Raw genomic sequence first — 57,671 nt, 5'->3', positions numbered from 1 at the left:
GAGCAGCGCCGGCGAGAAGATGGCCCACGCCGACGTGCGCCGGGCCGCCGATGCCTCCTGCTTGCGCGTGCGCTCGAAGAGTTCCGGCTCAGGCACGTGCTTGCGAATGAAGAGCACGAACAGCGCCGGGATCACGCCGATCCAGAACAGCGCGCGCCACGCATATTCTTCCGGCAGATACGAGAACGACGCCGTATAGCACAGCGCCGCGACCGCCCAGCCGATGGCCCAGCCGCTTTGCACCGTCCCCACGGCGCGGCCGCGATACTCCGTGCGCACGATCTCGCCCATGAGCACCGAACCCACGGCCCACTCGCCGCCGAAGCCCAGGCCTTGCAACGCGCGCAGCACGAAGATCTGCTCGAAGTTCTGCGCGAAGCCGATCAGAATCGTGCACACGGAGAACCACAGGATTGTCGCCTGCAGAATTTTCACGCGGCCGAAGCGGTCGGCAAGTACGCCTGCCAGCCAGCCGCCGATGGCCGAGAACAGCAGCGTCACCGTCGCCAGCATGCCGGCTTGCGCCTTGTCGATGCTGAAAATGGTGATGAGCGTGCTGATCACGAAAGTGAACACCATGAAGTCGAGCGCGTCGAGCGCCCACCCGCCGAAGGCGGCGATGAAAGTCCGCCGTTCGGTCTTGTTCATCTGGCGATACCAGTTCATCTTGTCTCCTCTTGAAATCTTGAGTGATGCGCGGGCACAGCGGGCGCGCGATGTCATGCGATCAGGCCGTTGCCGGGAATCCGTACAAACGCGCCGGGTTGTCGACCAGGATGCGGCGGCGCACGTCGGCGTCCGGCGCCCAGAGCGGCAGCAGATTGCGCAGCGCGCCCGTATTCGGCATGCGCGTGAGCGAAACGTGAGGCCAGTCGCTGCCCCAGACCATGCGATCGGGGGCGTCGTCGATGAGGGCCTGCGCGAACGGCGTCACGTCGTCGAACGTGGGGAATCGCTCGCTGATGCGATATGCGCCCGAGAGCTTGACCCAATAGCCGTGATCGCGCACGAGCGAGCGCAGCGCCGTGAAACCGGGCGCGTCGAGCCCTTGCGCCACCGGCGTGTGTCCCATGTGATCGACGATGCCGGTGACCGGTAGCTTCGTCATGCGGGGCATGAGCTCGGGCAACGTCTTCACGTCCATCAGGAACTGCATGTGCCAGCCGAGATCCTTGATGCGATGCGCGAGCGTCTCCATCGCCGTGAAGCCGATGCCGCCGCCAAACAGCACGTTGATGCGCAGGCCGCGAACGCCGGCCGCATGCATCGCCTCGAGTTGCGCGTCGGTCACCTCGGGCGAGACGACGGCGATACCGCGCAGCCGGTCCGGATGGCGGCGCAGCGTCTCGAGCATGTAGCGATTGTCCGTGCCGTAGACGCTGATCTGCACGAGCACGCCGTAAGTCATGCCGGTCGCGTCGAGCATGGCGAGGTACTTCTCCTGCGGCGCGGGCGGCGGCGTGTAGCTACGCTCGGGCACCATCGGGTAATCGCCGCTCGCCGCCACGACGTGCGCGTGCGTGTCGACCGCGCCGGCGGGCACGTCGAACGTGGGTGGATCGATCTGCGGCAGCGGGCCAAGGCACAGCGGCGCTCCGGCGGCGGGGTTTGCGGTCATGTCGACTCCTCAGAAGGCGCGAGGGCGACAGTGACAACGTCGGGCTCACGCCAGGGGCTAAAACGGGTCGGGCAACGACGCCCTTGAAAGTACGCGCGAAACAAGTGGCGCCGGCGAAAAAGCGACGCCAAGCGGAGGCAAGCCGCCGATGCGCTTACAGCAACTTGCCCGGATTCATGATGCCGGCCGGATCGAATACGGCCTTGATCTCGCGCATGAGACGCAGTTCCAGCGGCGACTTGTACTTGACGAAGTACGAACGCTTGAGCTGTCCGATGCCGTGCTCGGCGCTGATGCTGCCGCCGTGGCGCGCGACTTCGTCGAGCACTTCGGCCGTGATCGCCTCGCCGTGCTTGGCCATGAACTCCGGCGCCTCGCCGGCCGGGCGCGACAGGTTGTAGTGGAGGTTGCCGTCGCCGAAATGGCCGAAGACGAACGGCCGCACCTGCGGGCACACGCGGCGCACGCGCGCCTCGGCGCTCGTCATGAAGTCGGGGATGGCCTCGATCGGCAACGAGACGTCATGCTTCAGATGCGGCCCGTCCGCGCGTTGCGCTTCGGAAATCTCTTCGCGCAACTTCCACATCTGCTCGAGCTGGCCGAGCGTCGACGACACCACCGCGTCCGCACAAAGATCGCGCTCGAGCGCCGCTTCGATCACGCGTTCGAGCAAAGCGGCCAGCGCCTGTTCGTCGGCCGTGTCGGCGAGCTCGATCAGGACATAGCCCGGATGCCGCTCGGCGAACGGCGCGCGCACGCCGGGCACGTTGGCCGTCACCAGATCGACACACTCGCCGGTGAAGAACTCGAACGCCTGCATGCGCGCACCGCATTCGGCAAACAGCAGTTCGTAGAGTTCGAGCGCCTGGCGCGGCGACGCCACGGCCGCGATCACGACCTGACGCACGGGCGTCGGTGCGTAGAGCCGCAGCGCGGCCGCGGTGATCACCCCCAGCGTGCCCTCCGAGCCGATGAGCAGTTGCTTGAGGTCGTAGCCGGTGTTGTCCTTGCGCAGCGTGCGCAGACCATGCAGGATCTCCCCGTTCGGCAGCACGGCTTCCACGCCGAGCACGAGCTCGCGCGTCATGCCGTAGCGCACGACGTTCACGCCGCCGGCGTTGGTCGCGAGGTTGCCGCCGAGCTGACACGAGCCCTCGGCCGCGAGGCTCAGTGGCAGCAGACGATTTGCGTCGCGCGCGGCGCGCTGCAGGTCTTCGAGAATGCACCCGGCCTCGGCGACCATCGTGTTGGCGATGGTATCGAGGCTGCGCACGGCGTTCATGCGGTCGAGGCTCAGCACCACGTTCTGCGCCGACGCGTCGGGCGTCGCGCCGCCGCACAGGCCGGTATTGCCGCCGCGCGGCACCACGGGCGTGCCCGTACCCTGGCACAGCGCGAGGATCTTCGCGACGTCCTGCGTCGTGCGCGGCCGCACGACGGCCTGCGCGTGGCCACGGTACATGCCGCGCCAGTCGGACAGCCAGGGCGCCACGTCGTCGGCCGACGTGAGGACGCTGTCGGCGCCGACGGCATCGACGAGGCGTTGAGCAAAAGCGGTGAGGGTCATGGTGTCACGCGTCGGAGGTTACGGTGCGGGGATGGCATCTGACGAGGTCAAGCGCGGGTCGGCGCAATGGCGCCGGTGATGATGTCTCGTCCGGGCAGCGTCAGCCCGAGACGGGCCGATGCGCGCAGCAGGTGCGAGAGCGAGGCGGCGCGCGCGAGCAGCGGGTCGCGCGCCTTGATCGCGTTGAATACGGCGACGTGCTCCTGATGCACCTGCGCGGCAAGCCCGTCGTGAAGCAGCGTGTTCGTGCGCGCGGTGTGGACGACCTGGCGGATCTGCAGGTTCAGATACTGCAGCAGATCGGCGTAATAGCGGTTGTGCGTGGCGCGGGCGATCGCGGCATGGAACGCCGTATCGTATTCCGCACCGTTTTCCACGTGATACAGGTTCGTTTCGAGCTTCTCGAGAATCTCGCCGAGCCGGCGGATGTCCTCTTCCGTATGGCGCACGGCAGCCAGCGCTGCGGCCGTGCTCTCCAGATCGAGACGCAACTCATAGACGCTGGCGAGATCCGCGGCGTCTTTGCCCACCGGCACCTGAAAACCGCTCGACGGAGTGCGCGCCTTGACGGTCACGCCGGCGCCTTGCCGGCTGTCGATCAGCCCTTGCGCGCGCAGGCGCTCGGTCACCTCTCGGATCACGGCCGGGCTCACGCCATAAGTCTCGGCAAGCTGCTTGCCGGTCGGCAGCTTGGCGCCCACGGGATAGACGCCCTGCCGGATCGCATCCTGCAACTGCTGCGCGACCTGCTCGGTCAGGGTTCTGGGCTTGGTCGTCATCCTCTCACGTCCGTCTCATGCTTTTCTGGTTTGCATGTTATCTGAAAACTTTACGCGGATAGCACCGAGTTAACCCTTAGTGTCCCGTCACGTGAAAGACGGCCGGCAGAAACACGCCGGGCGGCGACGGGACTGCCCGTGTGGCCGCCCGGCGCTCGCGTCACGAGGTGGCGCGGAAGGGGACGCCGGTTGGACGTCCGCTCAGAAGCCGATCAGCGCTTCCGTGACGTGGCCTACGTTGGGCGGCGCGGCAAAGCAGTCGCTCACCAACGCACGCCATTGCTGGAACGCCTCGGAGTTACGGAAGTGGACGGTGTGGTCTTCGAGCGTTTCCCAGGTGACCACGAGGCTGTAATGGGTCGGCTGCTCGATGGACTTGAGCAGACGCATGCCGTGGCAGCCTTTCGAGCCTTTGAAGAGCGGCGCGGCCTTTGCCACGCCTTGCTCGAAGGCGGCTTCCGTGCCGGGCTTCACTTCGATCTGGGCAATTTCAAAGATCATGGATTTCCTCAGTGGTTGTGCGTGTGCCAATCGTTGGTGTTGTCGTCGCACGGTGGCGCCGAGCGGCCCCGGTGCGAAGCCGCCGGGCGTGGCGCGCGGCGCCGCGAGAACGCCCGATTCTATACCGCACGCGAGCGTGCCGCACTGTGCGCGGCGGCAGCGGGCCTTTCATCGCCCTTCCAAGCCGGCGCCAGTCCCGACCGCCTCACCCACGCACGCCTCCTCACGCCAGTCCCGTGTGCGGGCTTGCACTGACTTCGCTCACGAGCGCGGCGTGCAGCACCATGACCGTGCCGCGCGCGGCGGCGAGTGTCGCCTCGCCAAATAAAACATCCTGATAAATCAATGCGAACCAGGGCGCTGGCATTGCTTTTGCATATCTTCGTTCTTCCTTCTTTTTGCACCAAAAGAGCACATTCATGCCCAATTCCAATACACCCGGCGACGTGCTGTTTCTTTTGCTCGGCGCGATTCTGGTGCTTGCCATGCACGCCGGCTTCGCGTTTCTCGAACTCGGCACCGTTCGCAAGAAGAACCAGGTGAACGCGCTGGTCAAGATCCTGACCGACTTCGCGGTCTCCGGACTCGCGTACTTCTTCATCGGCTATCCGCTCGCATATGGCGTCGACTTCTGGTCGAGCGCGACCGTCCTCTCGGCGCACAACGGTTATGCGCTGATCCGGTTCTTCTTCCTGCTGACGTTTGCCGCGGCGATTCCGGCCATCGTGTCGGGCGGCATTGCCGAGCGTGCGAAGTTCCATCCGCAGTCGGTGGCGACCTTCTTCCTCGTGGGCGTGGTCTACCCGTTCTTCGAGGGAATTGCGTGGAACAACCATCTCGGCATTCAGGACGGGTTCACACGTGCGCTGGGCGCGCCGTTCCACGACTTCGCGGGCTCGGTCGTGGTGCACGCGGTCGGCGGCTGGATCGGACTGGCGGCGGTGCTGCATCTCGGCGCGCGTCGCGGGCGCTATAACGGCCAGGGTCAGGTCTCGGCGCACCCGCCGTCATCGATTCCGTTCCTCGCCCTCGGTGCGTGGATTCTGATCGTAGGCTGGTTCGGCTTCAATGTGATGAGCGCACAGCGCGTGGGCGGCATCTCGGGACTGGTCGCGGTGAACTCGCTCATGGCGATGGTCGGCGGCACGCTGGTCGCGATGTGGATCGGCAAGGACGATCCTGGCTTCATCCACAACGGTCCACTCGCCGGCCTCGTGGCGGTATGCGCAGGCTCGGATGTGATGCATCCGCTGGGCGCGCTCGTCGTGGGCGCGGTGGCGGGCGGGTTGTTCGTGTGGCTGTTTACGGTGACGCAGAATCGTCTTCGCATCGACGACGTGCTTGGCGTGTGGCCGCTGCACGGCGTGTGCGGCATCTGGGGCGGGCTCGCGGCAGGCATTTTCGGTCAGACGGCGCTCGGCGGGCTCGGCGGCGTGAGCTTCCTCGCGCAAGTCGCCGGCACCGTGATGGGCATTGCCATCGCCTTTGCGGGCGGCTATCTCGTCTACGGCGCGATCAAGCGCCTCATGGGTCTGCGCCTCGACGACGAGCAGGAGTACTACGGCGCCGACCTTTCCATTCACAAGATCACGGCGACGCCCGAGCGCGAGACGAACTGGTAAGTGGCGAGCGCGTTGCCGCCTACGGCGGCCCACGCCGTCCGGATCGGCGGGGCTCCTTCTGACGAACGCGGTCAACGGATCTTCATGCGGCGTCCATACGATATGGACGTCTCGTGTCGCGGACAGCCCGACTCAAACCCGTGTCGAATCGATGTCGACGTACACGACGCCGCCTGGTGCGCGTGCAATGCCGGGGGGATCGCCCGCTCGGGGCGCGCCGCCGGGCACCGCCCGCCCCTCGGCACGCCCGGCCGCCTCGGTGCATTGCGACGGCGTCAGCAGCCGCTCCAGCAACGCCGAACTCCAATGCTGGTACGACAGCAGCAACCGATACGTGGCGCGAACAGGCGTGGCGGGCCGGTTGCGCCAACCATCTTCCGTCCAACGTCTGCCCCACGGACTCTCGGCGGGCGACAAACTCAAACGCGTGCGCGCATCGACGCACACGGGGTAGGCCGTGACATCGAACGACTCGCACACACGCGCAATCTCGCCGGCCTGCAGCGGTTCGCGTGACGTGAGCAAGCGCTCGCACAGCGCCGCGCGCGATGCGATCTCGGCGAGCAGCGCCGTGTCGCAATGCGCGGCGAGATCCTTCACGCGTGTCACGCGCGCCAGCACTCGCGCCTCGTCGCCGCAGGGGACGAGGGCAAGCCGCTCGTTCAGCGCCTGCAAGCGTTGCGCGAGACCGTGGGCGTCGTCGGCAAACGCTGCGTTGCGCGCCCACGTGCCCACCAGACTCGTCATCGCGCGGAAGGAATCGAGCATCAGCCCGGCCACGCGCAAATAGCCTCGATAGCCGTCCATGGCGGCCGAAGGCCCCCGGAACCAGGACGGCAACCAGAGCGCCAGTCGCGCGGGCGGCACTGCCGTATTCGAGAGCGTAAAGAGCGTGGCCACATCGCGGGATCGGGCAAGCGCCCCCAACCGGTTGCGCCACGACGAAGGCGTCGTCTGCGGTATCGCGACGCAGGCTTCGAGCAGACGGCAGGCCGCTTCCATGCGCTTGAGAATTTCGTCGGCCGCGTGATGGCGAATCAGCGTCGGCGAGCCGAGCGACTGCGTGACCACGCCCTTCAGGCCCTCGAGTCCGAGCAGCAGCCAGTCGGCCCACGGCACGTCGAATGGCGTGTTCACGCTGGCCGCGCCCCGCGTGCGCGATGCGGCGTCGTGGCCCGCACCGCCGGCGCACGCCGCGGACTCTCGATACAGCGAGGCCGCGATGATCACCAACAGCGAAAGATTGCCGACCAGCGAGATCGTGTCGCGGGCCGCTCGAAAGCGCCAGCCGCGCTCGCCCGTGGCCGTCACGGTCTCCAGCCAACGCGAGATGTCGCGGCACGCATTCTCGACCGAGACGTCGGAAACGCGAGTGGGCACCAACATCGCCTCGGCGTGGCTGCGTGTCTGGGCGAGCTTCGGGTCGCGCACGTGCGCAAGATCGAACTCGTTGCGATAGAAATGCTGAGCCGCCGCCGTCGAAACCCACATTCCCGCCCAAGCCTGCGCGAAGGCGTGCCGAAGTTCGGAAGATGACCGGGGACCGGCGCGGCCGCCGCCGGCGGCGCGGAGATTCGGTCCACCTGATCCCCTTGATTCTCTTGATCCACTCGGTTCTCCCCGGCCATTCCGTTCGCTTCGTTCGCTTCGTTCACTTCGTTCGCTTCGTTCGCTCCGTTCGCTTCGTTCGCCCCATGCGGCGCCTCTTCCGGCCGTGGCGGCGTACCGTTCGACGTCCCGCGTCGTTGGCCGCGCGTGGGCGCCCGCGGTGAGCCGTGCGTCGTTATGCAAGGCGTTGAAGGTACGCTCGAGACGGGCCGGAAGATCCGTGCTCGCGACACGGCGCCACGCCGACGCCTCGCGCGTGCCCGCCGCTTCGGCGCCCGGGCTTCGGGCCTGCCCTGCATGCGCGCCCCACCCCGACACACCTGCCCCATGCGGATACCACATCCCATCCTCCTTCCGAACGGCGCCGGCGCGCCGGCAAACCGTCGACTATAGAAGGATCGTCCCTCGGGCGCGGCGCCTCGTCGAGCGGACACGCGCGCGAGGGCCGGCGCATCGGCCTGCACGAGCGTCGACGCGCGTCCGGACAGCGCCCCAGCGAGGGCCCACTTACGCGAATTGCGCGAATTGCGCGAATTGCGCGAATTGCGCGAATTGCGCGAATTGCGCGAATTGCGCGAATTGCGCGAATTGCGCGAGTTGAGCGGGTTGGGCGAGTTGAGCGAGTTGAGCGAGTTGAGCGAGTTGAGCGGGTTGGGCGAGTTGCGCGCGTTGAGCGAGTTGAGCGAGTTGCGCGACGCTCGGGGCGATACGTCGCTCGCCAAGTGCCGACGCGTCGCGGTAGACTTCGGACACCCGACGTCTGTCGTCGTGGTGCTCACGCCACCGGCCCGGGCGTCTCCGGGACGCCCGAACGCATGGCGCGAGCACTACGCGCATCACGCCCGACTCCCGAATACATGTCCGCACACGTGTCCACACCGTCTCCCGGCCAGGCGGCCACGCCCCTGCCCCTGCCCCTGCCCCTGCCCCTCACAGCGCTCCGGCCCGAATGGGCGTTGCTCGAACCCGCGCGCCACACCGCGCTCAAGTGCGACGTTCCCGAACGCTTGCCGGCACTCGGGGAAGCGTGATGGCAAAAGCGAAAGCCACTGAAGCCGAACGTCCGCGCACGCTCGCGAGCCAGACGCTTTTTCGCGGGCTCGACATCGTGGAGGCCGTGGCCGCCGGCATCGACACCGTGCCCGCGCTCTCGGCACATACGGGCATCACACCCTCGACCACCCACCGGATCGCCTCGGCGCTCGTTCACGCCGGCTACCTGCGCTTCGAGCCGCGGCGCGGCTATCGGCTGGGCAACAAGCTCATCGAACTCGGCTTTCTGGCGTACCGGCAGATCGACCTGCCGCGCGTGGCGCGCCCCGCTCTCGAGACGCTCGCGAGCGAGACGCGGGACACCGTGCATCTGGCCGTTGCCGATGGCTGGGAAGTGATGTATCTCGATAAACTGCCCGGACAGCGCGCCGTGGAAATCAGCTCGCGCATCGGCGGGCGCAAACCGATTTGCGTGACGGGCGTGGGCAAAGCGCTGCTGCTCGATCAGGATGAGAACGCGTGGCGCGCACAGCTCGAACACTTCCAGGCGTCAGTGCCCGCGCACCCCATCGACGCCACCGCTTGGCTCGCGCGCATGCACGACTACGCGCGCCTGGGCTACGCCTTCGACCTGGAAGACGACACGCCGCAAATCCGCTGCGTGGCCGCGCCCGTGTATGACGCGAGCCAGCGCATCGTGGCCGCCATCAGCGTGTCGAGCACGACCAAGTACATGAGCCGCGAGCGCATGCAGGAACTCGTGCCGCGCGTAAAGGACGCCGCGGCGCAGATCAGCCGCCAGCTCGGCTGGTCCGGCCACGCTCGCTGAAACTGCGCACACGGGCGCAAAAAAGCCGGCGCCGCGCGAAGCGGGCCGGCACCGGTACTGCCTGGATGATGACCGGCTGACCTCAGAGCGACGCCCCGGGTCCGGTATGGATGCGGTATAGACGCGGTATTGAACCGGTATGGGTTCGTATGGGCCCGTATCGGATCGATGTGCGAGCTCTCGCGCGGCGCCGGGCGGCGACGCTTGCAGGCGGCCTATGCGGCGCGGCGCTTGAGCAGGTCGAGCGCGACGTCGACGATCATGTCTTCCTGGCCGCCCACCATGCGGCGCTGACCAAGCTCGACGAGAATGTCGACGGTCTTCAGGTCGTAACGCGCCGCGGCCGCCTCGGCGTGACGCAGGAAGCTCGAATAGACGCCTGCATAACCGAGCGCCAGCGTCTCGCGGTCCACGCGCACGGCGCGGTCCTGCAGCGGACGCACGATGTCGTCGGCCGCGTCCATCAGCGTGTACAGGTCGCAGCCATGGTTCCACCCCAGACGCGACGCGGCCGCGATGAACACTTCCAGCGGCGCATTGCCCGCGCCGGCGCCCATGCCGGCCAGACTTGCGTCGATGCGATCGCAGCCTTCCTCCACCGCGACGATCGAATTCGCCACGCCGAGGCTCAGATTGTGGTGCGCGTGCATGCCGGTGAGCGTCTCGGGCTTGAGCACGTCCTTGAACGCGCGGAAACGATCGCGCACGTCGTTCATGCCCAGCGCGCCGCCCGAATCCACCACGTAGATGCACGTCGCGCCATACGACTCCATCAGCTTGGCCTGCTCGGCCAGATGCTGCGGCGTGGTCATGTGGCTCATCATCAGGAAGCCGACGGTGTCCATGCCCAGCTCGCGTGCATAGGCGATGTGCTGGCGCGAGACGTCGGCTTCAGTGCAGTGTGTGGCGATGCGCACCACGCGTGCGCCCGCGTCGTAGGCCGCGCGCAGATCGTGGACGGTGCCCACGCCCGGCAGCAGCAGCGTGGCCACCTTGGCGTGCGTGACCGTCTCGGCCACCGCCGCGATCCACTCGAGATCGGTGTGAGCGCCGAAGCCGTAGTTGAAGCTCGAGCCGGACAGGCCGTCGCCGTGCGCGACCTCGATCGAATCGACGCGCGCCGCATCGAGCGCCGCGGCAATCGCCTTCACGTTGGCAATGCTGTATTGGTGACGAATCGCGTGGCTGCCGTCGCGCAGCGTCACGTCGGAAATGTAGAGTTTTTTCTGCGTCATGGTGATGTGTCTCCGGGGAGCGCGCGCGGCGCTCAGGCGGCAAGCGCCAGGCGGGTGGCGGCGATGCGATCGGCACAGGCCAGCGCGGCGCTGGTCATGATGTCGAGGTTGCCCGCATAGGCCGGCAGATAGTGCGCGGCGCCTTCCACTTCGAGGAACACCGAGGTCTTCAGACCGGTGAGCTTGCCCAGTCCCGGCACGTTGAGCGCATGCGAGGCGTCGAACAGCTCGAACTGCACCCTCTGCTTCAGACGATAACCCGGCACGTAGGCATGCACCTTGTCGACCATGGCCTGAATGCTCGCCTCGATGGCGGCCTGGTCGCCGGGCTCGGACAGCGCGAATACCGTGTCGCGCATGATGAGCGGCGGCTCGGCCGGGTTGAGCACGATGATGGCCTTGCCGCGCGACGCGCCGCCGAGCACCTCGATGGCCTTGGACGTCGTTTCGGTGAATTCGTCGATGTTCGCGCGCGTGCCAGGGCCGGCCGACTTGCTGGAGATCGAGGCCACGATCTCGGCGTAGTGGACCTTCGCCACTTGCGAGATGGCCGCCACGATGGGGATCGTCGCCTGGCCGCCGCACGTCACCATGTTGATGTTCTTCGCGTCGAGATGCGCATCGAGGTTGATCGACGGAATCACGTGAGGGCCAATGGCCGCCGGCGTCAGATCGATCACCTGTACGCCACGCGCCTGCAGCAGTTCGTTGTGATGCGCATGCGCCTTGGCCGACGTGGCGTCGAACGCGATGCGGATGTCGTCGAAGCCGGGCATGGCCAGCAGCCCGTCGATACCGCCTGCCGTGGTCGGCACGCCGAGACGCTCGGCGCGCGCAAGGCCGTCCGAGGCCGGATCGATGCCGACCATCGCGCCCATCTCCAGATGCTCGCTATTGCGCATCACCTTGATCATCAGGTCGGTGCCGATGTTGCCCGAGCCGATGATCGCCACTTTCTGTTTGCGTCGTTCCGTCACTGTCGTCTCCTGAACGTATCCGTCCTCCGGTATGAGGCGCATCGTAAGTCCGCGACAACTTAAATGTCAACATGTAGAAATTGATCTCATATTTTGAGATTTACAAAGGCAGCCGTTTATCCACATTTTTTGTTCACAAGGCAGTTGATAACTTGCGGAAAAGCGTCGCAAGTGGATGATTCGACAGGGAAGATTCGTCGCGCGCGAAAGTTGTGCCGGCGGCTGCAAAACGAGGCATGGCGCGGGTTTGCGAGAGTCGCCGTTATCCACAGAATCTGTTTGCAAGCCGGTGGACAACTCGCGGATAGCTCATTCAAGTCGTTGATCGGACGGGAAAAAAGTCGCGCGCGCATTTGCTGCGCCGTCGCCGCGCGGTCCGGCAAAGCGACGGCGTGGCGCGAGCGTGATGTGAATGGCATCGCCACGGGCCCCGCCGTTATCCACAGAAAATGTTCACAACCCGGTGAATAACGCGTCGATATCCGATGTATCTGGTTGACGCCAAAGGACTTTCATACAGCGCAGCAACAGTGCTCAACGCAGGCCCGGAGCGTGAGCCCATCCCGGCGGGACGATCGATGGCCACCGCGCCCAGGCGCCCAGGTGCCCAGTGCCGGGTGCCCGGGCGCCGACCGAGCGCGAACTTTTCACCGTGTGCTGCGGTCTAGATACGCCGCAAATCAAGGTAGCTCAGCGTCACCCATCTCGTCCGCTGACCCAGCATCCACACGTTTGCCGATTCGACGTCGAGGCTACGCCCGACGGTCCCCGCAACCCGATTCACTGCCGCACGCGCCTCGGGCGCTGGCGCATTTCACGCGTTACCTCTGCAATGCCTACCACCCCCCAAAACAACGGGCGGCTCGCGTCATCGATTCATCTCGCATCGGCTGCCCCCCTGTCTCGCGCCTCGCAACGTTGCCGCCATCTCGCCTGGTGCGCCGTGCTGTCCTCGCTCACACCATTCACGGCGCAGGCCAACGATGCGCCGAGCGGCATCTCGACATGGACCGGCGCCATCGTCGACGAAGTGCGCGAGGTGGCCACCCAAGGCGCCAGCGATCTGTACGTGCCGCTGCATACGCACCACCTGCGCTTCGCCTACACGCGCGACAAGATTTCCCAGTACAACGAAAACCCGTGGGGCCTCGGCTACGGACGCGTGCTGTCCGACGGCAAGAACGGCTCGCGCATGTTGTACGCGATGGCCTTCAAGGACTCGCACAACGACTGGTCGCCGATGGCCGGCTACGGACGGATCTGGAACGTCGCGAATGCCGGGCCGGTTCGCTTCGGTCTCGGCTACACGGTCTTCCTGATGTCGCGCTCGGACACGCTCGGCGGGGTGCCCTTCCCCGGCGCGCTGCCGCTCGCGCAGATCGGCGTGGGACGCGCTCACGTTGCAACCGCCTACGTGCCCGGCGGCAAGGGCAACGGCAACGTGCTGTTCATCTTCGGCCGTTACACCTTCGGCAAGCCGGGCTGAGACGCGCTCCACTCGCCGAATGCCGCAATGTAGGCGTAGGCGACGGCCGGCACGAGGAACGACAGCACCACGCCGGCAGCGTCGGCCAGCGCGCCTTGCAAATACGGCAGCACCGCACCGCCCACGATGGCCATGCAGATCAGCCCGCCCCCTTCGCTCACTCGCGCGCCGAGCCCGCCCACGGACAGCGAGAAGATCGTCGGAAACATGATGGCGTTGCCCAGACCACAGGCGAGCAGCAGCCACATGGCAAGCGTGGCGGGCAAGACGAGAGACGCCAGGATGAGGAGCAGGTTGTAGATCGCGCACAGGCTCAGCATCCGTCCGGGCGACACGCTGCGCAGCAGCCATGCCCCCACGAAGCGACCGACCATCGCGCCGCCCCAATAGAGCGCCAGGTAGCGACTCGCGTGCGCATGGTCGGCGATGCCGGTGTTCGCGTGTGTCAGGTAGACGATGAGAAAGCTGCCTATGCTCACTTCGGCGCCGACATACAGAAAGAGCGCCACAATCCCGTAACGCAGCGGCCGATGCGCCAGCAGCCCCCGGACATTGCCGGCGTCACTCGCACCGGCCACGCTGGCCACACCGGCCACGCCGGCCCCCGCGCTCACCGCGGCTTGCGGCGCTTCCGGCGTTTCCGGCGCTTCCGGGGCTCCTGTCTCGCGCCGCCCCGGTTCGGGCAGCCTGAGCCGCCACAGCACAATGCCGCCGAGCACGAGCGCCGCGGCCAGCAACCCGTAAGGGCCGCGCACGGTGTCGACCGCGTGCCCCGCGACGGGTCCCGCTTGCGGCGACAGTATCCACAACGCCGCCAGCGGCGGCCCGACCGTCGTCCCCAACGAGTTGAACGCCTGCACCAGCGTGAGCCGGCTGGCTGCCGCGCCACGCGAGCCCAGCGTCTCGACGTAGGCGTTCACGGCCACCTGCAGCAACGTGATGCCGCTCGCCAGCACGAAAAGCGCGGCAAGAAAACATGCGTAGGAGACCAGCGCCGCCGCGGGAAAGAACAACGCGCATCCGAAGCCCGCCAGCCACAGGGAACTTGCCAGCGCTCGCCGGTAGCCCACGCGCGCCGTGTACTGCCCCGCCGGATACGACACCACGAAATAGGCCGCGAAGAAGCTCGACTGGATGAGCGCCGCGTCGCGGTACGTCAGATCGAAGGCGGCCTTGAAGTGCGGAACGAGGATGTCGTTGAGCGACGTGATGAGCCCCATCGCGAAGAACAACGTTGCGAGCATCGACAGCACTCGGCTTGCCGACGGCATGCCGGCAGCGGTCGCGGCGCTCGGAACGGACGGCGATCCGGCGGGCAGCGGGGCGTTGACGCTCCCCGTGGAAGGAACGGATTGGGCGGATTGAGCGGATTGCGCTGATGAGAGCGCCTTCGAGCGATCGGCGGACATGCACGTCTCCGGAGAACGACGGCGCTTGGCCGCCGGTAAGGGGCACAGTACCCGGCCAGTGTAGACTTCGCGACCGACGCCGTGCGCTAGGCCGAGTCTCATATTTGCATGACGGCCCGATGGCACCGCATTCGGCGCCGTGTCCCGCTTTTCCCATGCTGTTCCCGGCTTTCCGCTCTTGTCAGCCGACGCCTTTTGTTCGACTATCCGCTGCATAGGATAAGCCGCCACATTCGGGGATACATCATGCGGGGTTTCAAGTCTTGGAAGTTCGCGACGGGATGGCTCGTCGCGGGCATGCTCGGGGTTGCCGGCCATGCACAGGCGCAATCGGTGAGTCCGGCACGCGCGCCGGCGCCCGCCTGCGATTGCGCGCGGATCGTCGCCGATTGTTCGGCCTCCGTGACGGTGCTGCCCACGCGCGCGGCCAACGGCGCCTTCTCGGCCGACGTCACGCTGCAGACCGACGCGCCGTCGTGCGCGAAGATCGACTACCGACTCGACGACACGCCCTACGTCACGATCCTGCGCGACGGCTCGATGGGCACGCAGCGCCTCTACGGCTCGCGTGCGCTCACCCGCAACAGTCTCTCCCGTATGTCCTGCCACGTGTGCGCTGCCGCGCCGGCGCCGGTGGCAAACGACGGATTGCCGCCCGACATGGCGCGCGTCGAGGGCGCACCGGGCACGTTCAGCGCCGCACCCGCTGCTGCCTCGCCGAGCGCCGCGCCCTCCGGCAACGTCAGTACCTATGTCCCGCCCGCCGCCGCGCAGAACGCGGCAGTCGCCAGCGCGACGCCGCAGACGAGCGCACCGCTGCCGGACAGCATCGGCGACACCGCCGGGCTCAATGCGCTCAACGCGCCAAATGCGAACGCGCCGGAGACCGCCCGCGACGTTGCCGCGATCGATGCGCCCGCGCCTGCCGGCACCACGCTCGTCACCCCGCCAATAGCGCCGGGCGCCGCCATGGCAGCGCCCGCCGCGCCGCCGCGCGTGGTGAACCCGTCCGGCCGCTGGCGCGGCCTGTGCAGGAACGCCCCGCCGTGGTGGGGATGGTTCAGCTCGCCGATGACTCGTCTGATGGCGCTCGCACTGAACGGCGCACAAGTCACGGGCAGCGTCGACGACGTCGAACCGAACGTCCACACCACGGTGCAGGGCGTGCTTGCAGGCGATCGCCTGCAACTGGCCGGCAGCTACGGCGCGAAGCACGACATCACTTTCGGGCCGGACGGCACGACGCTCACTGATGCCTGGTGCAACAGCGACGGCCGCTGCGAGACCTGCGAGATGCAGCGCTTCTAAGGAGTTCGAGGGCATTCGGCGAACGTGTCGGCTCGCACCGCGGGCCGGCGCACGCGCGAAAGCACCGCCAGCACCATCGGCGCCATCGATGCCATCAGCACCGTCGAAAATGATGGGAAAGCCGGCGCCCGATTGCGCGCGAACGCGCTCGCCCGATTCTCGTGGACGGGAAATCATGGCGGTGCCAGCGCGCGAGGTCGCGAACGAAAGGAATGGAATCGCCGCCGCAATGTCGCCGCAATGTCGTCGGGATGGCGCCGGAACATCGCGAAATGGCCGCTCAGCCTTGTGCGGCAAGCGCGCAACATTCGTCGCGCACTACTCGCACAAAGCGATTTCTTAGGTAGAATCGTCGGCGCAGCAAGACGTATCATTCGGGTGGCCGTTCTCCGACGGCACTTTCTTATTCTCATCGATTGGATCGATATGGCAACGGCAAAGAAAGCAGCAGCAAAGAAGGCCCCTGTGGCGAAAAAGGCTCCGGCAGCCAAGAAGGCGCCGGCAGCGAAAAAGGCAGCGCCGAAGGCAGCCAAGGCAGCACCGAAGGCAGCCGCAAACGGCAAGCTCTCGCCGATCAAGGAAACGCTCAACAAGACCCAGCTCGCAGCCCACCTCGCGGAACAATCGGCTGTCGCCGTGAAGGAAGTGAAGGCAGTGCTGGCCGCGCTCGAGAACACGATCCTCGGCTCGCTGCACAAGAAGGGTGCCGGCGAATTCACGCTGCATGGTCTGTTCAAGGTCACGTCGCAACAAATCGCCGCCAAGGCGAAGCGTTTCGGCAAGGATCCGTTCACGGGCCAGGAGCGCTGGTTCCCGGCGAAGCCGGCTTCGGTGCGCGTGAAGGTTCGCCCGCTGAAGAAGGTCAAGGACGCCGCCCAGTAAGTCTTGCCGTCGCCACGCCGTGCCTCGCACGGCAGCGCGATACGACAGGCTCTGGCCGCTACGCCCGAGAACGGCGCCGATGTTTCGGCGCCGTTTTTTTGTCCGCACACCGGCTTTCGTCCCGTCGCCCTCTTTCGACGTCTTTCGCCGTGCTCAACGCCTGGCCGCCGCACTCGCCAGGTGTCAAAACCTAGGGTTTTCGCTGGGGTTTGTGCGGAGTGGACGCCTCATGCACCGCCCGCTAACATCGCTCGGGACACCGGTCGGCAAGCTGCGAGGGGGCTTCCTTGCAATACACGTTTGCGTTTGGCGACGTCTTTGCGGCGTGGCCGTTACTGCTCAAGGGCACGTGGATCACGATCGAACTCTCGCTGAGTGCGACGGCACTCGGCCTGCTGCTCGCCATCGCCTGCGCGTGGGGCAAGACCTCGGGGCCGGCGCCGGTGCGATGGATCGTCGAGGCGTACATCGAGCTCATTCGCAACACGCCGTTCCTCGTCCAGCTCTTCTTCTTTTTCTTTGCCCTGCCCGCCGTTGGCCTGCGCTGGAGTCCGCACACGGCCGCACTCACCGCGATGGTGATCAATCTCGGGGCCTACGCGACCGAGATTCTGCGGGCCGGCATCGACGCCATTCCCCGCGGCCAGATCGAAGCGGGCCTCGCGCTCAACCTCAAGCCGTGGGAAATTTTCCGCTTCGTCATCCTCAAGCCCGCGCTCAAGTCCATCTATCCGGCGCTCACCAGCCAGTTCATTTTGCTGATGCTGAGCTCGGCGGTCGTCTCGGTCATCTCGGCCGATGACCTCACGTCGGTGGCCGCAACGCTCCAGTCGCAGACGTTCCGCAGCTTCGAAATCTATATCGTGGTCGCGGCGATCTACCTGCTGCTCTCGCTCGCGTTCTCGGCGCTCTTTCGCGCGATCTACCGCCGCACGCTCGATTTCCCCGAGCGTCGCGGCCCCTGACGGAGGCGCCCGCCCATGCGCACGTTCGGCTGGTCCGAATTCTGGTTCATTGTCGAGGCCGCACGCTGGACGCTCGCCCTGTCGGCCATTGCCTTCGTCGGCGGCGGCATTCTCGGGCTTGGCGTGGCGCTCGCGCGCACCGGCGACATCGTCTGGCTGCGCAACATTTCGCTCGCCTTCATCAAGCTGTTTCAGGGCACTCCCCTGCTCCTCCAACTGTTTCTGATCTTCTTCGGCGCGCCCGTGTTCGGCGTGGAGATCGATCCATGGATCGCCGCGGGCGCGGCGCTGACGCTCAACAGCGCCGCATTTCTCGGTGAAATCTGGCGCGGCTGCATCGAGGCCGTGCCGCATGGGCAGACCGAGGCAGCGCAGGCGCTCTCGCTCACATGGTCCCAACGCATGCGTGACGTCGTGCTGCCGCAAGCGCGGCGCATCGCGATTGCGCCCACGGTGGGTTATCTGGTGCAGATCGTCAAAGGCACATCGCTCGCCGCGATCATCGGCTTTACCGAAATCACGCGCGCCGGACAGATCGTCAATAACGCGACGTTCCAGCCGATGGCCGTGTTCTCTGTCGTGGCCGCGCTGTACTTCGTGATGTGCTGGCCGCTGTCGCGCTTTGCCGCACGGCTCGAGCGGCGACAGGCGGCGGCATGGGCGCGCTAGGGCGCACCGGGCCACGCCAGGTCGCGTCGGGGACATTGCATGGCACCGCAGCGGTGCAAGGCATTGTGGTACTGCTCTCGGGTGCTGCCTGGTGCTGCCTGGCGCTGTCGGGTGCTGTCGGGTGCCGCTGTTCGTGCCGCTGCCACCGGATGGGCTTTTCCGTCGATTTTCGACGTTTCGCACTTCGTCTCAGGAGACTTCGCATGACTCGAAAGCTACCGCACCCGGCCAGCCGTCCGGCCGCCCGCGAAGATGGCGCGACGCCGTCGCGCCGCCACTTCCTCGCCACGCTCGGCGTGGCCGCCATGCCCGCCGGCTTCGTCGGCTCGCTCGGCGGCACCCTCGGCGGCCTGCTGACGGGCACGCTCTCGCTGCTCGCCGCGCCCGCCCACGCGCAGACCGTGGCGGACATCAAGAAAAAGGGCACGCTCAACGTCGGCATGCTGGTCGACTTCCCACCGTATGGCACGTTCAACGCGCAGAATCAGCCCGACGGCTATGACGCGGATGTCGCCCGGCTACTCGCCAGGGATCTCGGCGTGAAGGTCAACATTGTGCCCGTCACCGGACCGAATCGCATCCCGTTTCTGCTCACCGGCAAGGTCGACGTGCTCGTGGCATCGCTTGCCATCACGCCGGAGCGCGCCAAACAGGTGCAGTTCTCGAAGCCGTATGCCGCGGCGACCATCGTGCTGCTCGGCAAGACGGGAGCGCCGCTCAGGTCAGCCGCCGATCTCAAGGGCGTGCGCGTGGGCGTGGCGCGCGCAAGCACGCAGGACATTGCCGTCACGAAAAGCGCGCCCGAAGGCACCGAGATCCGACGCTTCGACGACGACGCCTCCGCCATGCAAGCACTGCTCTCGGGACAGGTCGATGCGATCGGCTGCTCCGTCACCGTCGCCAACGCGATCCGGCAGCGCGCCCCGGGACAGTTCGAGCCGAAGTTCAATCTCCTGCAGCAATCGATGGGCATCGCGCTGCGCCCGAACCAGCCCGAACTGCTCGCCGCGATCGACGATTTCGTCGCCCGCAACACGGCCAACGGCGAACTGAACAAGCTCTACCGCAAGTGGCTCGACACCGACTTGCCGAAGCTGCAATGAGTGCCGCCGCCATGCGGGCGCCCGGCGAGGGCGGCGCCCCGATCATCGAGATGACCGGCGTGAGCAAATGGTTCGGCGAATTCCAGGTGCTCACCGATATCGATCTCACGGTCGCCGCGGGCGAGCGGATCGTCATTTGCGGGCCGTCAGGCTCCGGCAAATCGACGCTCATTCGCTGCATCAACCGCCTCGAACCGGTGCAGCGCGGGCGCATCGTCGTCGACGGCATCGACCTCACGGCCGGTGGTGCGAACGTAGCCAGCGTGCGGCAGGAAGTCGGCATGGTCTTTCAGCAATTCAATCTCTTCCCGCATCTGACCATTCTGGAGAACTGCACGCTGGCGCCCATGCGTTCGCGCAAGCTCTCGCGTGCGGACGCCGAGGCGCTCGCCATGCGCTTTCTCACGCGTGTGCGCATTCCGGAGCAGGCTCACAAGTATCCGAGCCAGCTCTCGGGCGGCCAGCAGCAGCGCGTGGCGATCGCCCGGGCACTGTGCATGACGCCGCGCATCATGCTGTTCGACGAGCCCACGTCGGCGCTCGATCCGGAAATGGTCAAGGAAGTGCTCGACACGATGATCGGGCTGGCCGAGGACGGCATGACGATGCTGTGCGTCACGCACGAGATGGGATTCGCACGGCGCGTGGCCGACCGTGTGATTTTCATGGCCGAAGGCCGCATCGTCGAGCAAGCCCCGCCCGCGCAGTTTTTCGATCGCCCGCAGCACGACAAGACCCGACAGTTTCTCGGCCAGTTGCTCAGTCATCCCGCGCCGTAGCCCCGGGTATATCGCTGTTGGCCGCCGGCGCACCTCCCGCGCTATCGATATATCGTTTTCGATAGAATTTTCCGGCCATTTCCTCGGTGCCGAATGTCCTCGGCCTCCTCGGCCCCCTCGCCCCTGCCGTGCAGGGGCCTTCACGCCGCCGGTCCCTGCCAATCAAAAATAATTTTGCTTTCGATGCAATTTAGATATATCGTAAACATGTCTTAACCACATCGATAAGGAGTCGCATCATGCGTGGATCACGTGGCGATTTCATGCGTCGGGGCCCGATGGGTCTGGAGGGAATGGATTTTGGCGACGAGCGTCGCGGCGGCTACGGCCATCGCCGGGGCGGGCGAGGCGAAGACGGACGCGACGGGCGCGACGGATGGGACGGCCATGGCGGACATGGCGGACATGGCGAGCGCGGCGCCCGGGGAGGACGCGGCGGCCGCCTGTTCAGCCACGGCGGCCTGCGGCTCGTGCTGCTGCATCTGATAGCGCAGCAGCCGCGTCACGGCTACGAACTCATCAAGGCGATCGAAGAAAGCGTGAATGGAACCTACAGCCCGAGCGCCGGCGTGGTCTATCCCACGCTCACGCTGCTCGAGGAGATGGGCTACATCCGTGTGCAGGAAAACACGGGCGACAGCCAGCGCAAGTCCTATGAAGCGACCGACGCCGGTCGCGAATACCTGGCGGAAAACGAAGGCAGCGTGACCGAATTGCTCGCGCGGCTGGCGACACGCCGCGAGCGCTCGGAAGACATGCCGCCGCAAGTCATGCGCGCGCTGCACAACTTCAAGTACGCCGTACACCTGCGTCTGGGCGGCGAGCCGCTCACGACCGAACAGGCCAACGCGTTCGCCGCGATTCTCGACGCGGCCGCACAACAACTGGAGCGAATCTGATGCAAGACAACGCTGCCCCGAACGCCACCCCCGAGCGCACGCCGCAGCGCGTGCGGCACGAACTGCGCATGCGCCTGCTCGAAGTGCGCAGCGTCGAGACGCTCACGCCGCACATGCTGCGCGTGACGCTGGGCGGTGACGACCTGGAAGGTTTTCACAGCCCCGGCTTCGACGATCACGTCAAGCTTTTCTTCCCCAATCCGGAAACCGGCGAGCTGTCGCTGCCGCGAATCGGCCCCGAGGGGGTGGCCAAGCCAGCCCCCGGCGAAGCGCCGCGCCTGATGCGCGACTACACCCCGCGCCACTACGACCCTGCCTCGAACACGCTCGTGATCGACTTCGCGATGCACGATTGCGGCCCCGCCACGCAATGGGCGCGCTCGGCCCGGCCCGGCGACCGGCTCGGCGTGGGAGGTCCGCGCGGTTCGTTCATCATCCCGACGAATTTCGACGGCTACGTGCTCATCGGCGACGATACGGCCCTGCCGGCGATCTCGCGGCGGCTGGCCGAGCTGCCGGCCGGCGCGCTCGTGTTCGTCTTCGCCGAAGTGGACGCTCCGGCAGACCGTCTGCGCTTCACGAGCGAGGCAGACGTCGTTGTCGAGTGGATCTACCGCGAGGGCACGCCTGCCGGACAGAGCACGGCGCTCGTCGATGCGCTCGCCTGCGCCACGATGCCGGCCGGCGACATCCACGCCTGGGTCGCTGCCGAAGCTGGCGTGGCCAAGGCCGTGCGCCGCCATTTGGTGGAGACTCGCGGCCTGAACCCGAAATGGGTCAAGGCGGCGGCCTACTGGCGACGCGGAGACGCCGCCGTGCACGAGAACCTCGACGACTGAGTCCGCGGCGCGCCCTGCGCCGTCGGCCCGCCGGGAGAGTGGCGCGTGTATCCTTTCTATCCCGCGTTGCAGTCCCCACACCGCCCGGAGCCCACGGAAATGACGACACCGCTCTCGCCCGACGCGAATCTGTTCGCCGGTCTGCCGGCGTCTGCCGATCCCGCGGCCGCGGAGCAATTCGACGCCTTGCTGACCCGGCCCGGCGTGCGCGTGGAGCGCATCGTCTCGACCGGGCAGGCGTCGCCGCCGGGTTTCTGGTATGACCAGCCGCAACACGAGTGGGTCGCCCTGCTTGCCGGCGGCGCGGGGCTCGCATTCGCGGACACCCCGGGTGAGACGCTCGTGCTGCGCCCCGGCGACGTGGTGACGATCGCGGCGCACCGGCGGCACCGCGTCGAATGGACCGCTCAGGGCGAAGTCACGGTGTGGCTCGCGCTCCATTACGACTGACGTCGCGGCCCTCCTTTGGAGAAATTCCCTGCCATTTTTCGGAATTGCCTGATAGAAAAGCCGGGAACAACTTCCGACTATGGAAACGCGCCCGCGGATGTCGAATTTCGGCACCTGGAGGGCGGTTCACCCAAGGGGGTACCACGGCATGGAGCAACGCAAACGACACGACGGCTTCGAGCGTTGGGCGGCTGGCGCCACGGCGCGTCAGGCGGGGCAGGAAAACGCCCGCTGGCGCGTATTTCGTGCGCCCGAGCAGGCCGACTTTCAGGGGTTCGTCGTCTGGTGCTACACGCAGGGCGTCTTCCTCGGGCAGGAATTCGATCGCCGGACCGACACCATCACGCACTGCTACGTGCGCAACGGCGCCTGGGCCGTGCAGTTCGACTCCTATGCCGAAGCGTGCGAGCGTGCGCTCGACATCCATGCGCCAACGCTGATCCTTTACGCGCCGGAGCGCAACGGGAACGTCTTCATTACCAGCACGGAGCAGTAAGTCGCCACGCAGGCGGCGCCCGCTCCTGCACGCCCCTGCACGATCCTCCATGCACTGCACGCCCCTGCACGCTCCTCCATGCTTGCCCACGCACCCGCGCCGCCTCGACAGGCACCGCTGTGCGCCGCTGTGCGCCGATGTGCACCGGCTTGCCAGGCCCTCGCGCCGGTGCTTTTATCGGATGCGCGCGCTCAGGCGTAATTGCGGATGTCGTCGATCTCGGTCTGGCCGAAGTCATCGCGCGCCGCCAGCGCCAGAATGCGGCGGGCGACGTCCTCCGGCGACGACAGCTTGCCGCTCGCCTTCATTTCCTGAAAACGTGCCAACGCCGGGAAGCTCTCCGGGCTGCTGCTGCGAATCGTCTCCTGCATGCCCGTATCGACCACCCCGGGAGCGAGCGACACCGCCTGCACGCCATGCGCGCGGTGTTCGGCGTTGACCACGCGCGTATACATATCCAGTGCGGCCTTGGTCGAGCAATAGACGGCCCAGCCCGCGTTCGGGTTGCGGCCGGCGCCCGACGAGATATTGACGATCTGACGCTTGGCCGCCAGCCCCTGCGTTGCCGCCAGAAAGCGCGACGTGAGCAGCATCACGGACGTCACGTTCAGCGCGAACGCGGCCCCGATGGCCGCGGCGTCGTCAAGCGCGGCGGCATTGGCCACCGGGTTGACGGTGCCCGCGTTGTTGATCAGCAAATAGCGGCCGGCCTCGCGCGGCAGCGCGGCGAAGATGCGTTCGGCCACCCCGGCGGCGGCCTCGGCGTCGGACAGGTCGACGGCAATCTGCTCGAGCGACGCGCCCCTCGCGGCGGCCTGCGCGGCGAGATCGTCGTCCGGGTGACGGGCCAGCGTCACGAGATGGGTGCCAGGCGCGAGCAGTTCGCGCGCGAGCGCGGCGCCCAGGCCGCGCGAAGCGCCGGTAAGGATGGCAATCGTTTGGGACATGGCGGGAATGCGGCGGCGTAACGCCGCAATAAGTGACGAACAGGACCGCCATTATCCGCGCATCGCGAAGCGGCCGCTATCCCGACTCGATGTCGCTTTTCCGGGCGCAAGCCCCAAAACCGCCTTGGGAATGGCCGCAATGGGGCGATTGGAGGGTGCGTCAAATCGACGCTGCGGGTCCTCGAAAAGCGAAATACAGTGTTGCGGAATATAATCGCGAACTTCGTCCGCCTACCGCCGCCTACCGCCGCCTACCGCCCCATATCGCCGCATATCGCCCAGGTATGACACGGACGGCCGCGACGCTCGGCAACGCGGCAGCACGCGGACTTTCCTTCGCGCGTCAATGCCCCGTCCGCCAAGGGTGTCGCGGTAGGTACAGGCATTTCGGGTGGCCTGCACATTACCGTCTTATGGGTATATATTCCCCCCTCATGGAAACGATACCGAAAACTATTTCGGCGCGCGCTGTCGCGCCAAGCGCCGAGAAGACCACACGCCCCGTGCCGCCGCGCCCCCGCCAATACGACGCGCGGCTCGCGCGCCGGCTCGTCACGCCGCTCGTCGACACGCGCGTGAGCCCGAATCATCTGACCACGCTGCGGCTGATCGTCGGCCTGGCGTGCACGTGGGCGTTCGCCCAGGGCGGCTATGCCATGGCCAACCTCGGCGCGGTGCTGCTGGTCCTGTCGAACTTCATCGACCACACCGACGGCGAACTCGCCCGCATCAGCGGCAAGACGAGCCGTATCGGTCACTTCTACGATCTCGCGTCGGACGCGCTCGTCACCGTGCTGCTCTTCGGCGGCATCGGCATGGGCGTGGAAGCGCTGGCGCCGGGTCAGCGCCTGCTGCCGGTGCCGCTGTCGGCGTCCGCGCTGGGCTGGATCGCCGGCATCGCCGTGGCGCTGATCTTCTTTCTGCGCATGCGCATCGAGGAACGCGTGGGCAAGGCGGGCACGAAGCAGGCTTCGGTCGGCGGCTTCGAGACCGAAGACGTGCTGTATCTCATGCCGCTCGTCACGCTGTTCGACGGCACGCGCGGCTTCCTGATCGCCGCGGCCATCGGCGCGCCGCTCTTCGCCCTGCTGGTGATCGCCGATTACGTGCGCGTGATGCGCCGTGCGCTGCCGCCGAAGGCCGAATCGGGGCAGGTCGTCGCCGGTGCGGAACCGGCCTCGCCGCTCGCCCGCGCCACGCCTGCCGCACCGGCTGCCGCCCCTGCCGCGTTCGCCATTGACGCCGAGATCGAACAGGCGCTCGAAGCCATCGATCTCGACGCCGCCACGCGCGAGTTCAAGTCGCAGGACGCTTTCCTCTATCTCGAGAAGTTTCTGCCGCCGTCCGTCACGGAGCAACTGATCGCCGCCGCGCGCGCGGTAACGCCCAACGTGAACCGCAACTACCTGCCGGGCCACAAGCAAGGCGGCAGCGTGAGCCGCCACACGCTCGACGAACGCGCCCCTTACGTGGCCGAGCTGTATCGCTCGCCCGCCCTCATGCGCTTTCTGGAGCGCCTGGCCGGCGAGAAGCTGCTGCCCTCGCCGCAGGACGATCCGCACGCGTATGCACTCTATTACTACACGCGCCCGGGCGATCACATCGGCTGGCATTACGACACGTCCTATTACAGGGGCCGTCGCTACACGCTGCTGCTGGGCGTGGTCGATCGCTCGAGCTGCAAGCTCGAATACCGGCTGCACACGCGCAATCCCGGCGTGGCGCCGGTCGACGGCGCCGTGGCCTATCCGCCCGGTGCGCTCGTGTTCTTCGACGGGGACAAGCTCCATCATCGAATCACGCCGCTCGGCGACAACGAGGAACGGATTTCGCTGACCTTCGAGTACGTGACCGACCCGCGCATGGGCACGTGGCAGCGCTTCATTTCGAACATGAAGGACGCCATCGCCTACTTCGGTTTCCGGCAAGTGTTTCGTCAGGTATTGGGACGGACGAAACGCTAAATGAACCGGACAGCCATCGTATCGCTCACCCTCGGCCTCGCCCTTTTCGTCGCCCTGCTGATCTGGCAGGGGGCCGGCTCGGTCATGTCCACGCTGGCCATGGCCGGCTGGGGTCTGCTGCCCATCGCGGCGTTCCACCTCGTGCCGCTGGCGCTCGACGCCGCCGCCATCCAGGTGCTCGTGGCGAGGTCCTGCTCGCTGCGCCGCGCCGTGCTCACGCGCTGGGTCGGCGAATCGGTCAACAGCCTGCTGCCCGCCGGCCAGATCGGCGGGCCGATCGCGATGGTGCGCCAGATGAAGCAACGCGGACTGGCGGGCCGGGAAGCGGCCGCCGCCATTACCGTGAGCACCACGCTGCAGGCCGTGGCACAGATCGTCTTCGCGCTGCTCGGACTCGCGGTGTTCGGCATCAGCGCCACGCGCGACACGGCCGCCGGCCTGTGGCTGCCGATGCTGCTCGCCACCGGCGTCATTTCGGCGCTGCTCTATGTGTTCTACGTCGCACAGCGGCGCGGCATTTTCGGCTGGGCGTTGCGCATGCTGTCGAAAATGTCCTCCAAGCGCGACTGGTCGTCGCTGCTCGATCGCGCCGACGCCGTCGACGAAATCGTGCAACGCATGTATGGCGAGCGCCGCCAGCTGTTTGCGAGCTTCGTGCTGAGCCTGCTCGGCTGGATCGTCGGCACCGCCGAAGTCTGGCTGGTCCTGCAGTTCATCGGCCATCCGGTGAGCTGGGTCGACGCCCTGCTGCTCGAAAGTTTGGGGCAGGCGATTCGCGGCGCCGCTTTCTTCGTGCCGGGCTCGCTCGGCGTGCAGGAAGGCGGCTACCTGCTGCTCGCCTCGCTCGTGGGCCTGCCGGCCGACGCCGCGCTGGCCCTGTCGCTGGCCAAGCGCACGCGCGAGCTGCTGCTCGGCGTGCCGGGCCTCGTCTATCTGCATTACTCCGAACGTGGCTGGCGTCGCCGGCGCGCTGCGCAACAGAGCGTGCCGCTGCCCGCCGCCACCGATACTGCACCGCTTTAAAGAAGGATATCGACCATGCGGGCCATTATTCTCGCTGCAGGCATGGGCCTGCGTTTGCTCCAGCCCGAAGACAAGCAGTCGCCGAAGTGCCTGCTCAGGTTCGACGGCATGTCGTTGCTCGAGCGCCATCTGCGCATGCTCGCGGCCGCCGGCATCACGGACGTCGTACTCGCGCTCGGCTTCCATCACGAGCAGGTGAGCGAAGAACTCGAGCGTCTGAACTGGACGCCGCGTCCGCAGATCCGCCTCAATCCGGAATTCCATCTGGGCAGCGTGCTCACGCTGCACACGGCGGCCGATGCGCTGAGCGCGGGCGGCGACGTGCTCGTCATGGACGCCGACGTGCTCTACGATCAGCGCATCTTCAACGCGCTGGTCGCCGGCCAGAGCGCCAACCGCCTGCTCATCGACCGCGACTTCGAAGTGGGCGACGAGCCGGTCAAGCTGTGCCTGAAGGACGGCGTGCCCGTCGAGCTGCGCAAGCAGGTCATGGTCGGGCTGGCCTACGACACGGTCGGCGAGTCGGTCGGCTTCTTCCGCTTCAACGAGGCCACGGCCACGCGCCTGGCGGAAATCACGCGCGACTACGTCGAATCGGGCCGCGCCAAGATGCCGCACGAAGAAGCCGTGCGCGACCTGCTGCTCGAGCGCGGCGCGCAATTCGAAACGGCCGACGTCACGGGTTTCCCGTGGATCGAAATCGACTACCCTGAAGACGTGAAGCGCGCCGCCGACCAGGTGCTGCCGCAACTCGAACCGCTCACGATGGTGTCCGAATGAACGCTCCCGACGCATTCTCCCTGCCGCCGAGCGCCACGCGCGCGGCACAACTGCGCGCGATGCTGCGCAGCAACCAGCTCGAATTCCTGATGGAAGCCCACAACGGCCTGTCCGCGCGCATTGTGCGCGAGGCCGGCTTCAAGGGCATCTGGGCCTCCGGACTGGCCATTTCGGCGCAGTTCGGCGTGCGCGACAACAACGAAGCGAGCTGGACGCAAGTCGTCGACAACCTCGAGTTCATGGCCGATGCCAGCAATCTGCCGATTCTGCTCGACGGCGACACCGGTTACGGCAACTTCAACAACATGCGCCGTCTCGTGCGCAAGCTCGAGCAGCGCGGCGTGGCCGGCGTGTGCATCGAAGACAAGGTCTTCCCGAAGACGAACAGCTTCATCGGCGGCGAGCGTCAGCCGCTCGCGGACATCGACGAATTCTGCGGCAAGATCAAGGCCGGCAAGGACTCGCAAAGCGACGACGACTTCTCGATCGTGGCGCGCGTCGAAGCGCTCATCGCCGGCTGGGGCATGGAAGAGGCGCTGCGCCGCGCCGAGGCCTATCGTCAGGCCGGCGCCGACGCCATCCTCATTCACAGCAAGCTCAAGCGCGCCGACGAGATCGTCCAGTTCGCGCGCGAATGGGGCAATCGCTGCCCGCTGGTGATCGTGCCGACCAAGTACTACAGCACGCCGACCGACGTCTTTCGCGACGCCGGCATCAGCGTCGTGATCTGGGCAAACCATCTGATCCGTGCGGCCACCTCGGCCATGCAGGCGGTGGCCGCCGAGATCCATCGCAGCGAGACGCTCGTCAACGTCGAAGACCGCATTGCCACCGTGGACGAAATCTTCCGCCTGCAGGACGCCGACGAATACACCGAAGCGGAAGATCGCTACCTGTCGGCGGCGAATGCGCCGCGCTCGGCCATCGTGCTGGCGGCCAGCCGCGGCAAGAACCTCGAGAGCGTGACGACGGATCGCCCGAAGGTCATGCTGCCGGTCGCGGGCAAGCCGTTGCTGCGCTGGCTCGTCGACGGCTTCAAGAAGCAGGGCATCAACGACATCACCGTCGTGGGCGGCTATCGTGCCGACGCCATCGACACGGCCGGCATCACGCTTGCCATCAACGAGCGCCACGCCGAGACGGGCGAGCTCGCCTCGCTCGCACGCGTGGGCCACGCCTTCGCGCACGACACGGTGATCTCGTATGGCGACCTGCTCTTTCGCAGCTACATCGTGCGCGATCTCGTCGAGAGCGAGGCCGACTTCACCGTCGTGGTCGACTCGACCGCCGCGAGCACCGCGAATGCGGCCAACGCCAGCGTGCGCGACTTCGCGTACTGCTCGGCGGGCGATGACCGCGGGCTGTTCGGCCAGCAGGTGCTGCTCGAGAAGATCAGCGGCGAGGCCGCCGACGCCGGCCGCACGCCGAATGGCCGCTGGATCGGGCTGCTGGCCGTGCGCGGCGACGAAGGCCGCGCGCGGCTGCAACGCGTGTTCGCCGCGCTGCAGGCCCGTCCGGAGTTCGATCGGCTCGGCATGCCCGAACTCATCAACGCGCTGGTGCACGATGGCGCGAAGATCGCGGTGCAGTACGTACACGGCCACTGGCGCGGGGTGAACGACATGGAAGAATTCCGCCGCGCCGCCGATTTCGCGCACGGCCAGACGCCGTACAGCGGCGCCAATGCGGAGGCGCAAGGTGATTGAGGCAGGGCAGTTCGTCGAAGCCGCGCGAAAGCGCGGCTTCACGTGGTACACCGGCGTGCCGTGTTCGTTCCTCACGCCGTTCATCAACTACGTGCTGCAGGACCCCACGCTGCACTATCTGTCGGCGGCCAACGAGGGCGACGCCGTCGCGATCGCTGCGGGCGCCACGCTGGGCGGGGGCCACGGCGTGCGCGCCGTCACCATGATGCAGAACTCCGGGCTGGGCAACGCCGTGAGCCCGCTCACCTCGCTCACGTGGACGTTCCGCCTGCCGCAATTGCTGATCGTGACGTGGCGTGGCCAGCCGGGCATCACCGACGAGCCGCAGCACGCGCTCATGGGCCCGATCACGCCGGCCATGCTCGACCTGATGGAAGTGCCATGGGAGCTGTTTCCCACCGAGCCCGACGCGATTGCGCCGGCGCTCGAGCGCGCCGTAAGGCACATGGACGAGACCGGGCGTCCGTATGCGCTCGTCATGCAAAAGGGCAGCGTGGCGCCCTTCCCGCTGCAGCCGGCCGAGCGTGCGGCGCGCCCGGCGCAGCCCGCGCCGGTGTCGCTCATGCGCGGTGTGGCGCCCACCGATCTGCCGGCACGACGCGACGCACTCGAGCGCGTCGTCGCGCACACGCCGCTCGAGAGCACCGTCGTGCTCGCATCGACGGGTTTCTGCGGTCGCGAACTGTACGCGCTCGACGATCGCCCCAATCAGCTCTACATGGTCGGCTCGATGGGCTGCGTGACGACGCTGGCGCTCGGCCTCGCGCTCGCGCGCCCGGAGCTGCGCGTCGTGGCACTCGACGGCGATGGCGCCGCGCTCATGCGCATGGGGGCGTTCGCCACGCTGGGTGCGTATGGGCCGTCGAACCTCGTGCATCTGCTGCTCGATAACGCGTCGCACGACTCCACGGGAGCGCAGGCCACCGTCTCACCGACGGTTTCGTTCGCGGGCGTGGCCGCCGCCAGCGGTTACGCGCTCGCGCTCGAAGGCGATACGCTCGACGTCGTCGAGCAACTGTTCGACGCCCGCACGTCCAGCCCGAGCAGCGGGCCGCGCTTCGCCTGCCTGAGCACGCGCCCCGGCACGCCCGACGGCCTGCCGCGCCCGAAGGTCACGCCCGAGGCCGTCAAGTCGCGCCTGATGGGCCATATCGCATCACGCGCCCGGGCCTCGGCCTGAGCGTTTCCCTTTACCTATTTGCCGAGGAAGCTTCGCCATGCTGTTACTGAACCCGGGCCCCGTTACCCTGACCGAGCGTGTCCGCAAGAGCCTGCTGCAGCCCGACCTGTGCCATCGCGAGCCCGAGTTCTTCGACCTGCAGGATGAAGCCCGCGCGCGTCTGATCTCCGTCTACGGCCTCGACCCGGACGTGTGGACGCCGGTCCTGATGACCGGCTCGGGCACTGCCGCCGTCGAGAGCATGACGGCCGGCCTCGTGCCCGAAGGCGGCCGCCTGCTGATCGTGGAAAACGGCGTGTACGGCGAGCGCATCTCGCAGATCGCAAGGCAGTACCGCATCGATCACGACGTGATCCATTTCGAGTGGATGCAGGCGCCCGATCTGGCGCAGGTCGTCGCAAGGCTCGACGCCGCCGGCGATCGCCCGTACACGAACGTGGCGATCATCCATCACGAGACGACGACCGGCCGTCTGAACGACCTGGCCGGTATCGCGAACGCCTGCCGCGAGCGCGGCATCGACCTGCTGGTCGACGGCGTGAGCAGCTTCGCGGCCGAGGCCATCGACTTCGATGCACCGGGCATCGCCGCGGTGGCGGCCACGGCCAACAAGTGCCTGCACGGCGTGCCGGGCGTGTCGTTCGTGCTGGTGCGCAAGCGCGCGCTCGCCAGGGCGGCGAGCCGCACGTATTACCTCGACATCGGCCGTCTCGCCAAGCTCCAGGCTGAGCGCAACACCCCGTTCACGCCGTCCGTGCATGCGTACTACGCGCTCGTCGAGGCGCTGCGCGAGCTCGAAGACGCGGGCGGCTGGGGAAAGCGTCACGCGCACTACGGCGCCCTCGCCGAGCAGGCGCGTGCCGGCCTGGCCGCACTCGGCATCGACAGCGTGCTGCCGCCGGCCGAGTCGTCGGTCGTGCTGCGCGCGTACAAACTGCCCGCCGGCGTGGATTACCCGCGTCTGCACGATTGGCTCAAGGCCGACGGCTTCGTGATCTACGCAGGCCAGGGCGGCCTGTCGAGCACGCTGTTCCGCATCTCGACGATGGGCAACCTCGCGACGGCCGACATCGACCGCCTGCTGGCGTCTTTCGCGCGACTGGTGAAGTGAGCGCGGGCAAGGACGTTCAGCCATGACCGATCTGCTTGCCAGCATCCAGTCCCCGGCGGCCCTGCGCGCCCTCTCGCGCGCCGAGCTGCGCCGTCTGGCCGACGAAGTGCGTGCATGCGTGCTCGAGAACGTGTCGCGCACGGGCGGGCATCTGTCGTCGAACCTCGGCACCGTTGAGCTCACGATCGCCCTGCACTACGTGTTCGATACGCCCAACGACCGCATCGTGTGGGACGTCGGCCACCAGACTTATCCGCACAAGATCCTCACGGGCCGCCGCGAGGCCATGCCGACGCTGCGTCAGTGGCAAGGCCTCTCGGGCTTCCCGAAGCGCGACGAGTCGCCCTATGACACCTTCGGCACGGCGCACTCGAGCACGTCGATCTCGGCGGCCCTCGGCATGGCGCTGGCGAGCAGGATCAAGGGCGAGAAGCGGCATGCGATCGCCGTGATCGGCGACGGCGCGATGACGGCGGGCGAAGCCTTCGAGGCATTGAACAACGCCGGCGTGTACGACGACCTGCCGTTTCTTGTCGTGCTCAACGACAACGACATGTCGATCTCGCCGCCGGTCGGTGCGCTCAACCAGTACCTCACGCGGCTGATGTCCGGCCAGTTCTATTCGGCGGGCAAGGAAAGCGTTCGCCAGTTGCTGCGCAATGCCCCGGCGCCGATGCGCGAGCTCGCGCACAGGCTCGAGGAGCACGCCAAGGCCATCGTGCAGCCGACGGGCACGATGTTCGAAGAATTCGGCTTCAACTATCTCGGCCCCATCGACGGTCATGACCTGGACGCGCTCATTCCCGCGCTCGAGAACATCAAGGCGCTCAGGGGGCCGCAGTTCCTGCACGTCGTCACGCGCAAGGGGCGCGGCTACAAGCTCGCCGAAGCCGATCCGGTGCTGTATCACGGGCCCGGCAAGTTCAACCCGAGCGAGGGCATTCGGCCCGCCGCGCCCGGCACCGCCTCACCGAAGACCTATACACAGGTCTTCGGCGAATGGCTGTGCGATGCGGCGGCCGCCGACGCGCGCGTGGTCGGCATTACCCCCGCCATGCGCGAAGGCTCCGGTCTGGTGGCGTTCGAGAAGCGCTTTCCCGAGCGCTATTACGACGTGGGCATCGCCGAGCAGCATGCGGTGACGTTCGCCGGCGGGCTCGCCACCGAGGGGCTCAAGCCGGTCGTCGCGATCTACTCGACGTTCCTGCAGCGCGGCTACGATCAGCTGATTCACGACGTGGCGCTGCAGAACCTGCCGGTGGTCTTCGCCATCGATCGCGGCGGCCTCGTGGGCGCGGACGGGGCAACGCATGCCGGCGCGTATGACATGGCCTACCTGCGCTGCATCCCGAACATGGTGGTCATGGCCCCGGCCGATGAGAACGAATGCCGCCAGATGTTGCAAACGGCGCTGGGCATCGACGGCCCGAGCGCCGTGCGCTATCCGCGCGGCGCCGGTCCCGGCGTGGCAACGCAGAGCGGGCTGTCGACGCTGCCCGTGGGCCGCGCGCAAACGCGTCGTCAAAGCGGCGCCCCGGCCGGCCGCCGCGTCGCCATCCTCGCCTTCGGCTCGATGGTCGCCCTCGCGGAGCAGGTGGCGGAGGAGTTCGACGCGAGCGTGCTCAACATGCGCTTCGTCAAGCCGCTCGACGAGGCCGCCGTGCTCGGGGCCGCGCGCTCGCACGACCTCGTCGTGACGCTCGAGGAAGGCGCCGTGATGGGCGGCGCGGGCACGGCATGCGTGGAAGCGCTCAACGCCAGCGGCGTGCAGGCAAACGTGCTCCAGCTCGGTCTGCCCGACACGTACATCGATCAGGGCACGCCGGCGCAGCAACTCGCCTCGGTGGGACTGGACAAGCCGGGGATCATCGCATCGATCCGGCGCGCCATGGCCGAACGCCTGGGTGGCAAGGTCGAGTCCGTGGCGCCGGCGTCCTCGGCGCCCTCCCCGGCGCCGCCCCGCGCCTGAGGTGTCGGCCAGGCGTCGATCTTCACGCGCCCCAAAAGCAAAACGGCACCTTACGGTGCCGTTTTTCGTTGGACGACGTGATCGGCGCGATCGACGTCATCGCCAGCATGCCCGGCAGGCTACTTCAGCGTCCTGGGAGGCTTGAGCAGCGCCGCGCGCTTGTCGCGCGGTTTGCCCATGAGCACGGGCTGGAAGAACACCGCGCCGACGAGCGTACACACGAGCGAGAGCGCGAGCAGCTTGCCCATGCTCGACGTGCCCGGGTGATGCGAGAGCCACAGACTGCCGAACGCGATACCGGTGGTCGCCGCCGAGAGCACGACGGCTTGCGTGAGGCTCGACTCGAGCAGGCGCGTCTGCCCGTGACGCCATGCGATCACGTAGTAGATCTTGAACGCCACCCCCACCCCCAACAACAGCGGCAACGCGATGATGTTCGCGAAGTTCAGCGGCAAGCCGATGAGCACCGTGATCTCGAGCGTCACGGCCGCCGAGACGAGCAGCGGCACGAGTGTGCGCAGCACGTCGCCGAAGTTGCGCAGCGCGAGCCACAACAGCACGGTGATCGACAGCAGCGCCCAGATGCCCGCTTCGATGAAGGCGCGAATGATGGTGTCGGCCGAGCGCAGGATCGAGATGGGGCCGCCCACGGCGTCGGGCGTGGTCTGCAGCACGGCGGCACTGAACTTGCGCAGCATGGCGTCGTCGCCCGGATCGGCGCCCTTTGCCACGCGTGGCGAAATGTTCACGAGCGCCCGCCCGTCGGCCGAGACCCATTGCGAGACGATGTCCTTGGGCAGCGTCTCGCGCGTGATCGGGCTCGGCTGCAGCGCGTCGCGCAATTGTGCAAGGGCCAGCTTCAGCGGCTCGGCAATGGCGCGTTCGGCGCGATCACGCGTGGCCGCGTCGGCCGCCGCGAGCTTGCGCAGCGCCGTCGCCAGACGCTGCGCTTGCTTCGACCCTTCGCCCGGATAGTCGATGGCAGCGTCTTCCAGTTGGCCCGCCGCCGTCCTGAGCGTCGCTACGCGCACGGCGTCGGGCACCGGCGCCAGCGGCGTCTGCGAGAGCAGCGGCAGCAGCGACGTTGCCGCCGCGCCGATCTGAGCGAGTTTGGCCGGCTGGTTGGCCGGCATGAACGTGGTGAGCGTCACCACGCGCCCGACCTCGGGTACGGCGCGCAGCTTCGCGGCCTCGGCATCGGCCGCATCGAGATCGGGCGCGAGCAGTTGCACGTCGTTCACCCCGGCTTCGGGCGAATTGGCCAGATCGAGCAGCGTAGCCATCGATTCCGTGTGTGGGTCTTTCAGATGCAGCGGATTGAAATCGAAGTGCAGACGGGCGAGCAGCGGCAAGCCCGCCACCACGAGGGCGAGCGTGCCGTACAGCAGCGGCTCGCGGTACTTCTCGGTGAAATCGTCGACGGGCCCGAGGCTGCGAAAGCCCGGCGAGCTCGGTTCTCCCTTCGGCTTGAACACGCTGATGAGCGCGGGCAGCAGCGTGATCGCCGACGGAAACGCCACGCACAGAATCCCGACGCCTGCGATGAGCCCCAGCTCCGACACGCCGCGATAGGCCGTCGGCAGGAACGAGAAGAAGCTGGCGGCCGTGGCCGCCGCAGCCAGCGACAACGGCATGGCAATCGCGCGCCCCGCGCTGCAGAGCGCCCCTTGCAGGACTTCCGCCTCGGAGCTCTCGCCGACCTTGTCGAGCCGATGGCGTTCCTCGCGATAGCGCACGCCGAACTGAATGCCGAAATCCACGCCGATGCCGACGAACAGCACCGCGAAGGCGACCGAAATCATGTTGAGCGCGCCGACCATCATCAGGCCCAGCGCGAAGGTCACCGCCAGGCCGGCCAGCAGCGTAATGAACACCGCCAGGATCATCTTGCCCGAGCGCACGGCAAGCCACAGCACCACGAGCACGGCGAGCAGCGTGATCACGGCGTTGGGCCCGGCGTCTTCGCGCACGGACGCGAACTCCTCGTCGGAGAGCGGGCGCGGGCCGGTCAGGCGCACCGTCGCGCCATAGCGTTCGGCGAGCTTCAGGTCGGCGGCCGCCTGCCGAATGCGCGTGGCGGCGTTCGCGCCTGCTTCGAGCGCGGCGTAGTCGAGCACCGGCTGCACGAGCACGAAGCTGCGCGCGGCAGTCTCGGGCGCCACGAGCGCGCGCCACGACATGCCGGCCGGGCGCCCCGCGAGCACGTCCTCGGTCGTATCGGCGGCGCGCCCGAGCAGGCGCGACATGTCGGAGAGCTTCACCTGACCGGTCAGCAACGGCGTCTGCAACGTGACCGAGAGCAGCCCTGCCAGCCCGTTCAGACTCGGATCCTGCGCGAGACGGCCGATGAGCGGCTTCGCATCTTCGAGCTTGCCGGTAAGCGACCTGACGTCGTCGAGCGAGGCGAACAGCAGCGCGTTGTGCGCGAAGAACTCGCCGGCGCCGGGGCGCGTCACGGCACGGAACACGTCGGTCTCGGTCGAGAGCCTGGCGGCCAGCTCGGCGGCGGCCCGCTCGGCAAATTCCACGGCCGGTGCCTGCACCACGGCGAGCGTGACGTCGGCCTTTTGCGGGAAGGCGCGATCGATTGCGCGGCCGCGCTCGGCGGCGGGCGTGTTCGAATCGATCAGGCTCGAGACGTCGGTATTGATGGCGAAGTGCCTGGCGACGTACACGCTGCTCGCAATCACGAGCAGGAGCGAAGCGAAAATGACCGGGTACGCGTGCTTCGCCGAAAAACGGACGATGCGCACGACGAGCGAACTCAGCATGTAACGGTTCCGGAAGAAATTGACGGCAAAAGGGTGTGGCCGACCGCCAGCGCCGGCGGCTCGAGGGCAAAAGGTAAAGGGTAAAGGAGCGGGCGAGGCCCGTCACCGGAACTGTCGCCGCGCGCGGCACGAAAATGTAACCAAACGCCACACGGCGGGCCGCCTCCGGGAACCAACCGGGGACGGAATCCGTCGATCAGACGTTGGCCGCCGATGCGCGAAAAGTGCGGAAACAGTGAATTTTCAAAACCGCAGCAGTATACAGGGGCCACATGGGAGTCGCCTGGACTACACTACGGCCTACCCCGATTTACACCAACGACGACAAGACTGGGCATGAACAAATTTCTAGTGACGGCGGCCGCGGCCGTTGCCTTGAGCACCACCGCGGGCATCATCGGCGTGAGCCTCGTGTCGAGCGCCTGGGCGCAGGCGAGCGCCAACCCCAACGACATGGTCAGGACGGCCGTCGAGACGGTCGTCAAGGCGGCCAAGGCCGATCCGGCCGCGCGCAACGGCGACGCGGCCGCCACGGCCCGCATCGTGGCGCGCGACTTCCTGCCCTACACCGACTTTCGTCGCACCACGCGCTACGCCGTGGGCCCGAAGGTCTTCGATGCGGCCACGCCCGCTCAGCAGGAGCAGGTTTTCCAGCAGTTCCAGCAATTGCTCGTGAACACCTACGCCCTGCAGCTCATGCAGGTGCGCGGCACCGACCTGTCGTTCAAGTTCGCGCCGGCCAAGCTCGCGCCGAACAGCACCGACGCGGTCGTGGGCGCGTCGGTGAGCGGCACCGGCGACAACCTGTCGGTGGCCTATCGGCTCGCCAAGACCGATAAGGGCTGGAAAATCTACGACATCAACATGATGGGCGAGAACGTGGCCGACGCCTGGCTCATCCAGCTCTATCAACCGCAGTTCAAGGCGCGCATCGCCCAGGGGGGCATCGACGGGCTGATCGCGTACCTGCGCGACAAGAACGAGCGTTTCGGCAAATAAATCAAATACTTGACAACGGGCGGCCCGTTCGCCGCCGCGCGCCGCCGCGGCGGGAATCGCCCGGCGAACGGTATTACGGCAGGATCGGACGCATTTCGGCCCCGATGCCTGCCGGTTCGTCAACATTTTCGCAACATCGGCTGACGTTCTCCTACAGGGGCTCGTCAGCAACATTTGGCCGCGCCGGTTACAATCGTCGCTTGTCAAACGACCGGACGGCGGTCCCCCCGAAGGTACACCCGACTTGCCATCTCCCATGGCACCGGGCGGTTCACGGAACGCGTGCATTTCGCGCCGTGGCCCACCGATTGAGACCGTCATCCCGGCCGACCTGAGCCGGAGAGCTGAATGCAAGTCATCCTTGCCCAACCCCGCGGGTTCTGTGCGGGTGTCATACGTGCCATCGAGATCGTGGAACGCGCCCTGGAAAAATACGGCGCGCCGGTCTATGTGCGCCATGAGATCGTCCACAACAAGCATGTGGTCGATTCGCTCAAGGCCAAGGGTGCGCGCTTCATCGACGAGTTGTCCGAGGCCCCTGCGGGCGCGGTGACCATTTTCAGCGCCCATGGCGTGGCGCGCGTGGTCGAACAGGAAGCGCAGACGCGCGGGCTCAAGGTGCTCAACGCCACCTGTCCGCTCGTGACCAAGGTGCATATCCAGGGCAAGAACTACGTGTCGGCCGGGCGCGAAGTGATCCTGATCGGCCACGCGGGCCACCCCGAAGTGGAGGGCACGATGGGCCAGATCGACGGCCCGGTGCATCTGGTGCAAACCGAGGCGGACGTCGACGCCCTGCCGCTCGCGCTCGACACGCCCGTGTCCTACGTCACGCAGACCACGCTCTCGGTCGATGAGACTCGCGGTATCATTGCTGCGCTGCAACGTCGCTTTACCAATATCGTCGGCCCGAACACCAAGGACATCTGCTACGCCACGCAGAACCGCCAGACCGCCGTGCGCGAACTGTGCGAGCGCGTGGACGTGCTGCTCGTGGTCGGGGCGACGAACAGCTCGAACTCGAACCGCCTGCGCGAGATCGGCTCCGAAATGGGGCTGCCGAGCTACCTCGTGGCCGATGGCTCCGAAGTCGAGCCCGAATGGGTGCGCGGAAAAGCCCGCATCGGCATTACTGCCGGGGCGTCCGCGCCCGAGCGCATGGTCGAAGACGTGATCGACGCGCTGCGCCGCATCGACACGGTCGAAGTGACTCTCATGGACGGCATCGAGGAAACCATCCAATTCCGCTTGCCGTCGGAATTGACCAAAGACGAGCCGGCCGCCGCCCAACACGCGGTCGCCGGCTAACGCAACACGAACAGGAGCCGAACTTGGCCATCCCCTTCCTGCAACAGGCGTATGTTGGCGCCTACCTGATGAAGCAGCGCCTCAAGGGCAACAAGCGTTACCCGCTGGTGCTGATGCTCGAACCGCTGTTTCGCTGCAACCTGGCCTGCTCGGGCTGCGGCAAGATCGACTACCCGGACCCCATCCTGAACCAGCGCGTCTCGCTCAAGGAGTCGCTCGAGGCGGTCGACGAGTGCGGCGCGCCGGTGGTGTCCATCGCGGGCGGCGAACCGTTGCTGCACAAGGAAATGCCGCAAATCGTCAAGGGCATCATCGCGCGCAAGAAGTTCGTCTATTTGTGCACCAACGCCCTGCTGCTCGAGAAGAAGATCGACGACTACGAGCCGAGCCCGTTCTTCGTCTGGTCGATTCACCTCGACGGCGACCGCGAAATGCATGACGCCGCGGTCTCGCAAGAAGGCGTGTACGACCGTGCCGTGGCGGCCATCAAGCTGGCCAAGTCGCGCGGCTTTCGCGTGAACATCAACTGCACGCTGTTCAACAACGCCGATCCCGAGAAGGTCGCCAAGTTCTTCGATTCGACCAAGGATCTGGGCCTCGACGGCATTACCGTGTCGCCGGGCTACGCCTACGAGCGCGCGCCGGATCAGCAGCACTTCCTGAACCGCTCGAAGACCAAGCAGCTCTTTCGCGACATTCTCAAGCGCGGCAACGGCGGCAAGAAGTGGTCGTTCAGCCAGTCGAGCCTGTTTCTCGACTTCCTGGCCGGCAACCGCTCGTACCACTGCACCCCATGGGGCAACCCCACGCGCACCGTGTTCGGCTGGCAGCGTCCGTGCTACCTGCTGGGCGAAGGCTATGCCAAGACGTACACCGAGTTGATGGAAACCACCGACTGGGACAAGTACGGCGTGGGCAATTACGAAAAGTGCGCCGACTGCATGGTGCACAGCGGCTTCGAAGCCACGGCCGTCAACGAGACGATGTCGCACCCGCTGCGCGCGCTCGGCGTGGCGCTCAAGGGCGTGCGCACCGAAGGCCCGATGGCCGAGGACGTCTCGTTCGCCAGGCAGCGTCCGGCCGAGTACGTCTTCTCGAAGCACGTCGAGATCAAGCTCGACGAACTGCGCCGGGCCAAGGCATAAATGCCCTCGCGTGTGCTGGTGACCGGCGCCTCCGGGTTCGTCGGTTCTGCGGTGGCACGCACGGCGCTCGCACGCGGTCACGAGGTTCGCCTGCTGGTGCGCGGCACCAGTCCGCGGGCGAACCTTGCCGACCTGCCTGTCGAAGTCGTGGAAGGCGACATGCGCGACGCCGCGTCGATGCAGCGCGCGCTCGAAGGCATCGACGCCCTGCTGCATGTCGCCGCCGACTATCGCCTGTGGGCGAAAGATCCCAACGACATCATGCGTGCCAATATCGACGGCACGCGCACGGTAATGGAAGCGGCGTTGCGCGCCGGCGTCCGGCGCGTGGTGTACACGAGCAGCGTTGCCACGCTGCGCGTGCATGACGCCACCGGTCCCGTCGACGAAACCTCCCCGAACGACGAAGCCACGACCATCGGCGTGTACAAGCGCAGCAAGGTCGCAGCCGAGCGTCTGGTCGAGCGGATGATCGCGAACGACGGCCTGCCCGCCGTGATCGTCAATCCGTCCACGCCCATCGGGCCGCGCGACATCAAACCCACGCCCACGGGCCGCATTATCGTCGAGGCCGCACAGGGCAAGATTCCGGCCTTCGTCGACACGGGGCTGAACCTCGTGCACGTCGACGATTGCGCCGAAGGTCACCTTCTCGCGCTCGAGCGCGGCCGCATCGGCGAGCGCTACATTCTCGGCGGCGACGACGTCCTGCTGCGCGACATGCTCGCCACCATTGCCGGGATGGTCGGCCGCAAGGCCCCCACCATCTCGCTGCCGCGCTGGCCGCTGTACCCGCTCGCGATGGCGGCGCAAGGCGTGGCGCGCTTCACGGGCAAAGAACCGTTCGTCACGGTCGATGGCCTGAAGATGTCGCGCTATCACATGTTCTTCTCCTCCGAGAAGGCAAGGCGCGAGTTGGGCTACACCGCCCGTCCCTATGCCGACGGCTTGCGCGACGCGCTCGCCTGGTTCGGCTCTGCCGGATATCTGTCATGACTGTTTTGGCCTGGATCGCCGCGCTCTCGCTGGCCATCTGGATCTATCTGCTGAGCTCGCAAGGCGGCTTCTGGCGTGCGCGCGAGCGCGACGACGTCGACGAAGACCGCCTGCCCGTGCCCGAGGCCTGGCCCGCCGTGGCCGTGGTGATCCCCGCGCGCAACGAGGCGCAGTCCATTGCCCAGGTGGTCGAGTCGCTGTGCCGTCAGGACTACGCGGGCCGGCTGCGTATCGTCGTCGTGGACGACCAGAGCAGCGACGGCACCGCCGGGCTCGCCCGCGAGGCCGCGCAGCGCGCCGCGGCCGAGGGCTTCGCGCGCCGCGTGGACGTGCTGAGCGGCCAAGCGCTGCCCGGCGGCTGGACGGGCAAGATGTGGGCGATCCGTCAGGGTGTCGCCTTCGCGAGCGATCCCGCAACGGACGACGACGGCATCGTTCCCGAGTACCTGCTGCACACCGACGCCGACATCGCCCACACGCCCGATAACGTGCGTCGCCTGGTCACGCGCGCCGTCGGCGACAGGCGCGTGCTCGTCTCGCTCATGGCGAAGCTGCGCTGCACCGCGTGGTTCGAGCGCACGCTGATTCCGGCCTTCGTGCTGTTCTTCCAGATGCTCTACCCGTTTGCGTGGGTCAACGATCCGAAGCGCCGCATGGCCGCGGCAGCCGGCGGATGCATGTTGATTCATCGCCGCTCGCTCGAAGCCGGCGGCGGCATCGAGGCGATCCGCGACGAGATCATCGACGACTGTGCGATGGGGCGCTTGCTCAAGAAGCAAGGCCCGATCTGGCTGGGGCTCACCGAACGCGCGACGAGCGTGCGTCCCTACGACAACCTTGGCGAGATTCGCAAGATGGTCTCGCGCACGGCATACGCGCAGCTGCAATACTCGCCCGTACTGCTTGCCGGGACGATCGTCTCGCTGTTGCTCACGTTCATCGTGCCGCCGGCGATGACGCTCTTCGCTTCGGGCATCGCGCAATGGCTCGGGCTGTTCGCCTGGCTTGCGATGACGCTCTCCTACCTTCCGATGCTGCGCTTCTATCGCCAGCCGTCGAGCTTCGGCCCCTTCCTGCCGGTCGTCGCCGCGCTCTACACGGTCTTCACGTTCGATTCGGCGCTGCAGCACTGGCGCGGGCGGGGCGGCATGTGGAAAGGCCGTGCACAAGCACGCGGGCAGCAATCGTCGGACGCCTGACCTCGCCCGAATCATCCCCAATCATCCCCAACCATCCCCGATCGCACGACGGCACGACCGCACGCCAGCCACCGTCGCAGCCATAAAAAATGCCAGCCTGTCCTTGCGACACGCTGGCATTTTTCATCGATCGAATGCAGGCGGCACCGCCTCGCGCGCGGGCCGTTTCAGACACCCGCTGCCGTGGCGCCAAAGCCGGCGCCGAGCTGCAGCGCGATGGCCCGTCGCCCCGCTTGCATGGCCCGCTTCGCACGGCCGGCGTCCTGCCCCACGCGCAGCAGGGCCGGCAACTGGCGCGGATCGCCGGCGAGCGAGCGCAGCACGCCGACGACGTCGGCCGAGCCATCCGGGCGCATGCCGGCCAGCGCCGCCGGCGGCAACGACCGTTCGGCCGGATCGATCACGACACGGGCCGCGACGAACGGCAGTCCACGCGCCAGCGCGACACGCGCCACGATATGCGACTCCATGTCGACCGCCGCCGCGCCGGTCTCGCGCGAGAGCGCCGCCTTGTCGCCGGCGGCGACGACGGGCGTCGCCACGCCGGCCAGGTCCGCGTGCAGCGCACCGGGCATGGCGTGCAGCAGCACATCGGCCCAGCCGGGGTGTGCAGCGTACTCGCGCGCCTGCTGCGGCATGTCCAGCACCTTGTGCGCAACGACCCACTGCCCTGGCTTCACCCCGGGAACGAGGCCGCCCGCGGTGCCAAAGCTCACGAGTCCTCGCGCTCCATGGCGAGCGATCGCCGCGTCCAGTTCGGCCGCAAGCGTAGCGTTCTGCGCGCACAGGACATGCACGCCGTCGCCGCGCGCGATACGCGCCTCGAACGGCATGCCGGTCACGACCAGGATGGGCGCGTCCATACCGCTCCCTACATGCCGCAGGGCACCGGGCAGTCGTTGCGCACGGTAAGGTTGCGGTAGCGTGCGAGCGCCCACAGCGGGAAGAACTTGCGATAGCCGTGGTAGCGCAGGTAGAACACGCGCGGGAAGCCTGTGGCCGTGTAGAGCGCTTCGTCCCACAGGCCCTCGTCGTTCTGCGTGTTGAGCAGATAGTCGACGCCGCGCTTGACCGCCGGGTGATCGACCTTGCCGGCGGCCATCAGGCCAAGCAGCGCCCAGGCGGTTTGCGACGACGTGCTCGGCGCGGCTTCGTAGCCCTTGTATTCGAGCTTGTAGCTGTCGCCGTCCTCGCCCCAGCCGCCGTCGGCGTTCTGAATCGAGATGAGCCACTGCGCGGCCTTGGCCATGGCCGGGTGCTCCGGCGTCAAGCCGGCGGCCTGCAGCCCGCACAGCGCCGACCACGTGCCGTACACGTAGTTCATGCCCCAGCGACCGTACCAACTGCCGTCCGGCTCCTGATCGTCGAGGATGTACTTCAGCGCCAGTTCGGCCGAGGCGCGGCGCGCCGGCGACTGCGGCAGTTGCGCGAGCATCGACAGGCAGCGGGCGGAGACGTCCACCGTGGGCGGATCGAGCAGCGCGCCATGATCGGAGAACGGGATGTTGTTCAGATACAGGTGCGTGTTCTCCGGCTCGAACGCGCCCCAACCGCCGTTGCTGCTCTGCATGCCGATGACCCATTCGGTGCCGCGATCGATCGCATAGCGCATCGGACGCGTGCTCTCGTCGACCTTGTCGCCCTCGAACTTGCCCGCGAGCTTCTCGTAGCGGTCCATGGCCATGGCCACGACGGCCGTGTCGTCCACGTCCGGATAGTGCGGATTGGCAAACTGGAACGCCCAGCCCCCCGGACGCACGTTCGGACGGCGCGAGATCCAGTCGCCGCGCACGTCGAGAATCTGCAGCGGAATGAGCCACTCCAGCCCCTTGCCGGCCATCTCGATGGCGCGCTTGTCGCCCGTCTCGAGCAGCGCGTGGGCCGACAGTGCCGTATCCCACACCGGCGACAGGCACGGCTGCACGTAGGTTTCGTGCTCGGCCGGCGTCACGAGCTTTTCCACGGACTTGCGTGCGATCGCGCGGCTCGGATGATCCTCCGGATAGCCGAGCACGTCGTACATCATGACCGCGTTGGCCATGGCGGGATAGATCGCGCCAAGGCCGTCTTCGCCGTTCAGGCGCTCTTCGACGAACTCGACGGCGCGCCGAATCGACTTCTCGCGCAGTTTCTTCGGGAAGAACGGATCGAGCGCGCGCAGCACATGGTCGACGCCGGCGAAGAACGTGAACCAGAAGCGGCTCTGATGCGGCGCACGCTTGGGCGGACCCACGTCCTTCGGGCTGCCGATGAACAGCTCGTCGATGTGCACGCCCTTCGGATTGCGGGCGCGCGGACGCCTGGCCTGCAGCACCAGCAGCGGCACGATCACCGTGCGGGCCCAGTACGACACCTTCGAGAGGTGGAACGGGAACCACTTCGGCAGCAGCATGATCTCGACGGGCATCATCGGCACCGCCTTCCACTCCACCACCCCGTACAGCGCGAGCAGAATCCGCGTGAAGACGTTGGAATTCTGCGCGCCGCCATGCGCGAGGATCGCTTCGCGCGCGCGCACCATGTGTGGGGCGTCGATCGGCTCGCCGATCATCTTGAGCGCGAAATAGGCCTTCACGCTCGCGCTCATGTCGAACTTGCCGTTATGGAACAGCGGCCAGCCGCCGTGCTCACCCTGGATGCGGCGCAGATACGCGGCGATCTTCGCTTCGAGCTCTGCGTCGACCTTCTCGCCGAGATGATGGCGAAGCAGCACGTATTCGGCCGGGATCGTGGAATCGGCTTCGAGTTCGAAGAGCCAGTGGCCGTCGTCGTGCTGCAGATCGAGCAGCGCCGTGATCGAGCGCTCGATGCTGCTCTCCAGCGTCTGCGTGGCCATTGCCGTGCTCACCTTCTGGGCGAGCTCGGTATGCAGTTTGAGGTCCACCGCCGTGGCGGTGGCCGTGCGTCGCGCTTCCTTGTCGGAAGCATCGCGTATCGTGTCCATGGCGTTCTTGCCCGTTCAAAGGCGAGTGAGCGGCGCTTGCTGCACGCCGCGGAAAAACAAAGACTTCAGAACAATGACTTCAGGCCGGACGCAGTTCGTCCGCCGCCCGGTTGCCGCTGCGCAATGCCCCTTCGATGGTCGCGGGCAGCCCCGTGGCCGTCCAGTCTCCGGCCAGCATGAGATTGCGCCAGCGCGTTTTGGTGCCGGGCCGGCGTGTGTCCTGCGCCGGCGTTGCTGCAAACGTGGCGCGCTTCTCGCGCACCAGTTGCCACACCGGCATCGGCGTGGCCGGAACCCGACAGGCCCGCGCGACCTCTTCCCAAATGCGTTGCGCGAGCGATTCGCGCGATTCGTCGAGCAAATGGTCCGCGCCGCTGATCGTCACCGACAGCCGGTTCTCGAACGCGAAAATCCAGTCGCTCACGCCGTTGACCACGCCGATCATCGGCGGGCAGCCCGGCGGGGGCGGCACCTGAAAATGCGCGTTGACAATGGCGCGGTATTCGTCGGGCGTCGTCAGGCCGGGGACCAGCGACGCCGCGACGTTCGGCGGCACCGCCAGCACGACGGCATCGTCCTCACCGAGCGCTTGCGGCCCGTCGCCGAAGTCGATCGATTCGACGCGGCTGCCGTCGGACGCGTAGCCCAGCACCCGCACGCGGTGCTGCATCAACACCTGCGCGCCCTTCGCGTCCAGAAACGCCAGGGCCGGCGTGACGAACGACACGTCGAGCCCGTCGCTCGCGATAAGCGGATGACACGCCTTGCCGCCGGCCGCGAGCGTCTCGCGGATGACGGCGCCGGCCATCTGCGCCGAGCCTTCGGCCGGATCGGCATTGAGCACGGCAAGAAACAGCGGATGAATCAATCGCTTGTACAGTGTGAGGGGGCAGCGCATCGCGTCGGTCATCGTCGCCTCGGGACCGGCGCGCAGCAGCGGCGCGAGCGACAGGTAATCCGACCATTTCGTGCCGGGCACGCGAGCACGCCGATCGAAGATCCACCACGGCAGGCGACCCTCGGACAGCCGCACCGTCCAGCGCTCGTCGCTCTCGAGATCGACGAAAGCGAACTCGGCGCGGCCCGGGCCGGTGAGCGTATGTTCCGACCCGATGACGCGCGTGAATTCGCGCATCGCCGTATTGCCCGAGAGCACCAGGTGATTGCCATTGTCGATCACGGCGTTGAGCTGACGATCGAAGTAGGAACGGCAACGGCCGCCCGCCTGGGGCGCCGCCTCGTGCAGTACGACGGCCGCCCCGCGCGAGGCAAGCCGGACCGCGGCGGCCAGGCCCGCAAGGCCGGCGCCGATTACATGAACCGTGCCCGCCATCAGAAGACCATCTGCCGCAGCAGCATCAAAATCAGGCGCCAGCGCGGCACACGTACACGCTCGCGCGGCACGGCGAAGCCACGCGCCACGAGCTTGTCGAGAATTGCACCGTAGGCCCGTGCCATGACGGCCGGGGCTATGACCATGCGGCGCGGATGGCGCGCCATGATGGCGCGCGCCTTCGCATAATGCTCGTGCGCCCGGGCGACCAGCGGTGCGCAGGCGAGGTCGAGCCCCGCGGCAACCACCTTCTCGGGCGTCGCGCCGGCGATACCGGCCTGTGCCAGCGTCTCGCGCGGCAGGTACACGCGCCCGATGGCGGCGTCCTCGTCGATATCGCGAAGAATGTTGGTGAGTTGCAGCGCGCGGCCCAGATGATGGGACAGGTCGATGCCTTCCTGCTCCGGCATGCCGAACACTTTCACCGAAAGACGGCCGACGGCGCTCGCCACGCGATCGCAATAAAGGTCCAGCGTGGCCAGATCGGGCGCGACGATGGGCCCGCAGGCGTCCATTTCCATGCCGTCGATGACGGCGAGGAAGTCTTCGTGCTTCAGCCCGAATTGCCTGACCACGCGCGCGAGATTCGCGAGCGAGGGCGCGGGACGGCCATCGTAGAGGTCGGCCAGATCGCGTCGCCAGGCGGCCAGGCGGGCCATGCGGCTCGCCGACGTGTCGTCGCCGTCGTCGGCAATGTCGTCCACGGCGCGGCAAAAGGCATAGATCTCGAACATGCCTTCGCGCTGCGCGGGCGGCAAAATGCGCATGGCAGCATAGAAACTGCTGCCCGAGGCCACGCGAGCGCTGCTTTGCTCTGGCGAAATATCGATCGGTTCGGCGACGCTCACGAGGCTCCTCGTCGTGCAGGGGAACGGGGTGACACCACGGAAAAACTCTGGGGATTCTTGCAAGGAGGGAAGTATACCGGGGATTGGCGCGACTTTCCCGCCAGAATCGGGAACGATAGCATAGAATCTCGGGGCGCCCGGGGCGGGTTTTCCGGTGTCTTTTGGCGGTTTTCCGCCCGTGTTCCCCCCTGTTGCGCAACTTTCCCCCCCGTTGCCCACGTTACCCGCGTTGCCCGCGTTGCCCCGTCAACGCCGCCGCGATGACGTTGTCCCTTTGACGAGCCCGATGACTTCCGACGCCAAGATCGAGCATTACGAGAACTTCCCGGTCGCCAGTATCCTGTTGCCGCCTGAAATGCGCGCGCCGGTCGGCGTCATCTACAACTTCGCCCGCACGGCCGACGACATCGCCGACGAGGGCGACGCCACCAATGCCGAGCGCCATGCCGGCCTCGCGGCGTATCAGGCGGAACTCGACCGGATCGCGGCCGGCGAGCCCACCTCTCCCGACAGGCCGCTGTTCGCCGCGCTCGCCCGCGTCATCGCGCAGTACGGGCTTCCGGTCCAGCCGTTTTCCGACCTGCTCTCGGCCTTCGATCAGGACATCGAGGTCAAACGCTACGCCACGTTCGCAGATCTGCGCGACTACACGCGCCGCTCGGCCGATCCGGTCGGACGCATCATGCTCGGCCTGTTCAAGCTCGACACGCCGGAGAACATCGCGTGCTCGGACGACATCTGCTCGGCCCTGCAACTCATCAACTTCTGGCAAGACGTGGAAGTGGACTGGCGCAAGGCACGGGTGTATCTGCCGCAGGACGACATGGCCCGCTTCGGCGTGAGCGACGCCGACATCGGCGCGCAGACCTGCGACGAGCGCTGGCGCGCACTGATGCGCTACGAAGTCGACTTTGCGCGGCAGATGATGCTGCGCGGCGCGCCGCTGGCCAATCGCGTGCCGGGCCGCTTCGGGCTCGAGCTGTGCTGCGTGGTGCACGGCGGCCTACGCATTCTCGACATGATCGAAGCCGCCGACTACGACGTCTTCCGCCACCGTCCGAAGCTCGGCAAGACCGACGGCGTGCGCGTCTTCCTGCGCGGCCTCGGCATGAAGCTGAGCGGCCGCCCGCCCCACGCCTGAGCGCAAACGGCGCGCCGGACCAGCGTGGCACCAACGATTGCCACGCTTCTGGCGCTTCTCTACGATCCCCGCCCGCCCTAACCTGTCGGCAAGACGCTTGCCGCTCCGCTTCCACTTGCCGCCCGGCCCGGCGCCGGCCATCGCTCCAGCCGTCGCCCCGGCCTTCGCCTCGCTCGTCGGGCATCGCGCAACGTCGCCCTCCATCGTCCTGCCATGCCGTTCCGGGAGTCCGCACGCGTGAACCTGCCCGCCAGTCTGCAACGCCTCGCCTCACCCCATTGCCCGGTGCGCTCGCACGCGGGGTTGCTCTTTGTCATCGTGATCGTGACGTGGGGCGTGAACTGGCCCGTGAGCAAAGCCTTGCTCGCGCATGTGTCGCCGTGGTGGAGCGCGGCGCTGCGCGCGACCATCGGCATGTTCACGCTGTTCGTCATCTGCGCGCTCACGCGCCGGCTCGTGCTGCCGCGCCGCGGCGACTGGCCGGTGATCCTGAGCGTCGGTCTCTTGCACATGACGGTCTTCTCGTTGCTCGTGGCGCTGAGCCTGCAGTACGTGAGCGCGGGACGCTCCGCGGTGCTCGCCTACACCACGCCGCTGTGGGTCATGCCGGCCGCACGGCTCTGGCTCGGGGAGGCGCTCGCGCCACGTCGGCTGGCAGGGCTCGCGTGCGGCCTCGTCGGGCTCGGCGTGATGTTCAACCCGCTGGCGTTCGACTGGAGCGATGGCAACGCCGTCTTCGGCAATGCGCTCGTGCTGGCCTCGGCGTTCGTGTGGGCCATTGCGATCGTCCACATGCGTGCGCACCGCTGGGTCAACGGGCCGTTCGAGCTGAGCCCGTGGCAATTGCTGCTGGCGAGCGTGGTGATGTGTACGCTCGCGGCCGTAGTCGACGGCACGCCGCATGTGAGCGGCTGGGCCGGCTTTTCGGCATTGCTCGCCTACGGCGGCATCGTGGGCGGCGGCATCGCGTATTGGCTCGCGGGCGTCGTGACCCGCCGATTGCCGGCCGGCGTGACGTCGCTGGGCCTGCTGGGCGTGCCAGTGGTCGGCACGCTGGCGTCGGCGCTGATCCTGCGCGAGTCGCTTGGCGCGGACGTCTGGATCGCGCTCGCGCTCATCGTTGGCGGCATCGCACTGGGCACGGCGCCCTCGGCTGCGACGCCATGCCGCACCGAAGACGCCGCCTGAGCCCCGGCACACCCGCCCCATCGCAAGGCCCCTCGCCGGGCCGATGTGCCGGGCCGATGTCAGACTGCGCTTCGCGCATGCGCGGGCTTGAGGTGAAGGCCGCGCCGTCTTCGACGAATGGAACTGACATGAACGAGCCGCGTGCGTTGTCTGGCGGGCGCTTCGCATCGTGCCCCTTCGGCGGGCTCGTCACGACGATTATTGGGCCGGCGCCCCACTGCCGGGCGCCGGCGCGAGCGGCGCCGAGGCACTATCTCCGGCGGCGTCCCGACCCGCCATCCGCCGATCGAAAAACGCCGCCAGCGCGGGGTCGTTCACCGTGAGGTCGAACTGACGATCGTCGACGGCGCTGAAATAGCCGTCGCACAAATCGGCCTTGGCGGTCGCGGTGGGCTGATCGTCGATGCTGCGCGCGTACACGACGAACTGGCGTTCGACGAGCATCGGCAGTTGGGTGCGTACCAGGGCGTCGAATTGCTCGCGCGAGCGCGCATCCGAGTACGACGCCTGCAATTCGGCGCGCACGCGCCGGCCCTCCGCGAGATACGCGCGATGGCGAGCCTGCCACGCGCGCAGCGCCGCGTTGCCGCGCGTCTTGGTCGCTTCGCCATACAGGCCGCACTTCTGAACGAGCCGATCGAGCACTTCCCCGACCCCCTCGGGCGACGCCATGGCCGCCCCCATCAACTCCGCCTCGTTCTTGTATTGCGGCGGCTGCGCGAGCGTCGCCGTCCACGGCGCGCCCGCCAACAGCACTGCGCAGGCGAGTGTGCGCCACCTTGTCATGCCAGGTAGATTCATTGCCGGATCGTTGGGATGGCGGGCTCGCTCGTCCCCGCTCTAGGAGATATCGCATCGGCCACGACGTCGATGCAGGCATCTTAGCCGAACTTGCAGACGCCCATCAGCCCGGCCGGCGGGCCCAGCCCCACACATGCTCCACACATGTCCCTCACACGGCGCCTCCCGTGGCTTCTCACTGGCTTCTCACTGGCTTCTCACTGGCTTCTCACTGGCTTCTCACGCGGCGTCTCGCACCGCGCCCGGCGGTCAAACGTCAGAACCGCCAGGTCGCCGACACCGCGCCGGCAACATCCGCATTGCCAGCCTTGTAAAAGTTGCTCGAGATGGCGGCGCCGAACACCATGCGCCGGGCCATGCGATACGACACGCCGGCCTGCAGGCCGAGGCTGTCGCGGCCGACCACTTCGCTTCGCGTTGTGAACGCCGCGCCCGGATCGCCGGCGAAGTTCGCACGCTGCGTGAGCGCGCCTGCGGTCAGCTCATGGTTCCATGTGGCCTGCAAGTTGGCGCTCAGCGCATCGCCCGAGACCATCGGCAGCGCAAAGCGCAGTTCGCCGCCCAAACGGGCGCGCAACGAGTGGAACGTCTTGCTGTCCAGATGCAGGCGCGCCCCGTCGGCACTGCCTTCGGTCAGGCTGGGACGATACAGCGCGGTGTAGTCCAGGGCGGCCAATGGGCCCACGCTCGTCGTGCTCCCCAACTGCCAACGCCAACCACCGCCGACGCTCGCCGACGCCGTCGCGCCCGTCCACGTGCCGCGCGGTGTCGCGGTATACCCGCCCGCGGCGATCGTGCGCTCGACGCGAGCGTCTTCCACGCCAACACGCGCCAGCGCGAACCCATGCGGCCCGGCATCCGGATCGGGCGCAAAGCGCGCATGCACGCCGACGTCGAGCGCCGTCGTCTTGCCGGAGGCCGGGGTCTGGCCGTCCAGATGCGTCGACTGCCCGCTCACGGCCCCATGCACGCCCAACGTCCAGTCACGTCCGTCGCCCGCCACCTTCTCGCCGCCGAACACCACGCCGTAAGTGTTGCCGCTCGCGCCAGCCATGTCGCCGTTGCGCCCGCGCCAGTACCCGCTGCCGAACGGTACCGCGAACGCTCGCCAGTTGCCCGTGAGCTCGCCATCGCCGCCGCCTTTTACGCCATCGGCGCCCACGGCGGCGGCCACCATATCGGTGATCTGGCGCTCGCGCAGCAGCCCGCCGGTCAACATCGCGCCATAGGCTGCCGGCGTGAGCTGCGGCAGTGCGCGGGCGATGCCGCTGCCGTCCGCCGCCGAGAAGTCGAGCGCCGTGACAAGCGGCTGCAGGTCCGCGCCCGCGCTGCCGGCAATCTTGTCGAGCGCCGCGCCCACCTGCCGGGCATTGCCGTCCGCGCCATATCGCGAATAGGCGTGGGCGGCACGCGCCACCTCCACGCGATAGGTGTTGCCGCCAAGCGATGTCGCCCGTGCCATGAGCGTCGGCGACGACAGCAGGGTGGTCACGCTGGCGAATGCACCGGTGATGCTCGCCGCATCGAGCCACTGATCCGACGTGACGCTAAAGCCGCTCGCATACCAGCTTCGCTGCGGGGCGATCGCAAGTGTGCCGTCGAGCGTTGCGTTGCCCGACACGACGAGCTTGCTGAGACTGCCGTCGCCCGAAAGCATGGACAACAGTCGGCCCGTACCTGTCTGCGTGTAGTTGCCCCCCACACTGATGAACCGGCCGGCGAGCAGCGGCGCGACCGTGCCCGCGTTGACGAATCCGCCCGCCGGATCGAGCGTGTAGCGGCTGTTGCCGGCAAGCGTTGCGCCGTTGGCCACGGACACGTCGTGCACGGCGTGATCGCCATTGATTTGCGTCGTACCCCCGAGCATCGCCAGCGACAGGTTGCCGCCCACGATATTGCCGTCGTACCGCCAATGGAAGGTCGGATCAGCCTGCACCGTAGCGACGCCGTTGGCGTCGGGCGCCAGGCCGAAGGTCAGTTGCGTGAGGCGAGGCGCGCCGCTCGCGTCGCGCTGCGAATAGAACGAGAGGATGTCGCCGTAAAGCGCCGCCCCGCGCATCACGTTGATTTGCTCAACGTAGCCGTTCTCCGACATGAACAGCGACGCATAGCTGCCGGCGAGCCGGCCCGTGATGTCCGCGCGCGTGACGAGCGGGCCGTCGAGTTCGTCGAGCAATGGCTGTGCCGCGCCGTTCTGGAGGAAGAGGTAAGACCCGCGATAGTCGCCGGCGTCGCCCAGGGCGTTGTGACCGAAGTCGAAGCTCGCCGCAATGCCGTTGGCGCCGAGTGCCTGCACGTCGCCTCGCTGCGTGAAGCTGTGATGCCTGCCGTAGGCGAACATCACGCCGCGGCCGTTCACGCCGTCCGCATACACCCGCGTGCCGGGCAGCACCGTCACGTTGTTCGCCTGTCCGTCCACCCGTATGCCGGCGCCGCCCGGCCCGATCGTGAGCAGGTCGCCGCGTTGTGAAACCGTATTGCCGCTGCCATAGATGTGCAGCCCCAGCCCCTGCGTGGCGGTGTTGTACGTGTTCGGCACATACGCCGTGCCGTCGGCGTTGCGGCCGAAGAACGGCTTGTCGTTGACGACGCTCAGGCCGTCGTTGTAGATCGAGCGGCCGAAGACATTGCGCCGGTCGATGTCGTAGCCAATGTCCTGCAGCGCCGCGAGCTCCGCCTCCATGAACGCCGTGTAATTGCGATACGACTGGTGGCTCATCAGGCTGTTCTTCAACTCGATGTGCGACAGGAGCGGCGTGTCGTAATACGTGCCGGTCATCGCGCGTACCGGAATCCCCCGCATCGCGCCGGCGAGCACTTCGCCGACGTGCTCGCCGGTGAAGTACCCCGTGTCGCCGCGGATGTCGAACGCATCAGGATCCGACATATCGGCGTTCTTGGGTGTGAGGATCACCTGCGCGGGGCGGGCAGCTCTGCCGTTGTCGTCGCGCAGATGCGCGGACCAACTGTCCAGCACGTCGCCGAACCGCGCGGCCGGCTGGCCCGACGGATACTGGCCATAGGCGAAGTTCGTTCCCACGCCCAGTGCATGCGCCACCTCGTGGAACATCACCGCCGTCATGTCGGCCTTTGCGGTAACGGGAATCTGCGACGGCGCGTAAGGCGCCGTCGAGAAGTCCATCTGCCCGAGCGTGATCTCGCCGTGCGCCTGCAGGTACGTGGGGCCGCCAAGGCTGCTGTTCTGCAGCGCGGCCTGTACGAGCGTCGGGTTCCGGTCGCCCGCGGCGCTCGCATCGTTTGCCTTGTAAACATACGGGCTGAACGCATGGGCGCCTTCCTCGGTGCTCATGCCCACATTGATGATCGCCGGCGACTTGCCCGGGCTCACCCTGATGATCTCCCCCCAGTGTTCCAGCGCGCCGCGCACCTGTGCCGTCTGCAGCGGCGAGAGTGCGCCCGTCGAAAACAGCTTCGTCACGTCATCGACGTCGATGGCATAGGCGCCGTCCGTCGGCGAAAACAACCGCGCCTGTATGAACGGCGTGCCGTTGCGGTCGTCGATGTCGAGCGACGTGAACGCCTGCGCGGGCGACATCACCGTGCAAAGCGCCGCGAACGCGACGCCGGTCATGCGAATCGTCCTCATTCAGTACTCCGTATCCATGGATGGCTTCTGCCAGGCTTCGAAAGTCGAAGCGAATGGTACGGAGCGGGCCCGCAGACGTCACTGCGATTTATACGGGGTTTGCCGGAAGCCTGCCGGAATCTCCCGCCGCCCGCGTGAAACAAGGGGCTTCAAACGTCTACGCGCCGAAAACGCCGAGAGTCGGCCCGGCCGGTATTAATCACAGTTTCGCCGCAAGCAGGCGATGACGATACTTCACTCGACGGCCGACGAGACCCGCAACGGCCGGAAACCTCGCGCCGGACCCGAACGGCAGCACATCGACTCAAGGAGACTCACCATGGCGCCTCTCATCGACCTCATCGGCGGCCTGCTCTACAGCGACGCTTGCGTGCAAACCGGCATGCAATGCGCCGTCACGGTGGCCCACGTCTTCGGCTACTGACCGGTCGGCCGCAAACATCCACGTCGCCTATCCGGGAGACAACACATGGCCGCTGGGCGGCCGGTCTCGCGCACGTCTTCCGAGGCCGCGGCGGCGCACCGGCGTGCGTCCGTGCCAGACACGGCCTCGCACCGACTTTTCGACGGAAAATTTCGCCGTCCGCGATTTTTTAGTAGGATTTCGCTATTCCATATAAAAAAACCGGGGCCAGCGGGATGTCATCTCCCACCAAAGTTTTCTGTATCGAGGACGACCGCGATTCCGCCGATCTGATTCGCGAAGACCTGACCGATCGCGGCTACGTCGTCAAGGTGGCCTACGACTTCTCCACCGCATTGGCTACCCTCGCCTCCTTCATGCCGGACGTGATTCTGTGCGACGTCAACGTGCCGGGCATGAGCGGCTTCGAATTCCTCGAGAGCGCGCGCGGCATCGTGCAGGGCGAGCGCAAGATCCCCTTCATCTTCCTGACCGGCAACGCCGACAAGGCGTCGATCATGCGCGGGCACAGCACCGGCGCGGACGAGTACATGCTCAAGCCGGTCGACTTCGACGTGCTCGACACGGTCATCCGCAAGTACACGGTCCACGATCAGCCCGATGACGGCGCGCCGCTGCCCTTCGGGCTGAGCCGGCGCGAGGCCGAAGTGCTGCAATGGTCCGCGCGCGGCAAGACTTCCGCCGAGATCGCCATCATTCTCGATCTGGGCAAACGCACGGTCGACTTCCATATCGACAACGCCCGCGAAAAGCTCAACGTCGCCACCCGCACGGAAGCGGTGGTGCGCGCCGCCCTGCTCAATATCATCCAGCTCTGAAGCGCGCCGCCGCGCCGGACTCTCCCGCATGCCCAAAGCCTCGCCGCCATCGCGCAAGCCGCTCCCGATTCGCGGGCGGATGTATCTGCTGCTCGCCCTGTGCCTCGCCGCCATGATCGCTGTCGGCGTCGCCGTGCATCGCGAAGTCGACTCGTCCCAGCAACGCGCCATTGCCGCCGAACGCGCACAGATCGAGCACCTGAGCGTGCTCGAAGAACTCAACGACTACATCTCCGACTTCCGCACCGTGGAGTCGGAGGCGCTCGCCCCCATGTCACCCGGGGCGCTCGCGGACATCCGCGCCGCCGCCGATGAGTTCGACGTGAAGATCAGGGCTGCCTCGGAGCGCTACCAGAAGGTGCAGGCGCGCGACGAATTCCGCCTCGCCTTCTCGAAGTTCCTCACGCAGTGGGCGCAGTATCGGCGCGCCTCGAATCAGGTGTTCGAACTGGCCCGCAGCAACAAGCTCGACGAGGCGGCGAAGCTCTACCGCGGCGAGTCGAACAACAAGTACACCCTGGCGAACGGCACGTTCGGCTCGCTCGTCTTTCGCAGCACCGAGGCCATGATCAAGGAGGTCGAGGCCAAGAACGCCACTGCCCGCAATCGCCTGCTGCAGATCGACGCGCTCATCGCCGCGATGATCGTCGTCACGCTCCTGTGCCTCGTCTACGTGGACACGGTGATCCTCAAGCCGCTCACCCGCCTGATCCGGATGTCCGGCAATGCCGTATCGGGCAAGGACAAGCTGCGCCTGCCGTGGCTGTCGCGCGGCGACGAAATCGGCACGCTGGCGCGCTCGCTCGCCAGGTTCCAGGAGAGCATGGCGTCGCTCGTGCGCAACCAGAAGCTCGCCGCGGCGAAGCACACCATCCTGCAACGCGCGCTCGCCAACGAGGAACGCCTGAACCATTTCCAGAAGACGTTCCGGTCGATGGCAACGCACGAGTTCCGCACGCTGCTCAACGTGATCGACGGCCATGCGCAGCGCCTGCTCAACGCGCGCCACGAGGAGGCGGACTCCCGCCCGCGCTACACGAAGATCCGGGAAGCGGTCGCCAAGCTCAACAGCCTGATCCAGAACTGGCTCGACGCCGCCCAGAGCACTTCGCTCGACGACCCGAAGTTCGGCAAGCGCGCCGAACTGTCGCTCGTGGCGCTGCTCGAAGACGTGCGTGGCGTTGGCGCCGACATGTTTCCCAACGCGACGATCACGGTGCGGGCTCCGCCGGCGCTCGACAGCCGCATGATCGGCGACGGCAACGTGCTGTTCCACGCGTTCATCAACCTGGTGAGCAACGCCACGAAGTACACGATCGCGGCGCCCGCCATCGAGATCGGCGTGGCCGACGCCGGCGACGCCCTGCGCGTCGTATTGCGAGACAACGGCACGGGCATCCCGGAGGACGAGCTCAAGGAGATCTTCCAGATGTCGTTCCGCTCGCGCAGCAACGCGGTGCTCGAAGACGGTTCGGGCGTGGGGCTGGCGGTGGTCCACGCCGCCATCGAGTTCCACAAGGGGGCCATCGAAGTGTCGAGCCAGGTCGGCGTGGGCACGACATTCACCATCACGCTGCCAAAGTCCCCGGCACTCACTGCGCACGCGGCCTGAAGCGCCAAGTGGCGCTGCGCGACACCAACCGCTGCGCGAAAAACAGCCGACGTCTGCCGGCTTTTTTCGCTTCGACGCCGCCTGATTCCGTTCAGGCGGGCGGGTTCGCGTCTGCGGGCTTGGCCGTGCCGGCGCCCGATCCGAGCGCCACATCCGCCGGATGGTCTGCCCCGCCAAGCGCCTTGTAGAGCGCCATGCGGTTGTTCAGCAAATTCAAGCGAACCTGCGCCTCGGCGCTCTGCGAGTCACGCAGCAGCTTCTGCTGCTGCAACCACGGCTGAATGTCGATGGCGCCCGCGAGATAGCGGGAGCGCAACAGCGCCTCGGCGCGCTGGGCCTGCGCCAGCGACAGCGCCCGCTGCTCGCTTTCCCGGGCGAGCTGATCGCGTGCGGACAACGCGTTCTCGACCTCGCCGAGCGCAGTAAAGAGACGCTTGCGGAACGTGACGACGGCCTCCTCGTACTGCGTCTTCGAGACCTTGATCTGCAACTGCATGGTGTTCCACTGGATGAACGGCAGGCTCAGGCCCGCACCCAGTGTCCCGATCGGGTTGGCGAGCACGCGCTCCAGCGTCGAGCTCGCGGTGCCGAGCGAGCCCGTCAGCGTGAATGTCGGATAGAAGCTCGTGCGGGTGACGTCCACGTTGGCCAGCGTCTCGCGCAGGCGCAGTTCCGCCGCGCGCAGGTCCGGGCGGCGTCCGAGCAGTTCCGCCGGCAGCCCGGCCGGCACGGCCGGCAACGCCTGTTTGGGCAATGTCGAGGGTTCGGCCGCCGCCTGCTGCGGCGGCCGATCGAACAGGATGGCGAGCGCATTGCGGGTCTCGGCGCGCTGTTGCCATTGCT

General features: G+C 67.1%; 49 protein-coding genes and 1 pseudogene (2 of these 50 cut by a window edge). 30 read left to right on the top strand and 20 right to left on the bottom strand.

Annotated elements, in window-relative coordinates:
* The 6 genes from CDN36_RS15745 to CDN36_RS15720 form a co-directional block, all read right to left on the bottom strand.
* A protein-coding gene (locus tag CDN36_RS15745; protein WP_150556187.1) for an MFS transporter crosses the window boundary here: on the bottom strand, positions 1-666 show its 5' portion. The gene continues 564 nt to the left of window position 1, outside the view; 666 of the gene's 1,230 nt are visible here — the first part of the coding sequence; the start codon lies at positions 664-666; the stop codon falls past the left edge of the window.
* 61 nt (positions 667-727) lie between these two features.
* The gene (locus CDN36_RS15740) at positions 728-1,618 is read right to left on the bottom strand and encodes an amidohydrolase family protein (RefSeq protein WP_287497226.1); all 891 of its coding nucleotides are present in this window, start codon (positions 1,616-1,618) and stop codon (positions 728-730) included.
* 154 nt (positions 1,619-1,772) lie between these two features.
* Positions 1,773-3,185: an FAD-binding oxidoreductase gene (locus CDN36_RS15735; RefSeq protein ID WP_287497225.1), complete on the bottom strand. Its 1,413-nt coding sequence runs from the start codon at positions 3,183-3,185 to the stop codon at positions 1,773-1,775.
* Positions 3,186-3,232: 47 nt separating this feature from the next.
* The gene (locus tag CDN36_RS15730; RefSeq protein ID WP_287497224.1) at positions 3,233-3,964 is read right to left on the bottom strand and encodes a FadR/GntR family transcriptional regulator; all 732 of its coding nucleotides are present in this window, start codon (positions 3,962-3,964) and stop codon (positions 3,233-3,235) included.
* Between the two features lie 201 nt (positions 3,965-4,165).
* Complete coding sequence (locus tag CDN36_RS15725) at positions 4,166-4,465, bottom strand: antibiotic biosynthesis monooxygenase family protein (protein WP_150556191.1); 300 nt, start codon at positions 4,463-4,465, stop codon at positions 4,166-4,168.
* Positions 4,466-4,688: 223 nt separating this feature from the next.
* Complete coding sequence (locus CDN36_RS15720; RefSeq protein ID WP_287497223.1) at positions 4,689-4,886, bottom strand: hypothetical protein; 198 nt, start codon at positions 4,884-4,886, stop codon at positions 4,689-4,691.
* Here CDN36_RS15720 and CDN36_RS15715 point away from each other — a divergent pair.
* The gene (locus CDN36_RS15715; RefSeq protein ID WP_287497222.1) at positions 4,885-6,087 is read left to right on the top strand and encodes an ammonium transporter; all 1,203 of its coding nucleotides are present in this window, start codon (positions 4,885-4,887) and stop codon (positions 6,085-6,087) included. The two genes, CDN36_RS15720 and CDN36_RS15715, sit on opposite strands and share 2 nt — an antisense overlap.
* 132 nt (positions 6,088-6,219) lie before the next feature.
* On the opposite strand, the gene CDN36_RS15710 is transcribed toward CDN36_RS15715, so the two are convergent.
* Both CDN36_RS15710 and CDN36_RS15705 read right to left on the bottom strand, forming a co-directional pair.
* Positions 6,220-7,578, bottom strand: coding sequence for a hypothetical protein (locus CDN36_RS15710; RefSeq protein WP_287497221.1), 1,359 nt, complete (start codon positions 7,576-7,578; stop codon positions 6,220-6,222).
* A 624-nt stretch (positions 7,579-8,202) separates the two neighbouring features.
* Positions 8,203-8,448 carry a hypothetical protein gene (locus CDN36_RS15705; RefSeq protein WP_287497220.1) on the bottom strand — a complete coding sequence of 82 codons (246 nt, stop codon included), beginning with the start codon at positions 8,446-8,448 and terminating at the stop codon, positions 8,203-8,205.
* Between the two features lie 277 nt (positions 8,449-8,725).
* On the opposite strand from CDN36_RS15705, the gene CDN36_RS15700 reads away from it, so the two are divergent.
* Positions 8,726-9,517: an IclR family transcriptional regulator gene (locus tag CDN36_RS15700; protein ID WP_150556196.1), complete on the top strand. Its 792-nt coding sequence runs from the start codon at positions 8,726-8,728 to the stop codon at positions 9,515-9,517.
* A 215-nt stretch (positions 9,518-9,732) separates the two neighbouring features.
* Here the strand turns inward: CDN36_RS15700 and dmpG are convergent, their stop codons facing one another.
* A complete protein-coding gene (gene dmpG, locus CDN36_RS15695) occupies positions 9,733-10,752 on the bottom strand; it encodes a 4-hydroxy-2-oxovalerate aldolase (RefSeq protein ID WP_150556197.1) in 1,020 nt (339 codons plus the stop codon).
* Positions 10,753-10,784: 32 nt separating this feature from the next.
* Positions 10,785-11,771: an acetaldehyde dehydrogenase (acetylating) gene (locus tag CDN36_RS15690; protein WP_502920376.1), complete on the bottom strand. Its 987-nt coding sequence runs from the start codon at positions 11,769-11,771 to the stop codon at positions 10,785-10,787.
* Between the two features lie 790 nt (positions 11,772-12,561).
* On the opposite strand from CDN36_RS15690, the gene pagP reads away from it, so the two are divergent.
* Entirely contained in the window at positions 12,562-13,215 is a 654-nt protein-coding gene (gene pagP / locus CDN36_RS15685; RefSeq protein ID WP_287497218.1) for a lipid IV(A) palmitoyltransferase PagP, read from the top strand.
* On the opposite strand, the gene CDN36_RS15680 is transcribed toward pagP, so the two are convergent.
* Positions 13,191-14,624: a sugar MFS transporter gene (locus CDN36_RS15680; protein WP_287497217.1), complete on the bottom strand. Its 1,434-nt coding sequence runs from the start codon at positions 14,622-14,624 to the stop codon at positions 13,191-13,193. The two genes, pagP and CDN36_RS15680, sit on opposite strands and share 25 nt — an antisense overlap.
* A gap of 246 nt (positions 14,625-14,870) precedes the next feature.
* Here CDN36_RS15680 and CDN36_RS15675 point away from each other — a divergent pair, with 246 nt between their 5' ends.
* From CDN36_RS15675 to CDN36_RS15630, 10 genes are all read left to right on the top strand, one after another.
* On the top strand, positions 14,871-15,932 hold the full coding sequence (locus CDN36_RS15675; RefSeq protein ID WP_150556200.1) for a hypothetical protein: 1,062 nt from the start codon (positions 14,871-14,873) through the stop codon (positions 15,930-15,932).
* A 426-nt stretch (positions 15,933-16,358) separates the two neighbouring features.
* On the top strand, positions 16,359-16,814 hold the full coding sequence (locus tag CDN36_RS15670) for an HU family DNA-binding protein (RefSeq protein WP_150556330.1): 456 nt from the start codon (positions 16,359-16,361) through the stop codon (positions 16,812-16,814).
* A 287-nt stretch (positions 16,815-17,101) separates the two neighbouring features.
* Positions 17,102-17,779 (top strand): amino acid ABC transporter permease, encoded by a 678-nt coding sequence (locus CDN36_RS15665; protein ID WP_150556201.1) that lies wholly within the window; start codon positions 17,102-17,104, stop codon positions 17,777-17,779.
* Positions 17,780-17,794: 15 nt separating this feature from the next.
* A complete protein-coding gene (locus CDN36_RS15660; protein WP_150556202.1) occupies positions 17,795-18,448 on the top strand; it encodes an amino acid ABC transporter permease in 654 nt (217 codons plus the stop codon).
* A gap of 305 nt (positions 18,449-18,753) precedes the next feature.
* Positions 18,754-19,551 (top strand): transporter substrate-binding domain-containing protein, encoded by a 798-nt coding sequence (locus tag CDN36_RS15655; RefSeq protein WP_150556331.1) that lies wholly within the window; start codon positions 18,754-18,756, stop codon positions 19,549-19,551.
* Entirely contained in the window at positions 19,548-20,330 is a 783-nt protein-coding gene (locus tag CDN36_RS15650) for an amino acid ABC transporter ATP-binding protein (RefSeq protein ID WP_370750309.1), read from the top strand. Before CDN36_RS15655 ends, CDN36_RS15650 begins: the two co-directional genes overlap by 4 nt.
* Positions 20,331-20,569: 239 nt before the next feature.
* On the top strand, positions 20,570-21,229 hold the full coding sequence (locus tag CDN36_RS15645; RefSeq protein ID WP_287497216.1) for a PadR family transcriptional regulator: 660 nt from the start codon (positions 20,570-20,572) through the stop codon (positions 21,227-21,229).
* Positions 21,229-22,068 carry a siderophore-interacting protein gene (locus CDN36_RS15640; RefSeq protein ID WP_150556204.1) on the top strand — a complete coding sequence of 280 codons (840 nt, stop codon included), beginning with the start codon at positions 21,229-21,231 and terminating at the stop codon, positions 22,066-22,068. The genes CDN36_RS15645 and CDN36_RS15640 overlap by 1 nt, the downstream gene beginning before the upstream one ends.
* A 99-nt stretch (positions 22,069-22,167) precedes the next feature.
* Complete coding sequence (locus CDN36_RS15635) at positions 22,168-22,518, top strand: cupin domain-containing protein (protein WP_150556205.1); 351 nt, start codon at positions 22,168-22,170, stop codon at positions 22,516-22,518.
* A 148-nt stretch (positions 22,519-22,666) separates the two neighbouring features.
* The gene (locus tag CDN36_RS15630) at positions 22,667-23,014 is read left to right on the top strand and encodes a hypothetical protein (protein ID WP_150556206.1); all 348 of its coding nucleotides are present in this window, start codon (positions 22,667-22,669) and stop codon (positions 23,012-23,014) included.
* Between the two features lie 191 nt (positions 23,015-23,205).
* On the opposite strand, the gene CDN36_RS15625 is transcribed toward CDN36_RS15630, so the two are convergent.
* The gene (locus CDN36_RS15625) at positions 23,206-23,961 is read right to left on the bottom strand and encodes an SDR family oxidoreductase (RefSeq protein ID WP_287497215.1); all 756 of its coding nucleotides are present in this window, start codon (positions 23,959-23,961) and stop codon (positions 23,206-23,208) included.
* Positions 23,962-24,395: 434 nt separating this feature from the next.
* On the opposite strand from CDN36_RS15625, the pseudogene CDN36_RS22590 reads away from it, so the two are divergent.
* From CDN36_RS22590 to dxs, 8 genes and pseudogenes are all read left to right on the top strand, one after another.
* A pseudogene (locus CDN36_RS22590) lies at positions 24,396-25,109 on the top strand (CDP-alcohol phosphatidyltransferase family protein); the annotation flags it as partial.
* The gene (locus CDN36_RS15615; protein ID WP_502920377.1) at positions 25,089-25,925 is read left to right on the top strand and encodes a HalD/BesD family halogenase; all 837 of its coding nucleotides are present in this window, start codon (positions 25,089-25,091) and stop codon (positions 25,923-25,925) included. The pseudogene CDN36_RS22590 and the gene CDN36_RS15615, both read left to right, overlap by 21 nt.
* On the top strand, positions 25,926-26,948 hold the full coding sequence (locus tag CDN36_RS15610) for a flippase-like domain-containing protein (protein WP_150556208.1): 1,023 nt from the start codon (positions 25,926-25,928) through the stop codon (positions 26,946-26,948).
* 15 nt (positions 26,949-26,963) lie between these two features.
* Complete coding sequence (locus tag CDN36_RS15605) at positions 26,964-27,728, top strand: phosphocholine cytidylyltransferase family protein (RefSeq protein ID WP_150556209.1); 765 nt, start codon at positions 26,964-26,966, stop codon at positions 27,726-27,728.
* Positions 27,725-29,434 (top strand): phosphoenolpyruvate mutase, encoded by a 1,710-nt coding sequence (gene aepX / locus CDN36_RS15600; protein ID WP_150556210.1) that lies wholly within the window; start codon positions 27,725-27,727, stop codon positions 29,432-29,434. The genes CDN36_RS15605 and aepX overlap by 4 nt, the downstream gene beginning before the upstream one ends.
* The gene (gene aepY / locus CDN36_RS15595; protein ID WP_287497214.1) at positions 29,427-30,614 is read left to right on the top strand and encodes a phosphonopyruvate decarboxylase; all 1,188 of its coding nucleotides are present in this window, start codon (positions 29,427-29,429) and stop codon (positions 30,612-30,614) included. The genes aepX and aepY overlap by 8 nt, the downstream gene beginning before the upstream one ends.
* Positions 30,615-30,651: 37 nt before the next feature.
* Positions 30,652-31,725, top strand: coding sequence for a 2-aminoethylphosphonate aminotransferase (locus CDN36_RS15590; protein ID WP_287497213.1), 1,074 nt, complete (start codon positions 30,652-30,654; stop codon positions 31,723-31,725).
* A 22-nt stretch (positions 31,726-31,747) separates the two neighbouring features.
* On the top strand, positions 31,748-33,694 hold the full coding sequence (dxs, locus tag CDN36_RS15585; RefSeq protein WP_287497212.1) for a 1-deoxy-D-xylulose-5-phosphate synthase: 1,947 nt from the start codon (positions 31,748-31,750) through the stop codon (positions 33,692-33,694).
* A gap of 119 nt (positions 33,695-33,813) precedes the next feature.
* Here the strand turns inward: dxs and hpnN are convergent, their stop codons facing one another.
* Positions 33,814-36,465: a hopanoid transporter HpnN gene (gene hpnN, locus CDN36_RS15580; RefSeq protein ID WP_287497211.1), complete on the bottom strand. Its 2,652-nt coding sequence runs from the start codon at positions 36,463-36,465 to the stop codon at positions 33,814-33,816.
* Between the two features lie 336 nt (positions 36,466-36,801).
* On the opposite strand from hpnN, the gene CDN36_RS15575 reads away from it, so the two are divergent.
* From CDN36_RS15575 to CDN36_RS15555, 5 genes are all read left to right on the top strand, one after another.
* The gene (locus tag CDN36_RS15575) at positions 36,802-37,464 is read left to right on the top strand and encodes an MlaC/ttg2D family ABC transporter substrate-binding protein (protein ID WP_502920375.1); all 663 of its coding nucleotides are present in this window, start codon (positions 36,802-36,804) and stop codon (positions 37,462-37,464) included.
* Between the two features lie 348 nt (positions 37,465-37,812).
* On the top strand, positions 37,813-38,772 hold the full coding sequence (gene ispH / locus CDN36_RS15570; protein WP_150556216.1) for a 4-hydroxy-3-methylbut-2-enyl diphosphate reductase: 960 nt from the start codon (positions 37,813-37,815) through the stop codon (positions 38,770-38,772).
* A gap of 23 nt (positions 38,773-38,795) precedes the next feature.
* Positions 38,796-39,917 (top strand): adenosyl-hopene transferase HpnH, encoded by a 1,122-nt coding sequence (hpnH, locus tag CDN36_RS15565; protein ID WP_150556217.1) that lies wholly within the window; start codon positions 38,796-38,798, stop codon positions 39,915-39,917.
* A complete protein-coding gene (hpnA, locus tag CDN36_RS15560; RefSeq protein WP_150556218.1) occupies positions 39,918-40,913 on the top strand; it encodes a hopanoid-associated sugar epimerase in 996 nt (331 codons plus the stop codon).
* Positions 40,910-42,112, top strand: a complete 1,203-nt coding sequence (locus CDN36_RS15555) for a glycosyltransferase (protein WP_150556219.1) — start codon at positions 40,910-40,912, stop codon at positions 42,110-42,112. The genes hpnA and CDN36_RS15555 overlap by 4 nt, the downstream gene beginning before the upstream one ends.
* Before the next feature lie 167 nt (positions 42,113-42,279).
* Here the strand turns inward: CDN36_RS15555 and CDN36_RS15550 are convergent, their stop codons facing one another.
* From CDN36_RS15550 to hpnD, 4 genes are all read right to left on the bottom strand, one after another.
* A complete protein-coding gene (locus CDN36_RS15550; RefSeq protein ID WP_287497210.1) occupies positions 42,280-42,975 on the bottom strand; it encodes a phosphorylase in 696 nt (231 codons plus the stop codon).
* Positions 42,976-42,983: 8 nt separating this feature from the next.
* Positions 42,984-44,948 carry a squalene--hopene cyclase gene (gene shc, locus CDN36_RS15545; protein ID WP_150556334.1) on the bottom strand — a complete coding sequence of 655 codons (1,965 nt, stop codon included), beginning with the start codon at positions 44,946-44,948 and terminating at the stop codon, positions 42,984-42,986.
* A 187-nt stretch (positions 44,949-45,135) separates the two neighbouring features.
* Positions 45,136-46,389 carry a hydroxysqualene dehydroxylase HpnE gene (gene hpnE / locus CDN36_RS15540; protein ID WP_287497209.1) on the bottom strand — a complete coding sequence of 418 codons (1,254 nt, stop codon included), beginning with the start codon at positions 46,387-46,389 and terminating at the stop codon, positions 45,136-45,138.
* Positions 46,389-47,237 carry a presqualene diphosphate synthase HpnD gene (gene hpnD, locus CDN36_RS15535; RefSeq protein ID WP_150556222.1) on the bottom strand — a complete coding sequence of 283 codons (849 nt, stop codon included), beginning with the start codon at positions 47,235-47,237 and terminating at the stop codon, positions 46,389-46,391. Before hpnD ends, hpnE begins: the two co-directional genes overlap by 1 nt.
* 286 nt (positions 47,238-47,523) lie before the next feature.
* On the opposite strand from hpnD, the gene hpnC reads away from it, so the two are divergent.
* Both hpnC and CDN36_RS15525 read left to right on the top strand, forming a co-directional pair.
* Positions 47,524-48,378: a squalene synthase HpnC gene (hpnC, locus tag CDN36_RS15530; protein ID WP_287497208.1), complete on the top strand. Its 855-nt coding sequence runs from the start codon at positions 47,524-47,526 to the stop codon at positions 48,376-48,378.
* A gap of 237 nt (positions 48,379-48,615) precedes the next feature.
* Positions 48,616-49,566: a DMT family transporter gene (locus tag CDN36_RS15525; RefSeq protein WP_287497207.1), complete on the top strand. Its 951-nt coding sequence runs from the start codon at positions 48,616-48,618 to the stop codon at positions 49,564-49,566.
* Positions 49,567-49,764: 198 nt separating this feature from the next.
* Here the strand turns inward: CDN36_RS15525 and CDN36_RS15520 are convergent, their stop codons facing one another.
* On the bottom strand, positions 49,765-50,367 hold the full coding sequence (locus tag CDN36_RS15520; RefSeq protein ID WP_287497206.1) for a hypothetical protein: 603 nt from the start codon (positions 50,365-50,367) through the stop codon (positions 49,765-49,767).
* 256 nt (positions 50,368-50,623) lie between these two features.
* Positions 50,624-53,974 carry an autotransporter outer membrane beta-barrel domain-containing protein gene (locus tag CDN36_RS15515; RefSeq protein ID WP_287497205.1) on the bottom strand — a complete coding sequence of 1,117 codons (3,351 nt, stop codon included), beginning with the start codon at positions 53,972-53,974 and terminating at the stop codon, positions 50,624-50,626.
* 639 nt (positions 53,975-54,613) lie between these two features.
* Here CDN36_RS15515 and CDN36_RS15510 point away from each other — a divergent pair.
* Positions 54,614-55,216, top strand: a complete 603-nt coding sequence (locus CDN36_RS15510; protein ID WP_150556227.1) for a response regulator transcription factor — start codon at positions 54,614-54,616, stop codon at positions 55,214-55,216.
* Positions 55,217-55,244: 28 nt separating this feature from the next.
* The gene (locus tag CDN36_RS15505; RefSeq protein ID WP_287497204.1) at positions 55,245-56,828 is read left to right on the top strand and encodes a sensor histidine kinase; all 1,584 of its coding nucleotides are present in this window, start codon (positions 55,245-55,247) and stop codon (positions 56,826-56,828) included.
* A gap of 91 nt (positions 56,829-56,919) precedes the next feature.
* On the opposite strand, the gene CDN36_RS15500 is transcribed toward CDN36_RS15505, so the two are convergent.
* Positions 56,920-57,671, bottom strand: partial view of an efflux transporter outer membrane subunit gene (locus tag CDN36_RS15500; RefSeq protein ID WP_502920374.1) — the end only. The gene runs 763 nt beyond the window's last position; only the last 752 of its 1,515 coding nucleotides appear in the window; its start codon lies beyond the right edge, outside the window; it ends in the stop codon at positions 56,920-56,922.

The organism is Pandoraea sp. CB10b_02 (assembly GCF_002216225.1).
In the GTDB taxonomy this organism is placed as follows: domain Bacteria; phylum Pseudomonadota; class Gammaproteobacteria; order Burkholderiales; family Burkholderiaceae; genus Pandoraea; species Pandoraea nosoerga.
The sequence above is the reverse complement of the archived record's forward strand: the minus strand, read 5'-3'. Positions and strand labels throughout refer to the sequence as shown.

Excerpts from the sequence above, each read along its gene's own strand:
- CDN36_RS15740 (WP_287497226.1), bottom strand. The coding sequence starts at position 1,618 with ATGACCGCAAACCCCGCCGCCGGAGCGCCGCTGTGCCTTGGCCCGCTG.
- CDN36_RS15735 (WP_287497225.1), bottom strand. The coding sequence starts at position 3,185 with ATGACCCTCACCGCTTTTGCTCAACGCCTCGTCGATGCCGTCGGCGCC.
- CDN36_RS15730 (WP_287497224.1), bottom strand. The coding sequence starts at position 3,964 with ATGACGACCAAGCCCAGAACCCTGACCGAGCAGGTCGCGCAGCAGTTG.
- CDN36_RS15725 (WP_150556191.1), bottom strand. The coding sequence starts at position 4,465 with ATGATCTTTGAAATTGCCCAGATCGAAGTGAAGCCCGGCACGGAAGCC.
- CDN36_RS15715 (WP_287497222.1), top strand. The coding sequence starts at position 4,885 with ATGCCCAATTCCAATACACCCGGCGACGTGCTGTTTCTTTTGCTCGGC.
- CDN36_RS15720 (WP_287497223.1), bottom strand. The coding sequence starts at position 4,886 with ATGAATGTGCTCTTTTGGTGCAAAAAGAAGGAAGAACGAAGATATGCA.
- CDN36_RS15710 (WP_287497221.1), bottom strand. The coding sequence starts at position 7,578 with ATGTGGGTTTCGACGGCGGCGGCTCAGCATTTCTATCGCAACGAGTTC.
- CDN36_RS15700 (WP_150556196.1), top strand. The coding sequence starts at position 8,726 with ATGGCAAAAGCGAAAGCCACTGAAGCCGAACGTCCGCGCACGCTCGCG.
- dmpG (WP_150556197.1), bottom strand. The coding sequence starts at position 10,752 with ATGACGCAGAAAAAACTCTACATTTCCGACGTGACGCTGCGCGACGGC.
- CDN36_RS15690 (WP_502920376.1), bottom strand. The coding sequence starts at position 11,771 with ATGCGCCTCATACCGGAGGACGGATACGTTCAGGAGACGACAGTGACG.
- pagP (WP_287497218.1), top strand. The coding sequence starts at position 12,562 with ATGCCTACCACCCCCCAAAACAACGGGCGGCTCGCGTCATCGATTCAT.
- CDN36_RS15680 (WP_287497217.1), bottom strand. The coding sequence starts at position 14,624 with ATGTCCGCCGATCGCTCGAAGGCGCTCTCATCAGCGCAATCCGCTCAA.
- CDN36_RS15675 (WP_150556200.1), top strand. The coding sequence starts at position 14,871 with ATGCGGGGTTTCAAGTCTTGGAAGTTCGCGACGGGATGGCTCGTCGCG.
- CDN36_RS15670 (WP_150556330.1), top strand. The coding sequence starts at position 16,359 with ATGGCAACGGCAAAGAAAGCAGCAGCAAAGAAGGCCCCTGTGGCGAAA.
- CDN36_RS15660 (WP_150556202.1), top strand. The coding sequence starts at position 17,795 with ATGCGCACGTTCGGCTGGTCCGAATTCTGGTTCATTGTCGAGGCCGCA.
- CDN36_RS15655 (WP_150556331.1), top strand. The coding sequence starts at position 18,754 with ATGCCCGCCGGCTTCGTCGGCTCGCTCGGCGGCACCCTCGGCGGCCTG.
- CDN36_RS15650 (WP_370750309.1), top strand. The coding sequence starts at position 19,548 with ATGAGTGCCGCCGCCATGCGGGCGCCCGGCGAGGGCGGCGCCCCGATC.
- CDN36_RS15645 (WP_287497216.1), top strand. The coding sequence starts at position 20,570 with ATGCGTGGATCACGTGGCGATTTCATGCGTCGGGGCCCGATGGGTCTG.
- CDN36_RS15640 (WP_150556204.1), top strand. The coding sequence starts at position 21,229 with ATGCAAGACAACGCTGCCCCGAACGCCACCCCCGAGCGCACGCCGCAG.
- CDN36_RS15635 (WP_150556205.1), top strand. The coding sequence starts at position 22,168 with ATGACGACACCGCTCTCGCCCGACGCGAATCTGTTCGCCGGTCTGCCG.
- CDN36_RS15630 (WP_150556206.1), top strand. The coding sequence starts at position 22,667 with ATGGAGCAACGCAAACGACACGACGGCTTCGAGCGTTGGGCGGCTGGC.
- CDN36_RS15625 (WP_287497215.1), bottom strand. The coding sequence starts at position 23,961 with ATGTCCCAAACGATTGCCATCCTTACCGGCGCTTCGCGCGGCCTGGGC.
- CDN36_RS15610 (WP_150556208.1), top strand. The coding sequence starts at position 25,926 with ATGAACCGGACAGCCATCGTATCGCTCACCCTCGGCCTCGCCCTTTTC.
- CDN36_RS15605 (WP_150556209.1), top strand. The coding sequence starts at position 26,964 with ATGCGGGCCATTATTCTCGCTGCAGGCATGGGCCTGCGTTTGCTCCAG.
- aepX (WP_150556210.1), top strand. The coding sequence starts at position 27,725 with ATGAACGCTCCCGACGCATTCTCCCTGCCGCCGAGCGCCACGCGCGCG.
- CDN36_RS15590 (WP_287497213.1), top strand. The coding sequence starts at position 30,652 with ATGCTGTTACTGAACCCGGGCCCCGTTACCCTGACCGAGCGTGTCCGC.
- dxs (WP_287497212.1), top strand. The coding sequence starts at position 31,748 with ATGACCGATCTGCTTGCCAGCATCCAGTCCCCGGCGGCCCTGCGCGCC.
- hpnN (WP_287497211.1), bottom strand. The coding sequence starts at position 36,465 with ATGCTGAGTTCGCTCGTCGTGCGCATCGTCCGTTTTTCGGCGAAGCAC.
- CDN36_RS15575 (WP_502920375.1), top strand. The coding sequence starts at position 36,802 with ATGAACAAATTTCTAGTGACGGCGGCCGCGGCCGTTGCCTTGAGCACC.
- ispH (WP_150556216.1), top strand. The coding sequence starts at position 37,813 with ATGCAAGTCATCCTTGCCCAACCCCGCGGGTTCTGTGCGGGTGTCATA.
- hpnA (WP_150556218.1), top strand. The coding sequence starts at position 39,918 with ATGCCCTCGCGTGTGCTGGTGACCGGCGCCTCCGGGTTCGTCGGTTCT.
- CDN36_RS15555 (WP_150556219.1), top strand. The coding sequence starts at position 40,910 with ATGACTGTTTTGGCCTGGATCGCCGCGCTCTCGCTGGCCATCTGGATC.
- CDN36_RS15550 (WP_287497210.1), bottom strand. The coding sequence starts at position 42,975 with ATGGACGCGCCCATCCTGGTCGTGACCGGCATGCCGTTCGAGGCGCGT.
- shc (WP_150556334.1), bottom strand. The coding sequence starts at position 44,948 with ATGGCCACGCAGACGCTGGAGAGCAGCATCGAGCGCTCGATCACGGCG.
- hpnE (WP_287497209.1), bottom strand. The coding sequence starts at position 46,389 with ATGGCGGGCACGGTTCATGTAATCGGCGCCGGCCTTGCGGGCCTGGCC.
- hpnC (WP_287497208.1), top strand. The coding sequence starts at position 47,524 with ATGACTTCCGACGCCAAGATCGAGCATTACGAGAACTTCCCGGTCGCC.
- CDN36_RS15520 (WP_287497206.1), bottom strand. The coding sequence starts at position 50,367 with ATGAATCTACCTGGCATGACAAGGTGGCGCACACTCGCCTGCGCAGTG.
- CDN36_RS15515 (WP_287497205.1), bottom strand. The coding sequence starts at position 53,974 with ATGAGGACGATTCGCATGACCGGCGTCGCGTTCGCGGCGCTTTGCACG.
- CDN36_RS15510 (WP_150556227.1), top strand. The coding sequence starts at position 54,614 with ATGTCATCTCCCACCAAAGTTTTCTGTATCGAGGACGACCGCGATTCC.
- CDN36_RS15505 (WP_287497204.1), top strand. The coding sequence starts at position 55,245 with ATGCCCAAAGCCTCGCCGCCATCGCGCAAGCCGCTCCCGATTCGCGGG.